This is a genomic window from Natrinema longum (assembly GCF_017352095.1).
Classification (GTDB): Archaea; Halobacteriota; Halobacteria; order Halobacteriales; family Natrialbaceae; genus Natrinema; species Natrinema longum.
The window spans coordinates 1,129,315-1,186,785 of the sequence record NZ_CP071463.1 but is presented as its reverse complement, the minus strand read 5'-3'; the positions used below and the strand labels follow the sequence as shown (position 1 = coordinate 1,186,785).

Genomic DNA, 57,471 nt, shown 5'->3' with positions numbered 1-57,471 from the left:
GCGAAACCTGGGTCCACGTGAATTCCGTATCCGGGTAAATCTTGCATCCGCGTAGTACTTTCAATCGAAGTGAAACCCTTCGACGCGACGGATCGCGTAGGCTGCCGAGAGGAGGCCGGCGATCGCTGCGAGCGTACACGACGCGATCGTTCCGACGATGCGGACGACGGCCTGCGACGGGCCGATCGCCGACGCGATCGCGTGGCCGACGATCGAGCTGTGGGCGACGAGCGTCGGCGTCGCGACGAGGAAGACGACCAGCGAGTAGGCGGTAAACGCCAGCATGCTCGGGACGATCGCTTCGGTGCTCCGGGAGACGCTGACTTCCTCGAAGCGGGGGAATATCGCGCCGATTCCGGTGGCGATCGGACCGGCGAAGACGGTGAGTACGAGCGCACTCACGGCAAGCGTGACGACTGCCCCCATCGTGTGGGGGCTCGCTAGCCCGAGTCCGACGACCGCCACGAGAGTCACCGGCCCCACGAGGAGCACACCGGCCACGACGTGTCCGACGACGAGCGCTCGGCCGGGGGCCCTGCTCAGGAGCGTCGCCGGGAGGGCGGCCCCTTCGTTCCCGACGACGTTGAGCGCGAACAGCGCGCCGGCGATCCAGGGACCGAAGCAGACGATCCAGATCGGGAGCCCCCGGCCGATCGTTCCCGTCTGGACGGCGTTCATGACGGGGCTGATCAACAGAAAGAGGGGATAGACCGCGAACGTCAGCGTGATCGGGGCTCGCCGCGCTCGCTTCCAATCCGCCGTCGCGACGCCCAGTACGGGCTGTGGGAGAAGTCCCGACAGTCGGTTCCCCGTGGACGAGGATTCGGGCTCGGCTTCGTGCTCGATGTGAACGCCGTCGGCGTACCAGACTCCGGCCGCGAGGCGGGGCAACGCGACGGCGCTCGCGAGCAGGAACGCGCCACTCGCGAGCAGCGTTCCGGCGCTGCGACCGATCGATGCCCCTGACACCGAGCCCACGAGCGCGAGGTCGCCGTACCAGCCGATCGGCGTCGGCTCGAGGAGCTGATACAGCGGCTCGAGCACGGACGCGAACGACTGCGTGAAAATGACGCCGAAGTAGGCGATCGCGAGCAGCCCGAACAGGACCGACCGGAGTCGCGTCAGCAGTTTCGATCGCACGCCGGCGTTTCTGATGGCGAGCGAGACGAGGAAGCCAGTCGTGAGCGCCGTCGCCAGCGTCGTGCAAACGGTCAGAAAGAGGGGTGGTGCCGACAGCACCGATCCGGTTCCCGCGGCGAACAGGAGTGACCCACCGACGGCGATCAGGATGGCAGGGGCTCCCCAGACGACGCACTCTGCCAGCAGCAGGCCGGCAAGCAGTTCCCGGTGGGAGACGGTCGTCAGATAGCCCTCGAGGCGGTCCGGGCGGAGCGCCGTCGCGTACGCTCGATAGCCGCCGAAGCCGGCGACGAACAGCCACGCGTAGACGACTCCGAGTCGGGTCAGCGACAGCGGCGTTTCGATCTCTCCGGACGCGACTCCCGAACCGAAGAGGTAGGTCCCGATCATCCCGCCGAGCCCCAGCGGGACGAAGAACAGGGCGGAGATCCCGATCGCGATCAACTGGGCCGTGTTTCCGGACAGGACCCGCCAGCGGCGGCTGAGTTCGAGGCGACCGATCGTAACGACGTGTTCTCGCGTGCCCATCGTCACTGCACCGCCGCGCCGTGGTCGGTCGTGACCGCCAGGAAGACGTCCTCGAGCGTCGAGTCCGACTCGCTTTCGACCTGCCGAGTCAGGGCCTCGGGAGCCCCCTCGGCGACGATCCGGCCGTCCGAGAGCACACCGACGGTATCGGCGAGTTCCTCGACGACGGGGAGGATGTGCGTCGAGAGGAAGACGGTGTGACCCTCGGCGGCCATCTCCGCGATGGCGTCCATGACCGTTCGGGCCGCTCGCGGGTCGAGTCCGCTCGTCGGCTCGTCGAGGAAGAGCACGTCGGGTTCGTGCAACAGCGCCTGGACGAGCCCGACCTTCTGGCGCATCCCCTTGGAGTACTCTTCGATCCGTTTCCCGGCATCGCCGGCCAGATCGAAGCGCTCGAGCCACGCGTCGATCCGCTGCTCCGCCGCCGAAGCGGGGATATCGCGAAGCCGTGCGAAGTACTCGAGCTGTTCGTACCCGGTCAGTTCGTCGAATACGGGCGGGTCCTCGGGCAGGTAGCCGATCGCGTCGCGGACCCCGTTGCGGTCGCTCACGGGGGTGCCCACGATCCTCGCATCGCCCGCGGACGGCCGAGTGAGAGTCGTCAGCATCCGCATCGTGGTCGTCTTGCCCGCCCCGTTCGGGCCGAGAAAGCCGTAGACGGTCCCTCGCTCGACGGCGAGGTCGACGCTCTCGACGGCGAGCGTGTCGCCGAATCGTTTCCGTAAATCGGTCGCCTCGATCGCTATTCGATCGATTGACATCTGCGTATCAGCGATAGTAGTTGTTTGTATACTTAACAGTTCTTGACTGAACTGAATTCCGTTCGCCGCCCCGCCCGTCTATAATTGATCTCGAACCGATTACAGTTCCGAACTAATACGTTCTATTCGGCTCATAACTATTCCCCATTGATGCATCGGCCGACTCTATGGGGGGACTCGAGAGAGCAACCGAACGAATACCGAGAGAGGGTCGTCCGCTAACTGCTTCGGGAGGCACGTTCGATGGGGGAATCGACTGATGAGTACGGCAACACTTCGGCGGGTGGCTGCTCGATCGAACGGTCGATCGGCGGATCTGTCACAGGGGGACGCGTTCGAACTGTTGAGTTGCCGTCGCCGCCGATACGTCATCCATTATCTCAAACAACGACGTCGAACCGAACCCGTCGCAGTGCGCGACCTCGTCGAGCGAATCGCAGCCTGGGAAAACGACGTTGGGCTCGACGAGGTCACGCGCAGCCAGCGAATGCGTGTGTATACCGCGCTCCGGCAGTCTCATCTCCCGAAGCTGAACGACAGCGGCGTCGTCAGGTACGATAGTGATCGGGGAACCGTCGAACTCACCGAGGTCGCCTCGTCGCTCGAGGTGTATCTCGACGTCGTTCCCCACGACGACATTCCCTGGAGCAAGTACTACGTCGGCCTCGGCGTGCTCTGTACCGGTCTACTTCTCGGAATCGAGATCGGCGTCGCACCGTTCGGGGCGATCGACCCGCTTCTCGGCGCTGGACTGATCACCGCGTTGTTTACCCTTTCGGCGACGGCCCACGTCCATCACGACGAGCGGATGCGCCTCGGAACTGACGGGCCGCCGCCGAAGCGAGAGCGTGATGGCCGATGACGCCACGCCTAACATCGGTCGTCTACACCGCGATCGGCATCGCTCTCCTCGCATTGATCGCCCTCGTCGCCGTCGTCACCGTTCCGGGGGTCGTCGGCGGCGACGACGCGTATATCGTCACCTCGAACAGTATGCAACCGACGATCAAGTCGGGGGACGTCGTCATCACGAAGGCCGTCTCTCCCGAGGAGATCCAGACCGGTGATGTCGTTACCTTTCAGGCGGACGGCAACTCGGATCGAGGCTACGTTACTCACCGCGTCGTCGAGGTCCGCGAGGAAAACGGCGAGCGCTACGTGAAAACGAAAGGCGACGCGAACGCGAATCCCGACGAAGGTTACGTTCCCGCGACCGCTGCGCAGGGCGTCCAACACGCACACATTCCGTACGTGGGCTATCTGCTCGTGTTCGCTCGCTCGAGTCTCGGACTGTTCGCGCTCGTCATCGTCCCGGGGCTCGCGCTCGTCGCATCGGGAGTGTGGCAGTTACTGCGGGAGTTCGGCTACGCCCCGGATCGCGGTCGCGTACTCGACGGAGTACTGGGAACGAAGAGGGCCGGGACGGGTACCGAAGCCCCATCCGAAAGCGAGTCCGACCACCGGGACGACGACTTCGGGAGCAGAACCGATGCGGTAGTCCCCGAAATCCCGGACGACGAGATCGAAACGAGTGACCAACGATGACTGGACACGCCGCTGCTCGGATCACAGTCGTACTGATAGCCCTCGGAGTTGTGATCGCTGGTGGATCGGTGGCCCCGTCAGCGGCGCTGCTCTCCGACGAGAGTACGTTCGATGACAATCGTCTCGGTACCGCTTCCGACTGGGATCAACCGACCGACGGGAACGCATCGGACGCCAGTTCGACGAACGAAGCGCCGATTGACACCGATAATTCGACGAACGAAACGCGGACGGATACCGGTACTTCGTCCGCGACGAACACGTCGGCTGATAGCCCACCAACGGACTCCACGCCGGACACTGGGAACGCGTCTGGACCGGCTGGGACGATCAATGGTTCGACGGGCGAAAACGAAACGGAGACCACCCGCTCGAGTGGAGAGACAGCCGCCTCTCCCGAGCCGAGCACCGATGACGGGAACGGAACGGACGGCGAAACCGAGCCCTCGACGGGCACTACCGGGACCGCGGACGCGACGGCCGGTACCGGCAACGAATCCCCTCGTGTTCGGGCCGACGAGACGAACGCCCCTGGTGGGGCTCGAGCGGAGACGAGCAGCGGTTGACCGTTGATCGGCATCGAACCATCGCGGTTGTCGGCTCGGCTGTGCCCGGACTGACGGACAACATCCCCGTCTGAATCGACTTTTCGAATCAACCCACGAAGTGCGTTCGATGGCGTCGCAAGCGGTAATCCTCGACACGGAAGCCTCGTCCCCGACCGACGGGATCGACGAGCGACGGCCCGTGACAACCGTTCGGTCACGGAATCGGTTATCCGGTGTGGATCGGACCTGTTCACCCTCGTGACGGGAGCGACTTGCGCTCCGCTATGGCAAAACTCGGTTGTAGAGGAGCAAACGGGAACGCCGTCACCCGGCGGACGGTTGAGTATCCCGCACGGGATACTCAGTCGGCTACAGGTCGGCCCACGGACTCTCGGGGTCGTCGTTGTGGCGACACTGTTCGGTGTAGAACTGCAGGTCGAACCCGACCGACTCGCCCTGTACTTCGTTGCCGACCGTTTCCGGCAGACACCATTCGAACCCGAGGTACTGCGTCGTGGAGTTGGGGACGCACACCGGGTCGTCGTCCTTCTCGGGACAGTAGGAGAACGTCAGGTTACTGATCGCGGCCTGTTTTCCACCCGAGTTCTCTGGAGCGATTACGTCGGTACCAGTGGTCGCACAATCGTATTCGCGCGATTTTGTATCGCCACCGCCGCCGACGCTAATTTCACAAATTCCTGTGTTGCTCTCCCAGCTGAAGCCGTACGTTTCGCCGTCGGCGTTCCGTTTGACGTCCGTGAGCGTGATTTCGATACCGGTATCCGGGAACGTGATTACGTCTTTCTTCTGCAGTTCTTCGGGATCGTTTCGCTCGGGAGACGTATATTCGTCGAGATTGTCACCATCCAATTTCGGTTCGAGGACGACACACTCGTCTGCCTCCGTCGGAACCGACTTTTCGAACGGATCTCCGTCCAGCAGCACGCCATCGTCCAGCTCGTCCAAGATGTCTTCGAGGGACCCCTCGACGATGACGGGATCCTCTTCGTCGAGTTCGTTGTCTCCGTCGAGATCGTACCACAACGTCGCGTCGATTTTCCGTGCGAGGATCGACGTCGAGACGTCCATCGTCCGGAGCCAGAGCCAGCCGGGATTATCACAGAGATGGTAGCTGAACGTGATCTCCCCACAGTCACCGGGCTTGATATCGTCGAGAGCGATCAGCGAGTCCTGTTCCGTCCCGAAATGATAGTCCTCGTCGAGATCGCTACAGTAATCGATTTCGTCGTCGCCGATATTTCGGCCGAGGTCGCTGTATCTGTATACCGTGCCATCGACTTCGATCGATTGCTCGCCGTCCTCGTCGTGATCCGGGTGTGCGTTGACGAACTCCCACTCTTCGCTCGGGCCGTAGTATCGCTGTTGCCAGTCGAGTTTCAGATCGAGCTCGCCCGCAGTGAGTTCGTTGCCCTCGAGGGTCTCCCCATCACTGAAGAACGCACTCGTCCCTGCACCCGCGAGTGCACCCCCGATACCGACCGTACCGAGTCCGGCCAATACGTTTCGTCTCGAGATCGAATTCTCGTCTGTCATCGTATGCTACCCCCCATCCGGGGGACTCCCATCGGCGGAGTCGAACCGCCGTGCTCCGAGTGGGACGTAAGAGCTACGTCCCGACCATCGGTGGTATATATACACTGCCATGACAGGCGCTATAGCGACCCTCTCACGCGGAAGTAGCCGAATAATATAGACCGAGTTCAAGGCTAGAAAACGGCAGCGCTAGACTGTCTCTCCGATAGTTTCGGACATCTCTATCGGAAATGGAACGCTGTCGACCGGATCGAGTCGTTCCAAGAGAGAAATCACCTGCTAAAACGACGGGTCACAGCGGTAGCTATCGGTTGTCGATGTCGACGCGCGTTCCGTACTCCGACTCGCCGACGACGTCGCCGTCCTCGGCGACGACCGCTCCACGGACGACGGTTGCGACCGCTTTCCCCGTGAACGATTCGCCCTCGAAGGGCGTCACGCAGTTCTTCGAGTGTAGCGCCGTCCGATCCTCGAGCGTCCACTCCCGATCCGGGTCGACGACGGTGAAGTCGGCGTCGGTCCCGATCTGGAGCGACCCTTTCTGCGGGTACATCCCCCAGACCTGGGCCGGGCGCGTCGAGTGGCGACGGACCCACTCCTCGAGCGTGAGTCGGCCCCGATCGACGAAGGTGAGCATGGCCGGCACCTCGGTCTCGAGGCCGACGAAGCCCGAAATCGCGTCCCAAGTGTTCCCGAAGGGGTCGTCGACCAGTTTCTCTGCTGGCGTGTGCGGTGCGTGATCGGTGGCGATGCAGTCGATCACGCCGTCGTCGATGCCCACGTCCCAGAGTCGCTGGTGTTCGTCGGCGTCCCGGATCGGCGGCTGGACGCGGGCGACGTTGCCCTTCTGGCGCACGACGTCCTCGGTGAACCAGAGGTAGTGGGGCGTCGTCTCGGCGGTGACGTCGACGCCGCGGTCCTTGCCGCGGGCGACGGCCTCGGCGGCCGACCCCGACGAGACGTGGAACATGTGGATCTTCGCGCCGGTCTCCTCGGCGAAGGTGAGCATCCGCTCGACGGCCTCCCGCTCGGCGATCACGGGTCGGGAGTGGGAGTGGTCGATGGGTTCGTTTCGTCCCTCGGCCTTGAACCGCTCCGTGTAGTAGTCGATAATCTCGCCGTTCTCCTCGTGGAAGCCCAGCCGCTTGCCCGTCTCGCGGATCCGCTCCATCGCCTCGAGGATCTCGCCGTCGCCTGGCGGGGGTACGTCGCCGACCGTCGAGCCCAGGAAGATCTTGTAGCCCAGCGCGCCGGCCTCGTCGATTTCCGGGATCAGATCGAGGTTTTCGGAGGTGATGACCGCGTAGCTCTGGAAGTCGACGTGGGCCGAGGACTCGCCACGCTCGAATTTCAACTCGAGGTGTTCGGGCCGGTCGATGACCGGGTCCGTATTCGGCATTCCGACGACGGTCGTCACGCCGCCGGCGGCCGCCGCTCGCGTGGCCGACTCCCAGTCTTCCTTGTACTCGAGGCCGGGCTCGCGGTTGTGGATGTGACAGTCGACGATGCCGGGGACGAGGACGTTCCCCTCGCCGTCGAGGACGCGATCCGCGTCGGGGAGCCGATCGCTCCGACCGACCGCGACGATGGTGCCGTCATCGACGGCGACGCCCGAATCGGGGGAGCGACCCGCGGGCGTGACGACGGTACAGTTGCGCACGACGAGATCGACGCTCATTGGCGAGGAGTTGCCGAGGGCGGCGCATATAGCTTCCCCAAACGGCTCGTCTCCCGCCGGTCGAATCTACCGGAGCGCCTGCCGAACCGCGTCAGCCAGCGCGTTCACGCGCGCGACGTGTTCGTAGGACCCCTCCCGAACACCGTTCGTCACGTAGGCGAAGGCGACGTTCTCCTCGGGGTCGGCCCAGCCGACGCTGCTTCCCAGCCCGGCGTGGCCGAAGACGTGCTCGGGAGAGAGGGAGCCATACGGCGCGGCTGTGGTGCCGCCTTTCCAGAAGCCGAGCGCGAACCGCGCTTCCCGGCCGATCGTTCCGTCCGCGTCCGTCTCCGCTTCGACGCGTGTCATCTCTTCGACGGTCTCGGGCTCGAGGAGCTGGGTTCCCTCGAGTTCGCCGCCGTTGGCGAGGCAGGCATAGAAGCGAGCCATGTCGCCCGCGGTGCCGATCCCGTTGGCGGCGGGGATCACGGCCCGGTGGACCGCTTCCGCGTTGAACGGGGCCGCGACCTCGGCGTTGTCCCCGAGTCCCTCGCCGGGATCACGACAGCGGTCGAACGCGTCGAAGCCGACCAGTGTCGCCACGTCATCGTCGTCCTCGTCTTCCCGGAGGCCGATCCCGGTGTCGTCGAGTCCGAGCGGGTCGAAGACGCGCTCGGCCGCGGCCTCCTCGATCGGCGTGCCCGTTACCCGACGGACGAGTTCGCCGACGAGCCAGCCGAACGTGAGCGCGTGGTAGGCCGGCACCTCGCCCGGCGGGTAGTTCGGGTCCATCTCCTCGAGTTTCTCGACGGCGGCGTCCCAGTCGCCCCAGAGGTCCGGTCGGTCGTCGATCTCGCCCTGATTGAGTCCTGCAGTGTGGCTGAGCACCTGTCGAACGGTGATCTCGGCCTTTTGGGACCCCTCGTCGGCGAACTCGGGCCAGTGTTCGACCACCCGATCGTCGTACCCGAGTTTTCCCTCCTCGACGAGGGAGTGTACGGTCACCGCGGCGTAGGGTTTCGTACTCGAGAAGAGAACGTGGCGCGTCTCGCGGGTTTCGTCCCGGCCGTCCGGTCCTTCGACGCCGCCCGCGAGGCCGATCACCGGCTCGCCGTCGACGTAGACGGCCAGCTGTGCCCCGTGGTGGAGTCCCACTTCGAGGTGTCGATCGAAGAGATCGGCGATGCGCTCGCGGTCCGTGTCGGAAATCCGTGACATGGATCGGTACACTTCGGGCTGGTGCTTAATCGTTGTCGTACGAGAACACATCACAGCGACGCCCCGGCGACCGACGTTTTTACCCTCGGCACCCCAAGGACCGCTATGAACCGCAAGGAGTTCCGCGATCTCGCCTCGCCCGAGGAAGCACGCGAGGCGATCGACTCGCTTTCGCTCGAGGGCGGCGTCGAGCGCGTTTCCCTCGAGGAGGCCCGTGGCCGGGTGCTCGTCGCTCGCCTCGACGCCGAACTCGACGTACCGGGGTTCGACCGGGCGACTATGGACGGCTACGCCCTTCGGGCTCGGGACACGTTCGGCGCGGACGAGGCCGATCCCGCTCGACTCGAACTGGTCGGCGCGGTCCACGCTGGCGCGGAGCCGGCTGTCACGCTCGAGTCGGGCGAGGCGGCGGAGATTTCGACCGGTGCGGTGATGCCCGACGGTGCCGACGCGATGGTGCCGGTCGAGCGAACTGATACGGACGGCGACGAGGTTCTGATCCGTACCTCGGTCGCCCCCGGCGACAACGTCATGTTCGCGGGTGCGGACGTCGCGGCGGGCGAGCGCGCGCTCGGTCCCGGAACGACGATCACGCCCCGCGATATCGGCCTGCTGTCGGCGCTGGGGATCGACGAGGTCCCGGTTCGGGCGAACCCTCGGGTCGGCATCGTCTCGACGGGCGACGAACTCGTGCGGCCGGGCGAGGAGGTACACAGCGATCGCGGGGAGATTTACGACGTCAACAGCTACACCATCGCCGCGGGCGTCGAAGACGCGGGTGGAGAGCCCGTGCTCTACCCTCACGCCGGCGACGACCAGGACGAAATGGAGCGGATCCTCCGGGAGGCCGCCGGGGAGTGTGACCTCGTACTCTCCTCGGGATCGACCAGCGCGAGCGCGGTCGACGTCATCTATCGGGTCATCGAGGAACAGGGGGAGTTGCTGCTCCACGGCGTGAGCGTCAAGCCCGGGAAGCCGATGTTGATCGGTCGGTTGGACGACTCGGCCTACGTGGGGCTCCCCGGCTATCCCGTCTCCGCGATGATGGTCTTCCGGGCGTTCGTCGCGCCGGCAGTTCGGAGGGCGGCCGGACTGTCCGAACCTGCGGCCGCAACCGTCTCGGGACGGCTGGCCCGCCAGGAACGCTACGAGGGGGGCCGCCATCGACTCATGCCCGTCGGCCTCGTCGGGAGCGGGCCGTCGGAGACGGCCCGAAACGGAGGCGGAGAATCCGCCGAAGAGAGCGGCGACGGTGAGACGCTCGTCTACCCCGTCGACAAGGGCAGCGGTGCGACGACCAGCCTCGCCCACGCCGACGGCGTCGTCGAAGTCGGCCCCGAAACCGACTACCTCGAAGCAGGCGAGCCCGTCACGGCGACGCTGTTCTCGCCCGACGTCCGACCGCCGACGCTGTTCGGGGTCGGCGAGGACGACCCGACGGTCTCGCGCCTGCTCGACGGCCTCGAGAACCCGCGGTACCTCTCGGTCGGGACGCGGCCCGGGCTGCGTCGACTTCGAGACGGCGTTCCTGACGTGGCGGTGGCTTCGGGACCACTCGAGAGAGACGTCGAAGCGGACGAAATCGGTCGCTGGGACCGCGAGTGGGGCCTGGTCGTCCGGGCGGGCAACCCCGACGAGATCGAGGGGCTCGCGGACCTGGTCGATCGCGACCTGCGTTTCGTCAATCGGACGGCCGACTCCGGGTTGCGCTCGAGTCTCTCCGGTGCGGTCGCCGCGTTCGCGGACGAACGGGGAACGACTCGTCACGAAATCGTCGACGCGATCGACGGCTTCGATCTCGGACTGCGTGCCCACGAGAGCCCCGCTCGGAAGGTCATCGCGGGCGACGCCGACGCGGGCCTCGGCCTCCGGGAGACCGCCGACCGGCTCGATCTGGGATTCGTCCCACTCGGAGAGCAGCCCGTGCGAGTCCTCGCGAATCCCGATCGGACCGAGAAGGAGGGGGTTCGAGAACTCGAGCGAGCACTCGAGGAGGTATCGCCACGATAGCAAACGTCCCGTTTTCGTCCCCGTCTCGGTCGCTGGGTCTCGCCGATCCTCGAGGACGCCGTTTTTACTCTCACGCTCCCTACCACCAGCCATGCGAATCGTCACGACGCTCCCCTCGGCCACTGAGACCGTCGCCGCGCTAGGCCTCGAGCCGGTCGGCGTCTCCCACGAGTGTGATTACCCGCCCAGCGCCGCGTCCGCGCCCGCAGTCACCAGTTCGCGGATCGACGCCTCGGGCTCGAGCGGCGAGATCGACCACCAGGTGCTCGAAACGTCCGACACCGAGGACGGCGTCTACGACGTCGATGTCGAGACCCTCGCGGAACTCGACCCGGACGTGATCGTCACCCAGGGAATGTGCGACGTCTGTGCGGTCGACGTGGCGATCATCGAGGACGCCGCGGATCGAATCGAAGCAGACCCGGAAATCGTGCCGACCGATCCACACAGCGTCGACGACGTGCTCGCGGACCTCGAGCGGATCGGCCGCGCGGTCGGTCGCGAGGAGCGCGCTCGGAAGGTTCGACGCGACCTCGAGTCGCGACTCGATGCGGTTCGGGAGCGAACGACCGATATCGCGGCCGAGAACCGGCCACGCGTCGCGATCTTCGACTGGACCGATCCCGTCATGATCGCGGGTCACTGGACCGCCGACCTCGTCGACTGGGCCGGCGGCGAGTACGGGCTGGCCGAGGCCGGCGAGCGCTCGAGGCCCCGCGAGTGGGACGCCATCCGTGCGTACGACCCCGAGGTCGTGGTCGTCGCGCCCTGTGGCTTCGACCTCGAGCAGACCGCGCGGAACCGGACGGACCTCACCGAGCGCGACGGCTGGGACGAGCTGACCGCAGTGCAGGAGGGTCGCGTCTGGGCGATGGACGGCGATCACTACCTCAACCGGCCCGGCCCGCGGCTCGTGGAGACGCTCGAGGCGCTCGCGCCGATCGTCCAGCCCGATCGGTTCGACGGGCCGGACCCGGCTATCGCGGTTCCGTTCGACGACCTCGAGACGCTCGGTTCGGAGACCGACCGCGACGACGATGCTCGAGTCGAGGCCGCGTCTCGAGCCGAGGTCGACTCGAGCCCGTGATCGTCTTGCCGACCCCCGTCCGGGAGGCGATCCTCGAGCGTGCTCGTGAGGGGGACCCCGAGGAGATCTGTGGCGTTCTGGGCGGCGAGTACGAGCCCGATGGCCGGAGCCGCGTCCGGTCGCAGTACCCGGCCACGAACGTCGCCGAAACGCCCCGAACCCGGTACGAAATCGATCCCGAGGAACAGCTCGCGATCTTCGATCGAATCGAGGACCGCGGCCGGGAGATCGTCGGCTTCTATCACTCCCATCCCCGGGGCCCGCCCCGTCCGAGCGCGACCGACGCTGCGCGGGCGACTTGGCCCGATCGCTCGTATCTGATCGTCTCGCTCGAGCCACTCGCAGTGGGGTCGTGGCGGTGGCGGACGGCCGCCGACGGGGTGGACGCTCCCGGCGATCGGTTCGAAAGGGAGGACCTCGTCGTCGAGTGAGAGCCGATGGTCACGGCGAACGAGGGGCTCGCACGGAGATTCTTGTCGTCCGAGACCGGACGGTACAGGAAAAGACATGACGGGCCTGCCCCCGCTGGCCCGCCACGTCGACGATTCCCGGGAACCGTCACTCGAGGGTTGGCGCTAGTCGAATGTCATTCTTTCGCAGGTCGTGAGTAACAGTCACGACGAAGTGACAGTCTCGCCGGAGCGCGATCGTCGTCGTTCGGATACCGTACGCTGCGGTCGATATTACTCGTCGCCGGCGTCCTCGAGTTCGTCGGCCTTCTGCCTCGCCTCGGCTGCCTGTTGCCGAAACTCCTCGATCCGTTGGCTGAGCTTCTTGCCGGCGGTGTACGTGAACTCGTCGGGCATCATCCCGTACTCGATGTCGAGGGTGATCATCGTGTCACAGCCCTCGACGATCTCCGGTGCCCAACTGCCCTGTGCCAGTTTCGACTCGTCCGTGACGACGGCCTCGCCGTCCTCGACGTCGATGAACGCGCTCACGATGTTCCAGATGTTCGGGTTGCTCGAGCTGACCTCGTCGAACAGGCCCTCGAGGCGCGACCCTTTGAGCTCCGCTTCGCGGAGTTCTTCGAGGAGGTCCTCGAGGGCGTCGGCGATCTCCTCGTACTCGGTGGCGTCCTCGCGGAGGGCGGCCGGCGAGTCGTCCGAATCGGTCCCCGTCATCGGGTCTCCCCCGTTTCGTCGGTATCGGCGATCATAGCGGAGGGTAGCCGCTTCGGGACCGTAAACGTACGCTTCCGTTCCGGAATCGGATCGCGGAGTCGTCTCCTCCGAGAACGCCACCGAGCGCTCTGCTATCGTTCAGACGACGCCAACAGCGACGCTGTGCTCTCGTGGCGGCATGGAGGCCACGCCCTCCCCAACCGATTCACTCGCTCCCGTCGGTCGCTCGCTCATCCCTCGCGCGATGTCATCGACCGTCCTCGTTCGCACTCGGCCGGCCGACAGCACGCGCCACCGCCCGATGAGGACGGGATAGCTACGAGGCGTTCTCGAGGACGCCACTCACCCAGACCCGGTTCGGGTCGTCCGTCTCGTGCATCCACTCGATCAGCCGCTCGCGCAGTGCGCTCCGGGTGTCCTCGTATTCGGGGTGGTCGATCAGATTGTGCAGTTCGTCGGGATCGGCCGCGAGGTCGTAGAGTTCGTCGATATCCGGCCCGTTGTAGACGTACTTGTAGCGATCGGTCCGGACCATCCGCTGGCTGTAGAGTCCGAACTCGTCGCCGTGATACTGTGCGAACGACGAATCCGCCCAGTCGACGCCGTCGGGTGGGTCGCCGCCGTTCTCGAGTATGGGAACCAGACTCCGCGAATCGAAGCTGTCGGGCGCGGGAACGTCGGCGATCTCGAGGAACGTCGCCGCCAGGTCGTGCAGGTGAACGGGGGCTTCGCTGGTCGCACCCGGGTCGGCCACGCCTGGCCAGCGGACCTGCAGCGGGATGTGGTAGGTGTCGTCGTACATCAGCGGTCCCTTGTTGAACTGGCGGTGGCTCCCGGCGAAGTCGCCGTGGTCCGAGGCGTGGACGACGACTGTCTGCTCGGCCAGTCCGTGCTCCTCGAGCGCGTCGAGGATCCGATCGAACTGGTGGTCGATCATCGTGATAAAGCCCCAGTACTTCGCGAGCGCTTCGGCCCAGATGTCCCAGTCGAAGTCGCTGACGCCGCGATAGGCGAGGTAGTTCTCGTGGACCCGCGGTTTCCCGTCGTAGGTCTCCGCGTAGCTCGCGGGCGGCTCGATTTCGTCGGGATCGTACATCGAGGCGTAGGGTTCCGGGACGACGTAGGGGTGGTGAGGGCCGTAGAAATCCGTTCGGTGGAAGAAGGGGCCGTCACGGTCGCCGTCGGCGTGGGACTCGATCGCGTCGATCGTCCGCTCGGCGAGGAAGTACGCGCGCGTCTCCGCGACGTCGACGGCCGTCTTCGCGGCGACGAACGTCCCCTCGTCGCCGTCTCTGGGCTCCTCGCCGGTGTAGATCTCCTCCTCGAGGGTCGCCTCGTCGACGGGCGTGCCCCGCTCCCTGCGGTACTCGCGGAACGCCTCGTCGATGTCGTCGTGGTGCGTGTCGCTCCCGCCGAGATACGAGAAGCCGAAGTCGGCCGGCGTCCGATCGCGACCGGCGTGCCACTTGCCCGTGTAGGTCAGGTCGTAGCCGGCCGCGACGAGTTCCTCCGAGAACGTCGGCAGCTCGTCGGGGATGTTCGTCCGGATCGCGTCGGGCTCGTGGCAGTTGTTCAACATCCCGTGCCCGTGGGGAAACTGCCCGGTCAGCAGCGACGCGCGAGCGCTCGAGCAGATGCTGATCGGCGTGAACGCCCGCTCGAAGCGGATCCCCTCGCTCGAGAGTCGGTCCATCGTCGGGGTCTCGACGGGCGGCCCGTCGGGTGCGCTGGGGTCGTATCGCTCCTGATCGGTGAGTACGAACAGGACGTTCGGGCGGGTGTCGGCGTCAGCGTCGGCCATCGGACGTGGTACATCACCGCCGTAGTTAATGATTGGACCTGCACTCGGCCCGACGTACGAGTAGACAACTAAGCCATCACTGTCTGAACCCCGTCGTTCATTAGAAGGCCTTCGACGGGCCACTCGTGTTGAGCGCGTACTGTGGAGCGTGTGAGTGGCAGTACCGGGCCGATGGGGACGACACTGGCGACTGCAGCCGTGCGATTCGATCACTTCGTCGAGACCGGTCACTCGCCGATCGAACGACGCGATGCGGCCGAGGCGTTCGTCACCGACGACCGGTTCGACCCGGTCGACGCGACCGAGAGTGGTCGTGATCCCCCGAAAAAGCAGTCCGGGCCGGAAGGCCTCAGCCGAGGAGATAGCGCAGCCACGGTCGCCGTTGCACGAACTCCAGTTGCTCGAGGGAGGCGTCGACGCCGAGGATGCGGCCCGCGGCGAAGACGCCGATGATCACGAACATGAGGAGTCCGAGGAGGTCCCCGTTGACGTAGCCGTGTGCCCAGTCGGCGTTGCCCAGGTAGAACAACGTCATGAGCACGCCGCCGAAGAAGGCGGCCAGGCGCACGAGCGCCCCGAGGATGAGTCCCAGTCCGATCAGGAACTCACCGAGGGGAATCACGACGTTGGTGAACTCGAGCAGCCAGGGCGTCCCGGCCACGACCTCGAAGAGGCCGGCGATGGGCGAGGAAGCGTTCTGCAGGTAGCCCCCCGCGTTGAACGGCTCCCCTGCGACGAACGCGAACTTGGTCCATCCCGAGTGGAGGAACCAGTAGCCGACGAGCAGCCGCACCGCCACCAGCAGGTAGCCGGCGACCGAATCGGCGTACTCGAACTCTTCCCGCCTGCCGAACCACTGAACGGTGGCTTTCGTTGTAGACATTGGTCGTCACCTCACGACTGAGGATTGGCACTCTCGGGCGTTAATACCCCCTTTAATTCCTGTCTATCGGGAACCTAATCGGATTACCCCCACGCGATAGAGGGTGTTTAAATAGACGGGCGAACGCGTTCGCTACGCGAGATCGTCGAACGTCGGCCGCTCGAGATCGCCGGGGAACTCGTCGACCGGAACCTGCGTCTGGTCGCCCGACGCCATGTCCTTGATCGTGACCTCGTCGTTCGCGAGGTCCTGTTCGCCGACGATGACCACGGTCTCGGCGTTGATCGAATCGGCGTAATCGAGTTGCGCGCCGAAGGAACGACCCGCGATGTCGGTCTCGACGACGTGGCCCTGCTCGCGCAGTTCCCCGACGATCCGGGCCGCCTCCGACCGCGTGTCGCCGATCTGCAGGACGTAGTAGTCCGTCGTTACTTCTTCCTCGGGCCAGACGCCCGCCCGCTGCAACAACAACGACAGCGTCGCGTGGCCCGGCGCGACGCCGACCGCGGGCGTCGGCTGGCCACCGAAGCTCTCGATGAGGTCGTCGTAGCGGCCACCGCCGAAGATCGACCGTGAAACCTCGCCCGCCGAGTCGAAACACTCGAAGACCACGCCCGTGTAGTAGTCCAGTCCACGGGCCGTCTCCAGCGAGACGGTACAGTACTCGCGAGCGCCGAAGTCCTCGGCGGCGGCGAGCACGTTCTGGAGGTTGTCGACGGCAGCGGTGACGCGCTCGGTGTCGGCGAACGCCTCTACCTCGTCGAGATCGCCGCCCGCGATGAGGTCGTCGAACTCGGCGGCCTGCTCGGCCGACAGGCCGGCGTCGATCAGTAAATCGTGATACTCGACCTGCGAGAGCTTGTCGGATTTGTCGACCGCGCGAATCGCCGCCTCGGTGTCGACGTCGGTGTCGTAGCTCTCCAGGACCCCCCCGAGGATGTCCCGGTGGGAGACCCGGAATTCGAAGTGCTCGCCGGTGAGGCCGAGGCCGGTCATCGCGTCGGCCGCCCACGCGAGGATCTCGGCGTCGGCTTCGGGTGCCGACGAGCCGAAGATGTCGACGTTGGTCTGGTAGAACTCCCGATACCGGCCCTGCTGGACCTGCTCGTAGCGCCAGAACGGTCGCGTCGACACCCACTTGATCGGCTTCGAGAGCTCCTGTTGTTTCGCGACGACCATCCGGGCGACCGTCGGCGTCAGTTCGGGGGTCAACGTCACGTGGCGACCGCTCTGGTCCTCGAAGGAGTAGAGCTCGTCGACGATGTCGTCGCCGCTCTTGTCGGTCCACATCTCGGCACGCTCCAGCGCCGGCGTCCCGATCTCGCGGAACCCGTACTCGCGGGCGGTGTCCTCCAGAACGTCGATGGTCGCTCGTCTGGCGGCCATCTCGCCGGGATAAAAGTCACGAAAGCCCTTGATCCGGTCGTACATGGGAACCCGTTCGGCGACGGCGGCCTTTTATCCTTCCGTTCGGCGGCGGTCGGCGATCGCCTGCCTCGAGCAGCGATCGGTCAACGGACGTTCGTGACGTACGTCTGATCGTGGTCGGGAAAACACTCCTCGATCGCCGCCGGTCCCGCTTCCTCGGCGAGGAGCGTCCGGAGCTCTGCCTCGTAATCCGCTCTGTCGATGTCCTCGCTTGGGCCAACTGTCACGTCCAGTCGCGCGTCGACGAGCCGGTCGACGGCCGACCGGCCAAAGCCCGATAGCGGCGCGATGTAGTCGACGCCGTGGCGATCCTCGAGGCTCTGGGCCTGTGCTCGCGACACCGTCGGGACGCGGTCGTCGCGCCGCGTCCCGTCCCCGATGGCGTCGAACTCGCGGTCAGCGAGTCGTTCGAGGGCGTGCTGGTGGACCAGCTGAATGCCGTTTCGCGGAAAGCCGTCGTCCCGAATCCGACCGACTGCCTCGCCGGCGACGTCGGGATCGCACTCGAGGCGTTCGAAATCGAAGCCGGCGGCGCGGGCCGTTTCGCGGGCGTGTTTCCAGTCGTCGCTGATCCCGAAATGGGCCGTCAGCAACGTGACATCGTAGAACTCCTCGAGCAAGAGCGCGGCGAGCGTCGAGTCTTTGCCGCCGCTGTAGAGCAGTCCGAGCTCCATTACCGGCGCTGGATGTCGAAGCTCTGCGAGTCCGGCTTGAGCTCCTTGAGGAGCTGTTTCATCTTCTCGTCGTCGATCTTGCCCTGAATGCGGCCGCTGCGGGCGAGGCTGATGACCTGCCGTTCGACCTGCTCGCCGAACTGGGGCTTGCTCATCTTGACGGTGTTGAGTCGCTTGCGGGCCTCGTCGGTCAGGTGCTGTCGCAGGACCGCCTTCTTCTGGGCCTCGGCCTGCTGTTTGGCCGCCTCCTGCCCGGCCTCGCCCTGCTGGGACTCGGCGCGGTCCTGTAGCTGCTCCATTTTCTTCTGTCGGAGTTCCTCGAGTTTCTCCTCGTCCGGTGAACCACTCATAGTTATGCCGTACTTGTCCGGCACGCCGGAAAATGATTACGGACGACGGGAGCGATGGCTCTGGACGGTGAAACCGACACGAAAACGGATGCTCCGATTACGCGTATCGCTCGAGTTCCGGACGGTCGAGTTCTTCGAGGACGGTGCCGGCGGTGTCGTCGAGCAGGCTCTGGCCCTCGGCGGTGATTCGGCGACCTTCGCCCTCGGCGGTCTCGACGAGATCCTCTTCCTCGAGTTGCTGGAGGATGGTCCGGATCAGGTTCTTCGAGCCGTCGGCGCGTTTGTCGGGCGCGACCTGGTAGCGGTTGGAGCCGCCTTTCGCGCCGCCGTACTCCGTCGAGAGTCGCTCGACGCCGACCGGACCGCGGTCGGCGACCTTGCGCAGGAGACTCGCGGCGCGGGTGGCCCAGAAGTCCTCCTGTTCGGGCGGGAGTTCCTTGTCGACGCCACTCTTGGCGAACGCTCCCCACTCCGGTTCCTCGAGTCGATCCGCGAGATCGTCGGCGAGCGCCTCGATGAGGTCGTCCGCCGGAACGTCGTACATCGTAGCCATTGGCGTGTGATTCCCGTCGGCGGCATTTAAGACCATCGTATCTGTGCAGCCGCCTGTGGCCCGGACCGTTTTTCGCCCTCGAGTCGAAACGGGGGGTATGGACGAACGAGCCGCCCTGCGACTCCTGTCGGACGAACTCGAGGGGGCCGGCGACGACGCGGCCGTCGTCGATGGACTGGTCGTCACGACGGACATGCTCCACGACCGGACCGATTTTCCGGACGGAACGACCCGCTATACGGCCGGCTGGCGCGCCGTCGGTGCGTCGCTGTCGGACGTCGCGGCGATGGGTGCCGAGGCCACGGCGGCGGTCGCCGCCTACGCCGCTCCGACGTTCGATCGCGACGAACTGCTCGCGTTCGTTCGCGGTGCGAGCGACGTCTGCGAACTGGTCGATACCGAATACGTCGGCGGCGATCTCGACGGCCACGACGAGTTCACCGTGGCGACGACCGCGATCGGTCGGACCGACGACCCCGTCCCGCGAAGCGGTGCCCGTCCCGGCGACGTCGTCTGTGTTACCGGAACCCTCGGACGGAGCGCGGCGGCACTCGAGTACTTCGACCGGGCGGCCCGCGGGACCGACGACGGCGACGACGCTGACGGCGGCGACGAGGGTACCGAGTGGCTGCTCGAGCGGGCGAACGCCCTCTTTCAGTTCTGCCCCCGGATCGCAGCCGGTCGAGCGCTCGCCCCTCACGCGACCGCGATGATGGACTCGAGCGACGGACTCGCCCGCTCGATCCATCAGCTCGCCGAAGCCAGCGACTGCGGGGTCGCGATCGAATCCAATCGAATTCCGATCGACGACGCCGTCCGCGAGGTCGCCGACGGCGAGGACGAGGCGTTCGAACTCGCGACGACCTTCGGCGAGGACTTCGAACTCGTCGCGGCGCTTCCCGAGGACGCGCTCCCGGCCGTCCGCGAGGCGACTGACGTCTCGCTATCGGTGATCGGATCGGTCCGAACGGCGACGGATGGCGTAACGATGGACGGCGACGAACTCGTGGATCGGGGGTATACGCACGGATAGGCACTCCGCTGACCGATGTCAGCCGACGATCATCACGGGAATCGGCATGAAACAGAGCAAGCCGAGGCCGAAGGTGACGATCCCGAGAACGAACCGGCCCGGATCCAACCGTTCGTCCCGGATGGGCGTCGCCGGCCCCATCGACGCGAACAGCATCGTCAGCAGTCCCCAGAGGATCCAGACGAAGACGGTGTTCAGGCTGTGCTCCTGAAAGTAATAGAGGTAGCCAGCGAGCGCGAGGAGCGCGCCCGGGACGAGCGCGGCGATCGTCTCCTGGTACTCGCCGACCATCGCCCGGAGGATGTGTCCCCCGTCGAGTTGGCCGACCGGAATCAGGTTGAGGAACGTGACGAACATCCCGACCCACGCGCCGATGACGACCGGGTTCACTCCTCGCGTCGGATCGTTCCGGTACAGCGGCTGGTCGAAGCCGGCCGCGAGCAACTCGAGCAGCGGCGGATAGCCGAGTTCGATCCGAATCGCGTCGGGGTTCTGGAGTAACGCGGGGTCGACGGTCACGGGTGGCAGGTGGAGCCCGATCACGGTCACGCCGATCGTCGCGACCAGGCCCGCGAGCGGGCCGGCGACGCCGATATCGAACAGCGCCTTCCGGTCGGGCATCCGGCCTTTCATTTTGATGACCGCCCCCATCGTCCCGATCAGCGTCGGGACCGGAATGAAGTACGGCAACGAGGCGTCGACCTGGTGGTATCGACTCATGACGTAGTGGCCCATCTCGTGGACGCCGAGGACGCCGAGAATGGCCGCCGTAAACGGCCAGGCGTGGACGATCGCGGTCGGGTCGGCGAACGGATCGATCTGATACCAGAACGCCCCGGCGAACAGCGTCGAACCGACGGTCGCGATCAGCAGTACGAGATTCGTCCACGGGATCCCGTCGATGCCGACGGTCGACGGCTCCGCGACGAGCACGTACTCGCCGTGGCGCGCCTCGAGTTCGGCGTCGTAGCCGTGCTCGTGGAACGCGGGCCAGAGCTCTCGCATCACCCGTTCGGGGTGCATCAGTGGGTCGCCGTAGTATACCAACTGCTCCGCTTCCTGGCGGATCTCGTAGACTGCAAACACCGACTCGATGCGGTCGATCGGCGGCCCGTCCTCGGGCGAGTGCCCACCGTATCCCGCCGTGTCGAATCCGGACCGGTCGACATCCTCCATCATCGGTGGTTCAACATCCCATGGTATAAAACGACTGTCGTCGGCAGCGCCGGCCGTTTCTCGGGCAGCGCTGCTGCGTTGGCTCCGCTATCGTGGGTTCCGTATAAAACCGAACGTCAGCGTGGGAACGCGACGTCTCATTGCGACCATCCCGAATCGCATCGGTACTGTGCCGGCACGGATCGAGGGGGACCGGATCAACGCGGCTCGATCTCGTCGGTGAACCGTTATGCGGGGGCGACACGCCACGTGGTCGCGCTCGTGTACGACCACTTCTCGATCTCGAGGTCGCTGACCGAGTCCGAGAGCTTGACCATCAGCGCGCCGATCTCTTTTGGCGTCATTCCTACGTCGTCCGCGATGAACTTCCCTTTGAAGTACATCTCGCCGTCTTCGGCACGCTCGCGAAGGTAACTTTTCAGGCGGCGTTCCTTGCTTTCCGTGGAGGGTTGGGCTGTCGTGCTCATCGACGATTACCCCTTGGTGGGGATATCTGTTATAAAGACGGGATGATTAGCGGCATTTCGATTGTGTTCAGCTATCTGGGGGGTAATAGACCTTTTATCCTCGTTTACCTGACTATTAACAACGGCCTCAGATCCTTCGAGACGTTTTAAAACCATCTGTAACTCATTATCGCCCCTCGCTCTATCATGGTCGATAGAATCTCGTTTTCGACAACTGTTTCTCTTATTCCAGTCTCCTATCGAGTGGATGTAACAGTTATGATCGATCGTGAACCCAGAACTCGTCTTCGACCGTCACTTCCTTTTTGAACAGCGGGACCTCGTCTTTCAGCCGATTGATCCCGTCCTCGACCGTCCGGAACGCCTCCGTCCGGTGTCCCGCGAGCACGACGACGAAGACGATGTCCTCACCGTCCTCGACGACGCCCGTTCTGTGGTAGAGTTCGACGTCGAGAACCCCGTCTCGAGACTCGAGATCGGTTTCGAGGGCCGCCATTCGCTCGTCGGCGACGCCCTCGTACTTCTCGAACTCGAGATACTGGGTGGGCGCGTCGTCCTCGCTGTCTTTCGCACGGACCCGGCCGGTAAACGTCGCGATCGCGCCCGCCCGCTCGGCTCGGGGCGACCGTTTCACGCGGGCTACCAGCGACTCGAGGGTTTCGTGGGGTTCGGCCGACTCCAGGGCCGTTACGAGGGCGTCGAGATCGAGGCCCCTGGGTCCATCGACGGCCCCAAGACACGTCTCCGACTCGCTCTCGTCGGCAGTGGCTCCCACGATCACCGACGGGTACTGAAGCGTTGGCACGTTCACGACCACTGCGTACTCGCAGTCGGTTGCGAGGCTGTCGAGCGCGTCGCCGACGGACAACCCCGTCCCCGATGCGGTCCAGTCCCCGTCGACGCCGAGGTCGTAGGTAACGTCCCCACCGAGCGTCATCGACTCGCGTGCGTGTGTCCCGTCCGCGATCGTCGCGTCGTATCTGACGACGCCGACGCGTCCCCGTTCGGCGAGCCGGTCGACGATCCGATCGACGACCGACTCGAGCGCGTCGTCGTCGGCTCCCTCGTCTCGAACACCGAGTACGTGCATACCCGAGGTATGGTCGGGTCGGACTTTGTAGCTGTCGCCGCTGACAGTGATCCGGCTCGACGCGCACGCGAGAGACGACGAACTAGGTCGCCTGAACGGGGTCGAAATTCGGTCACCTCGATACGGACTCCTGTCAGTTAGTTCCGCCGTACCCACACGGGTGCGCCGACACCCAGCGACAGCAGACCGTATGAGAGTGTTTTGTCCGTCCACCACGAAGCCTCGTCTATGCCACCTCGAATCGGTTTCACGGGCGACGTCATGCTCGGCCGACTCGTCGACGACCGCCAGCGTCGCCGATCCGTCGAGGCCGTGTGGGGATCCGTCCTCGAGCGACTGCGCGGACTCGACGGACTCGTCGTCAACCTCGAGTGCGTGCTCTCGACTCGCGGGCGGGAGTGGCAACGGACCCATCGTCCGTTTCACTTCCGGGCCGATCCCGACTGGGCGATCCCCGCACTCGAGCGGGCCGGCGTCGATATCTGCGCCCTGGCGAACAATCACGTTCTCGACTACGAGGTCGTGGCCTTGCGGGACACCCTCGATGCGCTCGACGAGGCCGGAATCGCCCACGCGGGTGCCGGAGCGACGATCGACGAGGCCCTCGAGCCGGCGGTTCGAACGATCGGCGGCTCGGACAGAGGCGACGACGACCCGGACACAGACGACGAATCGAACGCGGGCGACGGCGGACTCGACGTGGTCGTCGTCTCGCTCACCGACAATACGCCGGAGTACGCGGCCGACGAGGCGTCTCCGGGGACGGCACGGATCGAAATCGACGAGTCGCGACTCGACTCGCGCAGTCGGACGCGGTCCGACGACGACGTCGACGATCCGGAAACGAAACAGCGTGTGCGCGAGACGCTCGAGCGCGCACGCGAGACGAATCCGGATCTGCTGGTCGCATCGCTTCACTGGGGTCCGAACATGGTCACCGAGCCGCCCGAGTCGTTTCGGGAGTTCGGTCGCTGGCTGGTCGACGAAGGAGTCGACGTCGTGCACGGCCACAGCGCTCACGTCTTCCAGGGAATCGAGGTCTACGAGGGCAGTCCGATCGTCTACGACGCGGGCGACTTCGTCGACGACTATCGGGCCGATCCCGAGTTGCGCAACGATCGAAGCTTCCTGTTCGTCCTCGCGGTGACGCCCGACGGCCGGCCGATCGAACTCCGACTGCACCCGACCGAGATCGACGACTGTGCAGTCTCCGAGGCGAGCCCGGACGCGGCCGCGTGGTCTCGCGACCGGATGCGCGAGCTATCGACCCCCTTCGGCACCGAGTTCGACCGGCATGGCGACGGGCTCGTCCTGTCCCTCGAGGAGTGAGCCGAAAGGCGGGTCTCGGGATCGACGGCGGACTCGCCTCGTCGGTGCTCGAGCGGTGTGTCACCACGACGCCCGGACAGTTGACAACCCTTAAGATAGCAACTCCGCTACACCGCGATAGTATGAAAGTGGTCGTCTCCATCGGCGGGAGCGTCCTCGTCCCCGAGCCCGGCGCGGATCGGGTGGCCGAGCACGCAGCCGTTATCGAAGATCTCATCGCGGAGGGGTGTCGGGTCGGAGCCGTCGTCGGCGGCGGCGGCGTCGCTCGCGAGTACATCGGGGCCGCACGGGATCTCGGAGCCAACGAGATCGAACTCGATCAGCTGGGAATCGACGTGACGCGGCTCAACGCCCGACTGCTCATCGCCGCGCTGAGCGAGGAGTCCGTGACCGCACCGGCCCTCGATTACGAGGAGGCCAGCGAGGCGCTCCGCCGTGACAACATCTGTATCATGGGTGGGGTGGCACCGGCCCAGACCACCGACGCGGTCGGGGCCGCGCTCGCGGAGTACATCGACGCCGACCTGCTGGTCTACGCGACGAGCGTCCCCGGGGTCTACAGCGCCGATCCCAACGAGGACACCGACGCGACCAAGTACGACCACCTCTCGGCCGGGGAACTGGTCGACGTCATCGCCGGCCTCGAGATGAACGCGGGGGCCTCTGCACCCGTCGATCTGCTGGCGGCGAAGATCATCGAGCGCTCGGGGATGCGGACGATCGTGCTCGACGGCACGGATCCCGATCGGATCGCCCGCGCGGTCCGGTTCGGCGATCACGAGGGAACGGATGTCGTTCCCGAGGCTGCCGGCAAGGAACCGACCTACTGGGCGAGCGACGAGCAATGAGTGCCGACGGAGACGCGGGAGACGCCCCGGAGTCGGACGCGATCAGTCCCTACACCCTCCAGCGCGAGGACGCGGGCGACGCGCGACACGCCTTCTGGGCCGATACGGTCGCGGACCGTGTCGCGGAGCGAGAGCCGGCGGAGCCGATCGTTATCAAGGGCGGTATCTCGCCCTCGGGCGTTCCCCACCTGGGTAACGTCAACGAAATCATGCGCGGCTACTACGTCGCCGAAGTGCTGCGCGACCGGGGGTACGAGGTCCGGCAGGTGTTCACCGCCGACGACCGCGACCCGCTTCGAAAGCTCCCGCGAACGCTCTGTGACCTCGAGGGGAACCTCGTCGATCTCGGCGAGGTCGACGCCGGCGCGCTCGGGCGGAACCTCGGTGCACCCTACACCGACATCCCGGACCCGTTCGGTTGTTGTGACTCCTACGGCGACCACTTCTCGACCATCATTCAGGACAGCGCCGACGCCGTCGACGTGCCGATCGACCTCGTTTCGAACACGGAACTGTACGAGTCCGGCGAGTTCGAGGCGGTGACGCGATTCGTCCTCGAGCACCGGGAGCGGGCACGCGAGGTCCTCTCGAAGTATCAGGACACGGTCGACGCCGAGGGCGACTACGTCCCCTTCAACCCGATCTGCGAGGCGTGTGGCAAGATCACCGAGACGGTGACGAGCGTCGATTTAGATGGCGAGTCGCCGACCGTCGACTACCGCTGTACCGACATGGAGGCCGGCGACCAGACCATCGAGGGCTGTGGCCACGAGGGCACCGCCACGCTGCGGGAGGGCAAACTCCCCTGGCGCTTCGAGTGGCCCGGCCAGTGGCAGCTGCTCGGCGTCGACTTCGAACCCTTCGGGAAGGACCACGCCGAAGGCTCCTGGCCCAGCGGGCAAGACGTCGCGCGCAACGTCCTCGAGATCGAGCCGCCGGTGCCGATGGTCTACGAGTGGTTCACCCTCGAGGGCGAGCCCTTTTCGTCCTCGGAGGGCAACGTCATCCTCGTCTCGGAGGTTCTCGAACTGCTCGAGCCCGAGGTCCTGCGCTATTTCTTCGCCAAGGACCCGGCGAAGGCCCGGGACTTCAGCATCGAACGGCTCGACCAGCTGGTCGACGAGTTCGACCGGCTCGAGGCGGTCTACTTCGACGAGATCGAGGCCAGCGAGGACGAGCGGGCCTTCGCCGAGCGCGTGTACCCGTTCGTGATCGACGAACCCCGCGAGGAGCGGATTCGGCTCCCCTACACGTTCGCCGCCGTGCTCGGGATGACCGACGATCCCGATCTGCGCGAGGAGATCGCCCGTCGCGAGGGACACATTCCCGACGACGCGCCCGAGTGGGCCGTCGAGGGTGCCCTCGAGCGGGTCGAGCAGGCCCGCAACTGGGCGCGCCGAACGGGCAACGAGTTCGATTACGAACTCAAGCGCACCGAGATCCCTGACCACGAGTTCGACGCGGACACCGAGGCCGCGCTCGCGGAACTGGCCGACTTCATCGAGGCGGGGCACGACCCCGAGGAGATCCAGGGCGAAATCTACGAAACTGCGAGACGCCACGACGTCGACGTCGGCGACTTCTTCGCGGCGGGCTACCGACTCTTCTTCGACGAGGACCAGGGGCCGAAGCTCGGCCCCTTCCTCGCGAAGGTCGACCGGGAGTTCGTCGTCGGGCGGCTTCGCCGGGAGCGGTGAGCAGCCGTCGGCCACGCGTCGGTCTCCCGGCGGCGTCCGAGTCGGGCGGGGTGGGGTCGAGGCCGATCGAACGGTCGGCCGAATAGACAAAAGCCATTTGAGAACGCCACCCCGAGATACTATCGATGGATTACGGCTCTCCCGCTGTCGTCTCAGTGCCCGAACTATTCGGCTCGGAACTCGTCACGTGGGTTCTGGTCGGCCTCCTTCTCTACTGGGCCGCAGTCGTCGGGCTCCGAAACGCCGGCAAACTCCCCGAGTACGTTGGTACCCAGGGTCCGATCCTCACGCTCCACACCAAACGCGGCCGGGCCCTGCTCGATCGGCTCGCGCGGCCGAAGCGCTTCTGGCGGGCGTGGTCGAACCTCGGCGTCGGCATCGCGCTGGTCGTGATGGTGAGCATGTTCGTGTTCCTGATTCGGGCGGCCATGGTCTCGCTGTCCTCGCCCCAGCTCGTGTCTTCTCCCGTCCGCCAGCCGCGCAACGTTCTCGTCATCCCCGGCGTCAACGACTTCCTCCCCCTCTCGGCGACGCCCGGAATCGTCTTCGGCCTGCTCGTCGGGCTCGTCGTCCACGAGGGTGGCCACGGACTGCTCTGTCGCGTCGAAGACATCGATATCGATTCGATGGGGATCGCCATGCTCGCTGTTCTCCCCGTCGGCGCGTTCGTCGAACCCGATCACGAGAGCAGCAAGGCGGCCTCCCGTGGCGGCCAGACGCGGATGTTCGCCGCCGGCGTGACGAACAACTTCGCGATTACGATCCTCGCGTTCGCGTTGCTCTTCGGACCGGTCGCCGGCTCGATCGCCCTCGCACCCGGTGCCGCCGTCGGCGGTGTCGCACCCGACTCACCCGCTGCCGACGCCGGTATCGAACCGAACGATCGGATTACCGCGGTCGACGGGACCGCAGTCGAGGGCAACGACGAACTCGCCGACCGGCTCGAGGCGGTCGAGGGCGAGCAGGTAACGGTCGAGATCGACGGCGAGCGGACGGTGTCCGTCGATCGATCGGTGCTCGTGACCGCGGCGATGACCGACGGGCCGACGGGCCTGTCCGTCGGCGACGAAATCCGGGCCGTCGACGGGCGGACGATCGCGACGGAACGTGGCTTCTTCGATGCCGTCGGCGACAGCGAGCGCGCAACGCTGACGATCGCACCCGCAGACGGCGGGGACGACGTCGAGCGTGAGGTGCCGATCGGCGCTGCGGTCTCGATCGCCGAGGACGGCCCGCTCGAGGGTGAAACCGGACCGACCGACGAGACCTTCGTCATCACTCGCTTCGACGGCGAACGGATCCACAGCTACGAGGCGCTCGGCTCGCTCCTCGAGAACAGCGAGCCCGACCAGCAGGTCACCGTGGCGGGCTATTTCGGCGACGAGCGCCGGAGCTACGAACTGACGCTCGATGCACATCCCCAGGCTGATACCGGCTACCTCGGCATCCGGCCGCATCCGGGGACCGCCGGCATCTCGGTCGACGACATCGGCGTCCAGCTCTATCCCGCGGAAGAATACCTGGCAGTGCTCGGCGGAGACGGCGAGTCCCGGTTCGGCGGCATCGCCGACACCTTCCTCGGCAAGATCGGCGTGGTGTTACTGCTGCCGGTCATCGGCGTCACCGGCGGCGGCATGCCGTTTAATTTCGCGGGCTTCACCGGCGGGATTCAGAACTTCTATACGACCCAGGGCGCGCTCGGCGCGTTCGGGGACGGGACCGTCTTCCTGCTGGCGAACCTGCTGTTCTGGACCGGCTGGATCAACATCCAGCTTGGCTTTTTCAACTGCGTTCCGGCGTTCCCGCTCGACGGCGGACACATCCTCCGGACGAGTACCGAGGCGATCGTCTCCCGACTCCCGATCGACGCGACCCGCGGGATGGTTCGTGTGGTGACGACGGGGATCGGCCTGACGATGCTGCTCAGTTTCGTCCTGATGTTGTTCGGGCCACAACTGCTCGCGACCTGATCGCCTCCGGAACCGATCTCCCCGCAACTCGGGGACTCGAGGCCGTCCCGGCGGCCCCTACTCCTCGTCCGGATCGATCCCGTGGCGCTCGTAGAACGCGTCGGGCGTCGCCTCGAGTCGCTCGAACTCGGTGTCGAAGTAGTGTTCGTAGTGGCGGACGACCTGTTCGACGACCCACCGGCTGAACGTCTCGTCGAACCGCCACTCGCCCTCGATGTCGGGGATCTCGAACCGATCGTCCGTCGAAAACGCCGCGTAGACGTGGAAGAAACCCAGAATGACGTCGGCGAAGTCGCGGGCCTTCTCCGACCCGCTCGCACGGCGGTCCGCGAGTTCCGCGTGGCCGTCGTCGGTCAGTTCGAAGTACTTCCGATCGGGTTCGTCGTCGCGCTCGATGCGTTCGGCCCACCCCTTCTCCTCGAACTTGTAGAGGATCGGGTAGACCGAGCCGTACGAGGGCTCCCAGTGGCCACCGCTGATCTCGCGAATTTCCTTCAAGATCTCGTAGCCGTACCGCGGTTTTTCCTCGAGGAGTTCGAGGACGAGATAGGCAATGAGTCCTTTCGGCGGTCCACTTTTCCGCATGTACCGGGTGGATTAAACGGACGGCGGTAAAGCGTTTCGGTCACTCCCACCGGACGAACTGCGGGGCGAGGACGACGAGCGTGGCCGTCGCCGAACGAGGCGACGCCGGGGAAGCGAACCGAAACCCGGCCCTTCTTAGCATCTCCGACCTAACCCGCGCTCATGGACCGACGGCAACCGCCACAGACGGAGGAGGGTTGGTACGTCTTGCACGACTTCCGGTCGATCGACTGGGACGCCTGGCGAGAGGCCCCCGAACGACGCCGTTCGCAGGCGATCGACGAGGGCGTCGACTATCTACAGTCCAGTGTGGCCGTTCGGGACGCGGATGCGGGCGAGTCCGCCGTCTTCTCGGTGCTGGGCCACAAGGCCGACCTCCTCGTGCTTCACCTCCGACCGACGCTTTCCGATATCGACACGCTCGAGCGGCGGTTCGAACACACCGCCCTCGCGGAGTTCACCGAGCGGGCCGACTCCTACCTCTCGGTGACGGAGGTCTCGGGCTACATGTCCCAGGACTACTTCGACGAGGACAGCGAGGTCGAGGACACCGGTCTCGAGCGCTACATCGAGTCGCGGCTCAAACCCGAGATCCCCGACAGCGAGTTCCTGAGCTTCTATCCGATGAGCAAGCGCCGCGGGCCAGACCACAACTGGTACGAACTGCCCTTCGACGAGCGGGCCGACTACCTCGCGAACCACGGCGAGATCGGCAAGGACTACGCCGGCCGCGTCACCCAGATCATCTCCGGCAGCGTCGGCCTCGACGACTTCGAGTGGGGGATCACCCTGTTCGGCGACGACCCGACCGACGTCAAGGAACTGCTCTACGAGATGCGCTTCGATCCCTCGAGTTCCCGCTTCGCCGAGTTCGGTCGGTTCCTCTCGGCACGGCGGTTCCCGCCCGAACACCTCGAGGCCTTCCTCGCCGGCGAGGCGGTTCCACAGGAGGGTGACGACGCGCATCCCCACGCCGAGGGCCACCACGACGCGGACTCGAGTGCCCACGGTGGGGACGGCGACCATGCACACGGGAGCGACGACGAGGACCTCCGCAACGAACTCGAGGACCAGGGAATCTACGCCGGCCAGCCCCACGGCGAGGACGTCCACGCGGTCGTCCTCTATTCGGCGGCCGACGCCGACGAACTGTTCGAGGAGGTCGACGGCTACCGGGAGAACTTCGACCACTACGATACCCACGTGAAGACGGCAGTCTACGAGCCAAACGGTGAGGGGAGTGAAAACGCCGTTGTCAGCCTCTGGGAGACCGACCGGGCCGCGAACACGGCAGCCGGGTTCCTCGCCGAGTTGCCCGGAATCGTCCGGCAGGCCGGCGACGACGAGAGCGATTCGTGGGGCACCATGGGGATGTTCTACACCGTCGAACCCGACCACCGCGGCGACTTCGTCGACACCTTCGGCGACGTGGCGGGCGTTCTCACCGACATGGAGGGCCACCGCAAGACCGACCTGCTTGTCAACCGCGAGGACGACAACGACATGTTCATCGCCAGCCGCTGGGACGCCCGCGAGGACGCCATGCAGTTCTTCCGGAGCGACGCCTTCTCGGAGACCGTCGAGTTCGGCCGCGATATCCTCACGGACCGACCGCGACACGTCTTCCTGGCCTGACGACGGGGGCACGTCGGCGGTCACGCCGGCCGGGTTCGTTGTAGGCATGGGCGACTCTCACCGGTAGCGACACGGGTTGATGGGTCCAGTTCATAGGCTGCGTCGATGACCACGACGCAGCAATCGGTGCCGCGACGAATCTGGACGCAGTATCGCTCCGTCCCAATTATCTACCGTATCGCGGTCGCGTTCGTTCTCGGGACGGCGGTCGGCGCGATCGCCGGCGAACGCGCCGGCGTTCTCAGCCCGTTTGGCGACCTCTTCTTGCGACTGCTCGAGATGTTGATCATCCCGCTGATCGTCTTCACGCTGCTCGGTGGGATGCGCAAGCTGACACCGTCGAAACTCGGGAAAGTCGGGGGGTTGACCGTCGCGCTCTACGCCGCGACGACGACGATCGCGGCCGTGATCGGCCTCGCGGTCGCGAACCTGTTCGATCCCGGGACGGCAGTCGAGTTCACCGGTGGCGAGGCCCAGCAAGCCGAACCGCCGTCGGTTTCCGAAGTGGTTCTCGGTATCGTCCCCGAGAATCCGCTGGCCGCGATGGTCAACGGCGAGATTCTGGCGACGATCTTCGTCGTCATCGTCTTCGGGTTGGCGTTGACGATCGTCCGCGAGTCGACGACCGACGAGCCGATCGAGGACGCGATCGACGGCTTCTTCTCGTTTATCGACGCCGGCACGCAGGCGCTGTTCAAGATCGTCTGGGGTGTCATGGAGTACGGCGTCGTCGGCGTCTTCGCGCTGATGGCTGCCGCGATCGGGACCGAGGGACTGGGCGCGATCGTGCAACTGGGCGCGCTCGTCGGCGTCATCGCGATCGGAATCGCGGTCCACATGACCGTTACCTATCTGGGCCTGATGACCGTGGGGATCCTCGGCCAGTCACCGCTGGCGTTCCTCAACGGCGCGAAAGACGCGATGTTGACGGCTTTTACCATCCGCTCCTCAAGCGGGACGCTGCCGGTGACGATCACTGACGCCGAAACGAACCTGCGGATCGACGAATCCGTCTACGGCTTTGGCCTCCCCCTCGGGGCGACGATCAACATGGACGGTGCAGCGATCAGACAGGCCGTGACGGTAGTATTTGCCGCTAACATGGTCGGAGTTTCGCTGGGACTGGGCGATCAGTTGATCGTCCTCGCGACCGTGATCCTGATCAGTATCGGCACGGCCGGCGTCCCCGGTGCCGGGCTGATCATGCTCACCGTCATCCTGAACGCCGTCGGATTACCCCTCGAGATCGTCGGGTTCGTCGCCGGTGTCGACCCGATCCTCGGACGGATCGCGACGACGAACAACGTGACCGGCGACCTCGCGGTCGCGTCCGTCGTCGGCAAGTGGACCGACGGGATCGACCTCTCCGCGGGCGTCTGGGGTGATGGCTCACAAGCCGGTGGCGAGGAACCCGTTGCAACCGGGGACTGAGACGGGTTGCTGTCCCGAGTGACCGGCGACCCCACAACCCGGTTGCGTCGCCGGCACTGACTGACAGCCGCCCGTCCGAACTCAGATCCGGCCCGAGTCCGCCGTCTCGTCGTAGAAGAAGTAGCCAGCGATCCCGGCCAGCCCGAACGCCAGGGTGACGAACGGCCAGATGCCGGCATCCCGATCGGTCGCGAACGCGTGGCCCGTCACGACGATCGCGAACCCGACGTGAGCGACCAGCGTTGCGACGAGAAACGACTGTACGTCCATAGGATGGGATTTGGGGCCGAGAAAAAAGCCGTTACGAAAGGATACGACTCGCGCTCCCCGGAAGTCCGCCCTCGAGTCGCCCCCGTCGGTGAGACGGCACACACCTATATTCCGCTGGACGGTGTCCGTGGGGGTATGTTCCGTGTGATCCTGCCCGAGGGGCTGATCGACTGCGATCGGTACGAATACGTCGACAACGGCGTCGAACTCTACGACGAGGCCGACGAGTTCATCGCGTTCGTCCCCTACGCGACGCTGCAGGCGATCGTCGATGCGGACCGAGAGGGCGACGAGACGGAGCGATCGATCATGTAGCCGGCTGCTGATCGATCGCCTCGAGCTGCTCGCGATATCGGTTCCGGACCGTCACGACCGTCGTCTGCGCGGTGTCGGCGACGGCCCGCTGGGGGATGGTCTCGTCACAGAGGAGGCCGGCCGCGTAGATGGCTGCGGCTGCGAACCCGGTCGGCGATTTGCCCGAATGGAGCCCCTGTTCGGTCGTCCGATCGATGATCTCGATCGCTTTGCTCTCGACGTCGGTTCCGACATCGAGCTCCGAGCAAAACCGCGGGACGAACTGTCGCGGGTTCGTCGGCTCCAGATTAATATCTAGTTCGTCCGCAATGTATCGATACGTCCGGCCGATCTCGCGTTGATCGACCCGTGAAACCGACGTTACTTCCTCGAGACTTCGTGGAATATCTTCTTTCCGACAGGCCGTATAGAGGGCGCTGGTCGCGACGCCTTCGATCGATCGGCCCCGGATGAGATCCTGCTCGAGAGCCTGCCGGTAGATGACGCTCGCAGTCTCTTTGACCGGTTTCGGAACGCCGAGGGCGCTGACCATCCGATCGATCTCCGAGAGGGCGTACTTGAGGTTCCGTTCACCCGCGTTTTTCGTCCGAATCCGTTCCTGCCAGACGCGGAGGCGGTGGAGTTGGCCGTGTTTGTCCGCGGACATCGAGTGGCCGTTCGCGTCCTTGTTCCGCCAGTCGATGGTCGTCGTCAATCCGCGATCGTGCATCGACTGTGTCAACGGCGCACCGACGCGCGAGAGTTCGTCGTGTTCCTGTGCGTTGAACGCTCGCCACTCCGGCCCGTAATCGATCGGGTCCTCGGTGAGGACGAGGCCACACTGTTTGCAGACTTGTTCGCCGCGGTCCGGATCGTGGACGATCGTGTCGGTCTCGCAATCGGGACACAAACCAGTCTCGACCTCCGCGGACTGTGATTCGCTGCTGCGTCGATCGATGATAGACCGCGTCATTAGTACCGGAGGAAACCGTGCCGGCACTGTAAGGTGTTCACATGGTTTCGTGGGAAACACTATCTTACAGTACTGTTCGCTGTCAGTGGGCCCGCGGGTCCGTCGGTAGCGAGACGTCGCCGATCGACCGTCGGTCTGCCGACGACGGCCGACCGGAGAAAGAAAGATCGGTGTGCCGGCCGTCGGCCGCCTCGAGCGAACAGCTGCGAGGGCCGTATCGAGACCGTGTCCCATCGGTCGTATCGGGGCGAAACGACCGCTGTGTGGTCGTTCCACCCAATCGTGGGTTGTGTTCTCTTACCACATGAAACGTCGTCATCGTTTCGTCGACGATCTGGAATAAACCAGCTATTCATCGCGTAAATCCGTCGTTCGCCGTTGAACTGTCGCTCGACTTTATATCGGTTGGTCCGAACGGTCGCACCCAGTGCCGTGTTGCCACCGACTCCCACTGAATCGTGCCGGCCGGCCCTCCCGCCCCAGGTGGTCTCTCCGTACGCCGTCGGTATATCCGCGCAACCGACTGCTACCGAGCGTCCCCAGGACCGACACGGAGCACCCGTCACGGCGGCGCTCAGCCGCCGCGATAGTGCCCTCGCGAAGTCACTCCGTACCTCCTTTGCAGACGGTGCGAAACGTGGTCGTGTTTAAGAGTATCTCTGTTGGTGTACAACCTGGTGTGTCAATCGTGATTTGGACTCGTCGTCCGAACGTACAGCGGTCGCCGTCGATCCAACGGGCCAGTGACGGGCCCCGTCGGATGCAGGGGGTACCGGCCTCGAGCGGGGTCTCCCCGACCGGAGGGTCAGAATAATGTCCTCGATCGATACGTCGCTCCCCGACGAAATCGCCTCGGTCGCCGACACCGACGAGGACGAACGGCTCTCGAAGGACGTCATTTTCGAACTCTTGAAGAATCGCCGTCGCCGGGAAGTCCTCGCGTACTTACTGGAGGCCGACGATACGGTGACGCTGGGCGAGCTCGCCGAACAGATCGCGGCCTGGGAGAACGACCTCGAGGTCAACGCCCTCAGTTCCGATCAGCGCAAACGGGTCTACGTCGCCCTCTATCAGACCCATCTGCCGAAGATGGACGACGCCGGCATCGTCGAGTACGACCAGGACCGTGGGCTGATCTCGCTTGCGGACAACGCCGACCTGTTGATGATGTACCTCGATACGGATACCCATCGACAGGACCGCTGGGACCGGTGGTACGCCGGCCTTAGCATCGTCGGGGCGACCGTCCTCGGAGCGGCACTCGTCGGCGTCCCGCTGTTGTCTTCCGTGCCGACGGTCGGCCTCGCGGGTATCGTCGTCGCCGCCTTCTGTTGTCTCTCGACTGCTCACCTGGTCCGGAACCGAACCCAGGAACGCAACGTCGACGGCAAACTCTCCCGGATCGAATGAACGACCGTCAACGATGGCAGTTTCGGATCGGACGCCCCAATCGACGGTTTCGATCCCGCTCTCGAGCCCCCGAGCCGGTCCCGCGCCAACGCGGAGGACGCGGTCGACGCGGGCCTCCTGTACGATTTCCGCGGCGTCTGTCCTTCGATCGCTGAGAAGGTTTTTATCGCGTGCTACCGTACGATTAATTGGCTCCCGACGACCGTCATCCATACCGGAACAGTCGCGTGCCAGCAACTGTTCTCGGCGCGGGAGCCGTTCGTTCGAACGCTCTTTGGCGGACTCGATACGCTCTCCAGCCACGAGCCATCGAACCATCGGTCTCGGCTGTGCGGCCGTCTCTCGGCTCTCCGCTGTGAGGCCCCCCGGAGTGACGGCGACGCGACCGTGCTGTCGGATCGGCCGGAGCCGATTCCGGTGGCTGTTTCCCCGACGGTCTGTGCGGTGTGTCGACGGGAGCGATCCGTCGACAGCAGTGATCGTCAGTATTAGTAACAGGCTCATACCGTCACGGGGCGGTGCGGGCGAGTTGGCGATCGTGAAGTAATCGGACTAAAACTAATGACGGGAGACGTGACCGCTGTGCTATGGTCGTTCGAACCGCAGTCGTCGGCGCAGGAACGGTCTCGCGGGCCCATCTCGCGGGTGCCCGGAACAACCCTGACATGGAACTGATCGCGGTCTGTGATCTCGACGAGGACCTTGCCAGGGAACGGGCCCGGGAGTTCGGAACGATGGCAGTCACGGACTTCACCGAACTACTCGACGAACTCGACTGTCTGCACGTGTGTACGCCGGTCCAGACGCACTTCGAGATCGCTCGACAGGCGATCGAAGCCGGCGTCGCCGTCATCATCGAAAAGCCCGCGACCGTCACCGCCGAGGAAGTCGAGGAGCTGCAGGCGCTCTCGCGAGACCACGAGACGCCCGCGACGGTCATCCACAACCACCTGTTCTATCCGGCGGTCCGCAAGGCTCGCGAGTTGATCGACGCCGGCGAACTCGGGGAGATCAGGTCCGTCGACGTCCTCTATGCGGGACTGACGCCGCCGGATCAGGTCAACCGGGGGTCGTGGGTGTTCGAACTCCCCGGCGGCGAGTTCGAGGAGGGGCTCCCCCATCCGATCTACTCGATCCTCGGCGTCGGCGGGTGGCCCGAACGCGACGACGACATCTCCGCACAGACGGTCCTCTCGAGGGACTACGAGGACGGCTTCGAGTACGATCAGGCGCAGGCGCAGTACGTCTCGGCGGACGGCACGCTCTGTAACGTGACCATGCTCTCGGGGACGCTGCCCCAGCGCCTCCACGTGATCACGGGGACCGAGAAGTCGATCGTCCTCGACGAGATCAACCAGTCGCTCTACGAGATCGACGAGGATTACACCTCGTCAGTCATCGCCCGGTCGAAGAAGAGCATCGACGTGTCCCTGGCGCAGGTCACCAGCACGCTCGAGAACGCGAAATCGGTCGCCGTATCGCGGTTCGACGACAGCTGGGAGGCCGAAACCGCGACGGACTCCCACTGTGCGATCTTCGACGGATTCGTCGACGCGATCGAGGATGACGCCGCCGTCCCCGTTCCCCTCGAGCAATCGAAGTGGACGATCCGTATCATGGAGGAGATCCGCGATGCCGCACGGCCACGCCGCGAGGAGCGCGTGGCGGAGGCACCCGCCGGCCAGGAGCCCCGAGAGGACGAGCCCTCCGTCGCCACGGACCTGTAGCCGATCGCCGGTCGGTACCCCTGCCCCTCACTCGTCATGTCACTCTCACAGCGTCTCGTCCGCGGAGTCAAGGCCACCTTCGGTGCGGAACTGCTTCGACTCGGCGCACAGGGGGCGATCACCCTGTTGCTCACGCGCGTGTTCCTCTCTCCCGACGAGTACGGGCTCGTCTTCCTCGCCATCGCCGTCTTTTCGATCGCAACCCTGTTTGGGACCCTCGGAATCCCGAAATCGATGGCGAAGTTCGTCACCGAGTACCGGGAGACCGACGAGTCCCAGATCCGTCACGTCGTTCGGTCGTCGATCGGATTCAACGTCGTCACCGTCTCGCTCGTCTGTCTCCTCTTTTTCCTCTTTCGCGACGCGATCGCCGGTGCGTACGGCGAACCGCGGCTGGAACCGCTGCTGGCGCTGGGGCTCGTCTACATCGTCGTCAAGGTCGCCCACGGCTACCTGCTGATCGCGTTCCAGGGGTTCGGACGGGTCACGCTGACTGCGGCGACCAGTACGGTCTCGAGCGTCGGCCGACTCGGCTTCATCGCGCTCTTCGCGATCGCCGGCTTCGGCGCGTACGGTGCGCTGGCCGGCTTCATCGCCGGCTATTTCGTCTCCGTCGTCGTCGGCGGCGTCTTTCTCTATCGGGTCCTCTCGTCGTATCCGACGGCCGACTCGAGCGAGCCCGGCCTCTCGACGCGGATCGCGCGGTACAGCCTGCCGTTGACGGCATCACAGGGTGCGAACGTGTTGTACAAACGCGTCGACACGCTGATGGTCGGGTTCTTCCTGACGCCGGTCGCGGTCGGCTTCTACGAGCTCGCCAAACAGATCTCGACGTTCGTGATCGCGCCCGCGGACTCGCTGGGGTTTACCGTCGCGCCCACGTTCGGGGAGCACAAATCCGCCGAGCGACTCGAGCGAGCGGCGCGGGTTTACGAGCAATCGCTCGAGTACGTCCTTTTGCTGTACCTGCCGGCGGTCGCCGGGATCGTGCTCCTGGCGGAACCCGGCGTTCGGTTCGTCTTCGGCGAGGAGTTCATCGGCGCTGCGCCGGTCTTGCAGGTGTTCAGTGTCTTCGTCCTGTTTCAGGCGATCGATAAGATCACGAACGACAGCCTCGATTATCTGGGCCGGGCGACCGAACGCGCGATCGGGAAGGGCGTCACCGGGGCGTTGAACTTCGGACTGAACCTCGTGTTGATCCCGGCGATCGGCATCGTCGGCGCGGCGATGTCGACGGCCCTCTGTTACGGAATCATGGTGCTCTACAACGTGGTCCTCATCGACCGGGAACTCGCCCTCCACTGGCATCGGATCGCGAGGTCGACCGGGGCCGCTGTCGGCGTGACTGCCGCGATGACGGTTGCGGTCGTCGCGTTACAGCCGTTCGTCACCGGGATCGTCACCCTGCTCGCGGTCATCGCCGCTGGCGTCGTCGTCTGGGCAGGACTGTCGATCGCCAGTGGTCTCGTCGACGTGTACGAGATCAGTGCCTACATGTAGTCGCATCTTGCAGTTGAACTGCAGCGTCGAACGGGTCGATCCTGCAGCCGCCGCATCAGAGTCAGTACTGATCGGTATCGATCCACATTCGTTCGTGACGCTGATCGCTTGGCGCTATCAGCTTCTACCGACCGAGATCGTTGCTTTCCGCTCTGTCCCGTCCTAAGAGGACGTACTCGCGCAACCGAAACGGACACGGGAGAGAATCCTCCGGCAACTGACAATCGGTCTCGAGACCCACGCCGTCGTCCTTCGTTCGTGCCGACTGGTCGACGCCGGAGAGCGTCCGGGTATTCGGATGGAACGCCGGTAATACGCTATTACCTCGCCGCAGTGTGCTGATCCGAATATAAAACAAATGTAATAGAATATCATATATTAAGTAATAAATAACAACGAAATTGTGATATTCAGTTTATTTTATACAGAGTTAAGCGGAAAGTTTATGGGGGAATACTATCGTTACCCGAACGCATGGCACGCGACAATTCGGTATCGGATGACGACGATTTAGCTGATAGAAGCTCTGAGAGCGGCGATACGACCGGTAATAACGGATTACTCGACCGCCGATCGTATCTGAAGCTGACGGGTGCGGCATCCGTCGTCGGTGGCGGGTTGGCGACCGGCAGTGCGGCCGCCGCCGAGGAGTACGAGGTCATCGAGGCCTCCAACGAGTGGTACAACATCGACGACGGCGAGGTTTTCGAGAACAAAATCATCGACTTCTCGAACGGCAACTGGTTCGGCCTCTACGCTCGAGAGTCGACGGATTGGACGATCCGGAACGTCGGTTTCGTCGGGACCCACCGCCACGACAAGCACGCGATCGCAGTCGCCGACGTCGGCGGAAACACGTCGACGATCGAGAACGTGTACATGGGTGACGGCTGCATCCGTCCGAGCAGTTACAGCTCCCACGGTCAGTGTGGGATCTGGGTCGCTCCCGAACACAGCGGCCACATCGACATTCGAAACTGTAACGTTCAGGACTGGCCCAACAACGGGATCTACGCCTCCGCGCCGGGCTACAACGGAAACGGCGGAACCGTCCACATCGATAGCTGCTATGCGGCGAACAACTACGTTTCCAGTTACCGACTCAGCTCAGACGGTTCGAAGTGTACGAACTCCGTCGCCTATAACGACAGCGACGGCCGGTTCAACGGACGTTGTTTCTGGGGCTGGAACCCCGGACGGATGACGGTCTCGGGCTGTGATTTCAGTTCCGGCTCCTACAACGACGCGATCCACCTCGGGCGGAACGGCGAGACGACGCGGATCACCATCGAGGAGACCCAGTTCGACGGAATCAGTCAGCGTGGCGATGTCCGCCTCTCCCGCGGGAGCGGGCTCGGTTCCAACCCTGACCTCTCGATGCCGGAAGGAGTACCGACTTCCGCGGAGGAGGCCGCATCCGGGGGCACGAGCAGTACCCAACCGCCCCAGGATGACGCGGACGACGACGCGGAGTCGTCGCTGCTGAACACGATCGTTTTCGACGGGAACGGGACGGCGGAAACCACCAGCTACGAGTTCGTCGTCAGCGACGCGGTCGAGCCGAGTACCGACGAGAACGCGACGATCGACGAGGCCGCGACCGTCGACGGCACCCGCGCCAGCGGCACCGTCGCCGACTACCTCGATGCGTTCCGTTTCGACGGGCAGATCGAGCGACTGTCGGTGGACGGTAACGCGACCGTCCGCGTCAACGGCGTCGAGATCGATCCCGCCGATATCGACGACGTCCTGCAGAACGTCGTCCTCATCGATGGCAGCGACGAGGACGCGACCCGATACGAGTTCACCGTCACCGGAGACGTCGAACGAAGCACGTACGACGGGGCCTCGATCGACGACGAGGACGCCATCGAGGACGGGACCGTCTACGGTGCCGTCGCCGACTGGAAGGACGCCTTCCGCTACAGCGGCGAGATCGAGGAACTGACCGTCGACGGACCGGGAACCGTCTCGGTCAACGGGGAGCGGGTCGATCCCTCGGACTTCGGCACCGATCTCCCCCACGTCCTCGAGGTCCAGGGGACGGGAACGCCGGTCGCGTTCGAAATCACCGTCGACGGCGAGATCGAACTCGCGGGCGAGGAATCGCCCGAAGACGAGGCGACGACGATCTCCGGATCGACGGCCCAGAGCACCGTCACCGACGACAGCCTCCGATTTAACTTCTCGGGCGTCCTGACCGACGTCTCGCTGACCGGCGGGACGCCGACGATCACGGTCGACGGCGAGGAGATCGACCTCGAGGAGTACGGCGATCCGAAACTGCTCCCTCACGCGATCGTCTTCGACGGCACCGAGACGGCCGAGCCGAGTACGTACTCGTTCCGCGTGGACGGCACCGTGATGAAAGCACAGTATCGCAACGCGTCGATCGACGATGGGGACGTCGTCGAGGACACGACGGTTCGGGGCGGCGTCGGCGACTGGCTCGACGCCTACTGGTTCGACGGCGACATCGTGGACGGCCAGGTTCTCGGCGATGCGACGGTCGACATTCAGTACAACGCGCGCGAGCAGTAGTTCGGCTCCGTGACGAGTCCGCCTCGCAGCCGAGTCGCGTAATTCGACCTCTTTCTCGCGATTCCCGTCGCTCGAGAACCTGATCAGTCACGATTCTCGATCCAGTGGGACGGTCCAGTACCGGTCACCGCGGGAGTAATCGGCTTCGTCTCGTCGATCGGAGCTGCTGGACTGTCGACTACTCCGTCCGGGTTCGCCCTGGGTCGTTCCCAGACGTGTGAAAACATCGCGTACCGACTCCGGAGGCGACTGCGGAAAGCGACGGCTCGTGTTGTCGCGCTCGTTTCCTGAACCCCTGTGTTCGCCGGCCGAAACGAATGCCTCGCTGTCGTTTCGCGTTCGGGCTCCAGCAGAGGGCCGTTCGGCTGGCTGACGATATCGAACCGCTATCGTAGTCACTGAAAGTCATTGCACACCTGATCGCACGACGGCGCTGCGATCAGTGTGTGAATCGTTTCAGTGACTACTATAGGTACAACGGGTCCTCGTCGGTCAAAAGGGATCGTTCGAAAACCGACCGACGACAGCGAACGCGTTCGGCGAAGGCCACGGGACTGCCGCCCCGTGGTGGAGGGATTCGCGTCAGCAGGGGATTATAGCGCTGTATCCGCGTGTGGTGGAGGGATTCGCGTCAGCAGGGGATCACAGCGCCGTATCCGCGTGTGGTGGAGGGGGACGTCAGCGGAACCAGTAGATCGGCAGCGGGCGCGTCAGTTCCCTGCGCCCGATGCCGCTTCTTCGGGGCTCGTCGGGACGCCGTCGGGGATGTAGGCTTCGGGGTCGGTACCGACGTCGTCGCCGAGCTGGACGCTCGAGCCAGCCGCTTCGGAGATCCCGGCCTGGTCGTCGTAATCGGATTCCGTGACGGCGACCTCCGTCGGGTTCCCGTTCGCACCGGCGACGATGGCGTTGTTCTGGCCGTTCATCTCGATCTGGCAGCCCTCGACCTCGACCGTGCCGGGTGCCCACGCCCAGATGCCGCGGCCGACGTAGCCCTCGCTACTGTCGACGTAGACACTCGAGTTCGTGACCTTGCTCCCTTCGGTCCCCAGTCGGAAGTGGGAGACGTAACAGTTCGCGGCGAAGCTGCTATCGATGTGGATCGTCCCGCCGCCCTTGTTGCCGGGGGCGGAGCCGTAGATCGCGTTGTCCGCGAAGTTCTGGATGTTGACGTTCTCGAAGTCGATGTGGCCGTTGTGGTCCGGCGCGACCCAGAAGGCCGTCTGGCCGTGGCCGTTGGGATTGCCGTTGCCCGTGCTCGAGCCGTCGCCGAGGTAGACGTTCTCGACGGTACAGGTGCCACCGCTCGTGTCGGAGATTCCGAAGGTGGCGGTTCCGGTGCCGGATGTGTTCTCGCCCTTGAAACCGACGTTTCGGATGGTCCAGTCGCTGCTGTGAGCGGTGATGACGAGGTCCTGGCCGGTCGTCATGTCGATGAGCTTGTTCTCCCAGGTCTCGCCGGCGTCGATCGTAATCGTCTGTCCCTGGGCTTCGATCACCTCGTAGTCGTCCTCGGCCGCAGCGGTGCCGACCCCACCGATTGCGGTCGCCGCGGTCGCGACCGCGGCGAGCGAACGGACGTAGTTACGGCGGGTTAACTCACTGTTACGGCCTGTAGTCGGAGCGGATTCCGTCTCGGACGTACGGGGATTCTGCGCCATACATGTCCGTAACCCCGCCTTACACTCATAAACTTTTTCTTGCTATCATGTTTTGATTTTACAGACTATATTTCCAACACTACAAAACACATCACAATACAGTAGAATAAACTCACGAATATACGACCATTTTGACGGCAACGTTCCTGCCCGTCGGCGTTGGTTTCCGGAGGAAACGAATGCATTCCGGTAGCGAGCCGGTTTCGGGGCCGATTTCACTGCCAGTGGATCGGCCAGTCGTCCCCACAGGCGGACCCGTTTCGAGCATCCAGCCTCGCCCTTCTCGGGTCGTAATCATCTGTTACCGCGGCTGTAACGACTGTCCGCCCCCGTTTCGGAGCAGTAGCGGGAGCCGACGACGACTCCGAACGTCACCGGACGGCCCAGCAGGCGGATCGATCGTCACGCCTCGCTGCTGATGGCGTACATCTCGAACTCCTCGTTCGAGACGACCTTGTTCACGCCCGGCCGGGTATCGAGTCCCTCGAGTGCGGCCTTGCGATAGTTGAGTTCGTTGTAGACCGCGATCTCTCTGGCCGTATCCCACTCCGTGTGGACGAAGTAGTACTCGTCGGTGGGGTAGGCTCCGCTGTAGTTGCCAGCCGAGAACGTACTGGCGTTGACCGAACCGGTGGCCGCCGACGCGCCCCCGATGGTGTCGTCGCCGCCGGCGATTCCGTTGATCCCGTGATCGTACCGGTAGGGATCGTATCCCATTCCTGCGTAGGGAACCCCATCGGCACCGCGATCGAGCCCGGTTTCGTAGCCGCTCATCATCTCGGGGGTCACGTGCTGGCCCGGGTTGTAGATCAGCGGCGACGCGAACACGGTCACTAACCCGAGCACGAGACAGGCACCCAGCAGTAGTGCCATAACCGCGTTCGCACCCGGACGCGTGATCACGGTCGAGAGCCCACCCGCGAACTGAGCCATCGCGATGCCCGCGAGGATCGTGATGAGGACGTAGATGAAGCCGAGCTGTCGGAACGCCATCGTCGGGGTGCCGACGAAGTAGACGGCGAACATACCCCCGAGCGGCAAGAGCGCGATCGCGGTGTAGTTGACGAACGACTGCGCCTCCCAGTCGAGGCTCGTCCGACCCAGCCAGACGACCAGGACGAACAGACCGACGATGAGGCCGACGATCGCCGCATCCAGGAACATCTTCACGAACAGTTCGCCGAGGCTCCCGCCGATCTCGGTCAACGATCCACCGCGCTGGCCGACTTCGGCCCCTGCGCCGACATCCTGTGCGAGCAGTCCGTACACGAGCCCCGACGCCGCACTCCTGAACCGCTCGTTGCCCAGTGCCCACAGGCCGAACATCCCGCCGAGGACGAGCGTCTGTGCGTACACCGTCGGATGCTCGAGCATCGGGTGGTCGTCGAATCGCCGACGGGCGAGATACTGGACGCCGCCGATCGCGCCGACGAGGATGACGACGTTGAACATCTGCTGGGGGTGGACCAGCAGGAGCAAGAGCGCGGTCAGAAAGACGAGCACGCTAAACGGCGACAGTCCGAACGGGAGCCGTTCGATCGTCGCCCGTCGCCGGAGGAACGCGACGATCGCGAAGAGCACGGCGGGAACGAGAAACAGGGCGTTCGAGTTGGTGTGGACGCCCATGTGCGTCGCGATATTGTTGATCGGTAACACCATCCAGGAGACGATCGCGGCGAACCCGACGGCGGCCCCGTCGCCCGCCATATCGCGGACGACGAGCGGGACGAAGATCAGGAACGGCACGAACAGGACGACCATGCCGATCAGGAGGCCCCGTTCGATCGACACGCCCCCAGTGAAGTGCAAGACCGTTGCGATGGCGTGCAATCCCGGATAGAACAGTTCGTGTGGGAGGGTCCCGCCGGCGGTGATGTCCCGCGTCCAGCCCAGGTGTGTCAGCGCGTCCCCCATCCCGGCGAAGTGATAGTTCCGGATCACTGGGAGACTCACGAGCGCCGTGACCGTCGTCGCGCCGAGTGCGATCCCGAGTCCTTGCTGGCGACCGCGACAGGAGAGGGTCGTCCCGACCGCGATCGCGAGCGCGAGTGCAAAGCCAGCCCAGACGAGCGTCGGCGTCCCCGCATAGACCGACGCCTCGTATGCGGTCGCCGGGTTCGCTCTCGCGACTGCGATTCCGATCGCGACCGCGAGGAACCCGACTGCGACCGTCACGTCGAGCGTCGACCGTCTCATGCGTTCTCACCGTCCTCGTTCGGGCCGGGCCCCGCCGGGTCGGGCGTCTCCGAGCCACGCGTTTCCGGACCAGTCTCGATACGCATCTGTTGCCCGCTCTCTCGGGGCTGTCGGGGTTTGTTATACGGCTCCTACCCACGAAACCAGCTGCCGGCGTCGGTTACACTGTCCCTATGGGGACCGGACAGTCGGCTATGGATCGATTTCTCCGTTCCCGATCGATCAACGGTTCCGATGGTTTTTGTAGCCGGTCGTGATCCCCTCGAGGAACGATCCCCATATGTCATCGCTCATCATCGATCGGCTCTCGGCCACCGACGGGACCCTCGAGTGCTCGGTTCGCTGTTCGGGTGACCTCGAGCGGTTCGTCACCGACGAGCCGTTCCGAACGAGCTACGACGTGTCGATCGCGGACGTTCCCCCTGGCGTGCTCGCGATCCCGGTTCTCGCGCAGGTGTGTCCGGTCGCGTGGGCCAACGGGGCCGACGTCTACGTCGACGAGGTCGACGCGACGTTCGCACGCGCCCTCGAGGACGTCCGTGAGTCGCTGTCCGAGATGTACGACTTCATCGACGGCGGCACGCTTTACGCGCGCCGAACGATCGATCCCGATCCCGAGACGAGCGGCGAGCACGGACTGCTCTTTACCGGTGGGGTCGACTCGACGTGTTCGTACGTCCGTCACCGCGGGGAGTCGCCGACGCTGATCAGCATCCGGGGGTGGACGATCACCCCTGACGCGTCGGACGACGACGAGTGGGACGCCCTCCGAACGCGCGTCTCGAGGTTCGCCGACGACCACGACTGCGAGACCGCGTTCGTCGAGTCGAACATGCTCTCCTTTCTCGACCATCCCATGTTGCTGGCGCACTACAAGCGCTACGTCGACGGCGGCTGGTACAGCTCCGTCGGCCACGGACTCGGGCTCCTCGGCCTCTGTGCGCCGATGGCCTACGCGCGCGGGATGGACGATCTCTCCGTCGCAGCGACCCACTGGGATGGGATCGACCTCGAGTGGGGATCCCGCCCCGACATCGACGAGCACGTCCGATGGACCGGGACGCGGTGTCACCACGACGCCTACGACCTCACCCGACAGGAACGACTCGACGTCATCGCCGAGTACGTCCGCGACGAGGACCCGACCCTCCAGCTCCAGACCTGTAACGATCGGATGGACGGGAACTGCGGCGAGTGTGAGAAATGTTACCGCACTGCCGTCGGCCTCCGCCTCTCGGGACTCGAGCCGTCCGATCACGGGTATCCGTTCGCCGACTCGGACTACGCCCGGCTCCGGCGCTCCCTCGAGGGCGGTGACTGGGTCCTCGGGCAGGACGAACGGCACATGTGGGCGGACATCCGCGACCGCGTGCGGGAAACGGAGCCCGCCACGCCGGCCGAGCGGGCGTTCTTCGAGTGGCTCGAGGGGGTCGATCTCGACGAGTTGATCTCCGTCTCCGACCCGCCACTCTCACATCGGCTCCTTCGAGCCGGTGCGAGGAACGCCCCGAACGCCCTCTACAACGCCGCGTATCCGGCCTGGATCGCGGCGAAGACCGGCGTTCGGCGCGTCCGATCCGATCGGTAACGCGTCGGTGGCATGTCCGGTGATTCGCTAACGCTATCACCGCCATGCTTTTCTTCATGCTGTGTGAATTGATGCCATATTGGCACGATGGACGTCGAAATCGGCGATCTGGCTCCGGTCTTGCTCGAGCACGCCCAGGACAAGATTGCCGTCCTCGACGAGGCGTACACGTACGTCTACGTCAACCGGGCTGTCCGGCCCCTTCTCGGATACGACCCGGAGCAACTCGTCGGCACGAACGCCTCGGAGTACGTCCATCCCGACGACAGAGAGGCAGTCCGCGATCAGTTCGAGCGAGTTCGTGACTCGGAGGGGTTGTCGGCGACGGTCCGGTACCGTCACGCGACCGACAGCGGCGGGTGGGTCTGGCTCGAGAGCCGGTTCACGAGTCTGCCGGACGACATCATCGATGGCTACGTGGTCAGCTCGCGAGATATTACGGAGCAGGTGGCAGCCGAGGAAGACCGCCGCGACGCCGAAAGCCGTCTTCGGACGATCGCCGGGACCGTCGGGGACGTCCTGTGGATGTTCGACGACGAGTGGGCCGACCTCCTCTTCGTCAACCCGGCCTACGAGGATGTCTTCGGCCAGTCCATCGACGACCTCGAGGCGAACCCGCAGAACTTCCTCGAGCCCATCCACCCCGACGACGTTCCCTGCGTCGAGGACGCGATGCGGCGGGCTTCGGCCGGCGAATCGGTCAATGTCGAATACCGAATCAATCCGGAGACGGATTACAGCCGCTGGGTCTGGGTACAGGCCGAACCGATCGTCGAAGACGGTGACGTCGATCGGATCGTCGGATTCTCCCGAGATATCACCGATCGCCGACGGCGGGAGCGCCAGCTGGCAGTCATGGATAACCTCCTGCGACACAACCTCCGGAACGATCTGTCCGTGATCCTCGGCAACGCCGAGTGGATCGCCAGCGAGGGAGACGCTTCGTCCCGCGAGCGCGCGGAGACCATTCGTCGACAGGGGCAGAGCCTGCTCGAGAGCGCGGACAAGCAACGCGAGATCATTGATCTGCTCACCGAGCGGTCGGTCCCGGAGTCGATCGACCTGGTCCCGGTCGTCACCGATGCGATCCGGACGATACGGGAGCAGTACCCCGAGGCAGCGATCGAGACATCGCTTCCGGACTCGGCGGTCGCGCGCGTGTTACACGAGATCCAACTCGCCGTGACGGAACTGCTCGAGAACGCCGTCCAACACGAATCGGCGGGCACACCGGAGCTGTCGGTTACCGTCCAGTGTCGCCCGGACGCCGTCGACATCGCGATTCGGGACAGCTGTCCGCCGATTCCCGAAGTCGAGTTTCGCGTGCTGACCGGCGACTGGCGAATGAACGACGTCTACCATACGTCCGGGCTCGGGTTGTGGCTCGTCTATTGGGTCGTCGACCTCTCTGACGGCCACATCTCCTTCGAACGAACGCCGGACGGAAACACGATCACCGTGACGCTGCCACGCGATCAGTGATGTCGGTTATTCTATCAGAGCCAGTACCCGTCACCCCAACCTCGCTTCGATGCCGATCCGCCGATTACTCCATGTAGCCAAGACCCTTCAGCCGATCTTCCACGTCGTCGAAGTCCTCGTCGACGTCGTCGTCGCTTTCGATCCTGGAGACCGACGTCCGCTCGACTTTGGTCTTCGCCGGCGTGCCGTCCTCGTCGAAGGCGTCGAACAGCACCCGCCCGTCGGCGTTTTCGGGCACCGGTTCGCCGATGCCGTGGAGCAGGGTCGGCGCGATATCGACCACTCGAGCCCCGCGTAACGTCGCGCCGGCGGCGATCGAGGGGCCACGACACAGGACGATCCCCTCGCTGCGGTGGCTCGCATCGTAGGTCCCGGTATCGCCGAGTACGGTTTCCGACATTCCGCTTCGGGACTCGTAGACCTCCCGGCCGCCGACGACCAGATCCGGCGAGTCCTCGTCCGTCGGAAACAGGTCGTCCCCGTCGTGGACGTCGAGCAGCGGCTCGCCGTCGTCGTCCGTCGCCGATTCGAAGACCGCCTTGATATCGGCCTTGACTTCCGGACGCTCGCTCGGCGAGACGACGCCCCTCTCGAAGCGCTCGGTGTCGTTGATATAGCAGTTGCCCGTGTCGTGAACGAACGCGACGGTGCGGTCGTAGTCGACGTCGTAGAGGGCGTGATCGCCGGGGATCTGCTCGGCGACCGAGTCGACCAGCCGCCGGGGCAGCGACTGGACGAGCGTCTCCTCGGTGATCCCGACGCGATTGAGCGCGCCGGTGATCGCCTCTCGAGAGATGCCCAGGCTCGCGAGCGCACCGCGCGTGCCCTCGTCCTCGCGCCGGAAGAGATACCCTTCGTTCTCGAGGATGCGGTTGACATAGACCAGTTGCTCGATGGGGCCGAAGCCGTGGTCGGAGACGACGTAGAGGTCGGCGTCGTGGTCGTCCGTGTACTCGATCGCGTCGCCGACGATCTCGTCGAGTTTCGTGTAGTGGGCGAGCAACCGGTCCATATCCCAGACGAGGTGCTGGAACCGATCGGGTGCGGTGTAGACGAAAAAGAACAGTTGCCAGTCGTCGCCGGCCCGGTCCATCTGGAGCTGCATTAGTTCCCGGCGGTTCGCGAGCATGTCGTCGACGGCAGCCTCGAACTCCGCCGGCCGGTCGGCGTACTCGGGGTAGTCGAGGCTGATCTCGTAGTTCGGAATCCGGGAGTCGATCTCGTCTCCCAGGTCGGCGGGATACGTCCACTTCTGGTTCCTCGAGGGGGTCATCATGCCCGCGACCATGGTGCCATCGATCTCGCGGGCCGGGTACGTCATCGGGACGTTCCCGACGTGGGCCGGCCCGAGCTGGTCCCAGAGGGCCGGCTGTTCGAGATCCCGACTCGTGTACATCTCGTGACTGTATTCCGACGAGAGGTTTTGAAAGCCGTAGATTCCGTGTTTGTCCGGCCAGACGCCGGTCGCGATCGACGGCCAGGCCAGCGGCGTCGTCGGCGGCCGAGTACTGTCGAGCCGTCCGGACGCGCCCTCCTCGCGGAGCCGAGCGACGTTCGGGAGGTGCCCCTCGTCGCTCCATCGTTCGATGAGTCGCCACGGTACGCCGTCGAGCCCGAGCACGAACGCTCGCTCGGAGGGGGTGGTCGATCCGCTCATGATTTGGAAGGTGGCATCTGTGACGCCTACTGTCCTGTGAGTCGCCCGATGCGCGTTTTGTTATAGAGCGGTTTCAGGCCCTGCCCGGCTCGAGGCGACTCAGTTCGGTCCGATTAACGCGTCACGGTTCCGGTATCGGTCCGCTATCGCGGGAGCGCCGGTGAGCGACCACAGCGGTGTTGGATCGCGGTTTCGGCAAGCCATCCATAACAAAGCCACCCGAACGCGACCGTCCGGATATGAGACGCGTTCAATCGTGGTGGGATCCGTGGGTAGCGTCGTAATCTCCCTCGATGCCGAACTCGGCTGGGGCTTTCACGACCTCGTCGAACCGCCCTCGGACCGTGTCGAAGCCGGCCGCCGTGGCTGGTCGGTCATGCTCGAGTTGCTCTCGGAGTTCGACGTCCCGGCGACGTGGGGCGTCGTCGGCCACCTCATGCTCGACTCCTGTGACGGCACGCACGCCGAGCATCCGGCACCGGACGGCTGGTTCGAGCGCGAACGAACCGCGTGGGCCGACCGCGACGATCTCCGATTCGGTCCCGACCTCGTCTCGGCCATCACCGAGTCCGACGTCGACCACGAGTTCGCCAGTCACTCCTTTTCACACGTCCTGTTCGGCCGCCCGGAGACGGACCGCGAACTCGCCGACGCGGAACTCGAGCGCTGTCGCGAACTCGCGGCCGACTGGAACCAGTCCCTCGACTCGTTCATCTATCCGCGAAACGACGTCGGCCACCGTGACGTACTGGCCGATCACGGGATCACGGCCTACCGAGGGCGATCACCGACTCGAGACGGCGTTCGCGGGGTCTTCGATTCGACGATCCGGGATCGATCGATGCTGGTCGAACCGGCCATCGACGAACACGGTCTGGTCGACGTCCCTGCCTCGATGTTCCTCTTCGGGTTCGAGGGCCCGGCACGAACCGTCGCGGAATCGATCTGGGAGGACCCCATGGTCGCGCTCGCCCGCCGCGGGATCGACGAAGCCACCCGCTCCGACGGGCTCTTCCATATGTGGCTCCACCCGAACAACCTGACTCACGACCGGGACGATCGCCGGATGCGGGCGATCCTCTCCTATCTCGACCGACAGCGATCCGCGACCGAGTTGACGGTCGAGACGATGACCGACGTCGCCCAGCAGGTCGTGGGACCCGCGGGTGACGCCGAGCGGGCGACGGCGAGCTGGAACTGACCGCTCGAGCCGCCCTCGCCGATCGAATGGTGGTGCTACTCGGCGGCACGAATCGGTATGACGACGATAACAAAGCCCGCAGCCGGCCCGCTCTCGAGCAAATGGTACGTCCCCTTTTGGATCGATTGACCGATTCGAACGCACTGTCGCTTGGCATCCTCGGCGTCGGAAACATCGGTATCGTCCACCTGAAATCGGCGGTCGCGATGCCCGACGTGGAGGTCGTCGCCGCCGCCGACGCCGTTCCCGAAAATCGCGCTCGAGCCGAACGCGCCGGCGCGTCGCGAACGTACGACGACTACGGGACGCTCCTCGAGTCCGAGGAGTTGGACGCGGCGGTCGTCGCACTGCCGCCGTTCCTCCACGCCGACGCCGTCGAGCAGGCCGCGCAAGCGGGGGTCGACGTCTTCGTCGAGAAACCCCTCGCCCGGTCGACCGAGGAAGCCGACGCGCTACTCGCGACCGCCAGCGAGGCGGACATCGCCGTCGGCGTCGATCACACCCTGCGCTACCAGCCGGACATGGTCGGCGTCAAGGAGGCCTACGATCAGGGCAGCGTCGGTCACGTCCCCTACGCCTCGATCACGCGGCTCAACGACGGCCCGCTCGGCCGTCCGCCCGCCGACGGGCAGCCGCCGGCCTGGCCGCTGGACCCCGACGCCGCCGGCGGCGGCTCCCTGCTCGAGCTCGGCGTTCACTGCTTCGACGTCCTCGAGTGGCTGTTCGGCGACCTCGAGGTCCGCGACGCGTCGCTGGGGCAGAGCCTCGAGATCGACGTCGAGGACGCCGCGACCGTTCTCATGGAGGCACCGGAGACGGGCACGACGATCACGCTCCACTGTGGCTCCTACCAGTGGGAACAGCTGCCCGAGGTCAACACCCGGCTGCGCCTCGAAGGCGTCACCGGAACGATCAGCAATCGGGACCACCTGCCCGAGCACTTCTATGCGGGCGCAGCCAGGGCCGCCCTGTCGAACGTCGCGAGCCGATTCACGGGTGACGACCCGGACGTCTTCGGGCCGACGTTCTACCTGCAGGCCCACTACGACGCGCTGGCGGACTTCTGTGGGGCGATCCGTGCGGGTGAGCGGCCGCCGGTCGACGGGGCCGACGGCCGACGAACGCTGGCACTCGCCGAACGGGCCGCCGAGTTGGCTGCCGCGGAGCCGGCGGCGACGGACCACGACCGGGACGAACCCGAGACGCCGGAGGTGAGCCTATGAGCACGGCGCGGGTCCGTGCAGCCGCCGTCGACGCCGCCGAGCGCCGTGGGGGCTGGCTACCCGATATCGACCGCCGAGTGGCACTGTTCGAGTCACCCGTTCGCGACGTGCTCGAGCCCGCCGTCGACGCGCTCGCGGATGCCGACCGGATCACGCTCGTCCCGGATGCCCACTACCCGTTCCACCCCTCCTCGGGGATGGTCACCGATCCCGCCGTGATCGGGGCTATCGTCGCTCGGCTCGAGGGGCGGACGGACGCCGATATCGCCGTCGCCGGCGCGAGCGACGAGCACATCTCCTTCGACCGAACCGTCCAGTATCTCGGCTACGAGAGCCTGCTCGAGGGGTTCGACGCGGACGCCGTCGATCTGGCGGACGAACCCCGAACCGGCGACCTGTCCGCGCTCGAGGACGCCCCGGTCGCGCTCTCGGTCCCGAATCGACTCGCCGAGGGGGCCGTGATCGTCGTCCCGTCGCTGCGGGCGACCGCGGCCGGACCGGTCGCGGGCGCGATGCGAACGCTCGCCGACCTCGTCGACTGCGACGCGGCGTCCGATCGGGCCGCCGTCGCGGCGACGCGGGCCGTCGATCCCGCAGTCGCCGTCCTCGACGCGACGACCGCCTACGGCGGCGACCCCGTCGCGGGGGACACGCTGTTCGCCGGCTCGGCTCCGGCCGTCGATGCCGTCGCGACGTCCCTGCTTGGCCGCTCCTTCGAGAGCGACGGCGCACTCGAGACCGTCCGCGGGGACCGCGGACCGATCTCCGTCGAGGGCGACGCCGACTTCGATCGGCTGCGAGAGCGGATTCCCGACGGCGAGTTGCCGCCGTCGGACGATATGCATCCCGCCGTCTCGACTGCGTACCGGGTCTACGCGGCAGTGGCCGGCGACGCCGTGCCGCCCCAACTCGAGGGCGGTCGATGACCGGACCGACCGATCCGCCGATTGCGGCGGTCACCGGCGCGACCGGATTTCTCGGCTCGCGGCTCTGTCGCCGACTGCTCGCCGACGGCTGGACGGTCCGCGGACTCTGCCGGCCGACGTCGGATCGTGGCGACCTCGAGGGCGTCGAGTGGCACGTCGGTGACGTTCTCGACACCGAGACGCTGCGGCCGCTGGTCGACGGGGCCGACGCCGTCTTCCACCTCGCGGGGATCGGCCTCTGGAGCGCCGGCCCCGAGACGGTCCGGGAAGTGAACCGCGACGGCACCGAGCGGGTACTCGAGGCCTGTCGCGACGGCGACGTGGGCCGGGTCGTCTTCACCAGTACGTCCGGGACGCGCCGTCCGCAGGGGGACGCCGATTTCGCCGACGAGACCGATGTCGCCGAGCCGATCGGGGCCTATCAGGCCTCGAAAGCCGAGGCGGAGGACCTGGTCGATCGGTACGCCGACACCGACGGAGACGCCGTCACCGTCCATCCCACGTCGATCTTCGGTCCCGGCGACGGGGCGTTCACCGCACAACTGCTCTCGATGGGCGTCGAACGGACGATGCCCGCACACCTCCCCGGCGGGCTGAGCATCGTCGGCGTCTCGGACGTCGTCGACGGCCTGCTGGCGGCATACGACCGCGGTACCGCCGGCGAGCACTACATCCTCGGCGGCGAGAACCTCACCTACGACCGGGCGGTCTCCCGGATCGCCGAGACCGTCGGCGGCTCGCCCGCGCGGATCCGGGTTCCCGCGACGGCCATCCACGCCGCCGGCCCCGTCGCCGAGGTCGTCGACGCCGTCGCCGATCGGCGCGTGTTCCCCTTCGACCGGGAGATGGCAACGCTCGCGACCCGGCGGCTGTTCTACAGTTCGCGGAAAGCCAGCGAGGAACTGGGGTACGAGTATCGCCCCCTCGAGGCCCACGTCCCCGAGGCGATGGAGTGGTACCAGGCGGAAATCCGGTAAGTTCGAGTCCCCTTTCTCCCGTACGCGGCCGAATTACTGGGCTTCTTCGCCAATCAGTATTCCGAGGAGTATCCCGGGTACCGTGAACAGCCACGTGACGACGACGAAGGCGAGCACGCAGAGGGGCTCGCCGACGTGTCTCGAACCGTCCCGCCATCGTCGCCGTCGAAACGCCACGCCGATGACGAGACCGATCGCCGGGAGGAACCACGCGAGGACACCGAGGGCCGTTCGTCCCTGCGTTCCGACGATCGCATCCAGCGGGCCAGTTCCGGGCCCGGTAATCGCGACACCGTGGACCCCGCCGTCGTAGGCGATCGTCGCGCCCAGAACGACGCCGAGGGCCGTGACGATGGCCCACGCCCGCCGCGTCGTGAGTCGGCTACTCCCCGTCACCGCCGTCACCGCGCCGAGCGTAATTGCGACTGCGCCGACGGATCCCATCACCGCGCGAACGAGCGGACTCTCGGGTAGGAGCGGTGGGGATCGATCCACCTCGGAGATCATCAGGACGTAGTCCGTTCCGTCGGCCCTCACGGCGGGTCGGCCCGACTCGGACGGTATCCCATCCGTCGGGACGTCCGCCCGACTCTCGTAGACGGGCGGTTCGGCGTCGGATTCGTACGCCTCAAGGGCCTCGTCGATCGCCCTGGCTGTTTCGGACGGCAACGATTCGATCGGGACCGCGTCGTCCGCCCCGCCGATCGGCTCCCCGACCTCGAGTTCGTACGCCTCGTCACCGTGGTGTGGCCAAAAATAGTACGGGTTCGCTATCATCGCGATACCAAAGAGTAACAATGAAACAATAAGAATCGATTTTCGCCCCATTATAGTCATTCAGATCTCTCCAAATTCAGGTGGATATTAACACACGTTATTTGGCTGGTTGAACGCTTCAGGACGGAGAACGTATACTTCCTCATCACCGCTTGCTTCAATATTATCATTATTCACCTCTTTGGCGGGACGTTTCTCGATGAGATTCTTTTTGCTCGCTTTTTGCGACAAGCTTGTCGGTTTTGGGCCGACTGGCACATAATAATTATATGTATGCTCATATCTCTCAGTTGGCTCTCTATCGCCGGTCCATTCAACTTCCGTCTTATATAACGCATTAGATAACTTGTTAGTAATCGCCCCAGTAATACTTGATTCTCCGAGCTCGTCCTGTGGCGGATAAGTATGGGTCCATCGGAGATAATGACCGAGGCGCTGCTGACCCTGAGACGGAACCCATGTCTTGTCGATATCTGCACCAACGGTGGCCTTCTGTAATCGGTTATAGATACCAATCGCATCAACTACTGATCCGACTCCTTCCGTCATGTTCGACAGAATTTTGTTTGCCGTAGATACAACTGCTTCATCGACCTTGTGTGATGCTTCCGACCGTCCGACGATGCTGATTCCCCATTCTACATCATCATAGGGTTGTGTCGAGACCAAGTCGGGTTTCGTTTCCATATCAACCTGTATACGATGCTGGCCACGATAAATCGGCTCAGTGCCAGTTTCGCCGGAGTCTAATTCGTATGAATTCACCGCAAAGGACCACGTATGAAAATCAACGGTCCAATGTTCACCAGTCCAAACGATATCGCTGGTTTGTCCATACGCACTCCCAGCCGAACTGAACATCTTCCCTTCTCCATTTGGAAAATTCGACTTTACTGAACTATCTCGAACATGAGGATTGCTCTGACCTCCACCGCCACACTGGGGTTCAAAATCATTGGAGCGAACCTGTCCAAGCGTTGCACTTCCTTGACCCACCACAGTAGTCGGAAGTGATAGGCTACTCCCAACCGATAGCAATCTTTCTCAGAGCACTACGACGAGTTGGCATGTTGGAATATCTATCCGACATATAATATGATAACTACTATATCAACTTATAATTTATGACTTAGATTATTAGAAAAATATGATTCGGTCTGGATCCTTTTCCCATCAGGGTCGACACCCTGACTAGCCACCCGCTCGTGCACCTCGAGCATCCGCTCTGCGGTCCGGTCGATGCCGACCGCGCGAGCGGCTTCGCGGCCGTCAGGGCACTCGTCGCGCTCGAGGCACACGTGCCCGAAGCGATGAAGCGGACCCGGGTGGTTTCACGTAACTCACATCGCACCGGCTCGACCGAACGACGGAGCCCGAATTTCCCACTCGAGTGGAACAGATGGGAGTAGATTCACTTCTTGCCCGCACGTCGTCGATAGATGTGTCCGTCCGGGATCACGACGGACGAACGCGGACGGATCACGATTCCGAAGGCGGTCCGCGAGCGCTTCGGCGAGCGGTACCGACTCGTCGAACTGGAAGACGATATCAAACTCATGCCTGTTCCGGACGATCCGCTCGAGTCGCATCGCGGTGACCTCGAGGTCTCGCTGGCGACGTTCATCGAACTCTTTCTGGTCGAAGAGCGGTTCGCCTTTGATCGAGAGGAAGCGACGCTCGCGATCCTCGAACTCGCCGAGACGGACGTCGATCCGGATGCCGTTTTTCAGGCGTCGGCGTACATCGACGACGGGTTGAACACGTTCGACGCCTTCCACGCTGCGCTCGCGAACGACGCGATCCTCTCGAGCGATCAGGCGTTCGAGACGATCGAACTCGACCGCGTTGCACTCGGGCCCGACACGGAGAACTATAGTAGTCGTTGAACGTCATTGCACCCCCGCTCGCACTCGAGCGGCCAGCATCGTTCGTGCTGGCCGCTGATTCGCGAGCGATGCGTCCATCGGTTCAACGACTACTATAGCAGGTACCGTACTCTGGAGCGGCGACGGTGCGATAGCGATCTCGAGGAGCTCACTCGAGTCGAGTCGCGCTCCGTGCGGGCCGTTTCTCGCTGTCGGTCTCGATGGGTCGGCCGGCGACCCGCTCGTATACCTCGAGCATCCGCTCTGCGGTCCGGTCGATGCTGACCTCGCGGGCGGCCTCGCGGCCGTTGGATCGCTCCCCGCGCTCGAGGACGTCGATCAACCCCCGGATTAGCTCCTCGTCGCTGGTGGCGACGCGTGAGGGAGCGACGCCGGCCAGTCGCTCCCGGACGTCGCCGACGTCGACGGCGACTACTGGCAGGTTACAGGCCAGGGCTTCCTTCACCGAGTTGGGCGACCCCTCGCTGTAGGAGGTCAACAGGAGCGCGTCGGCGGCGTTCATGTAGTCGGGCACGGCGTCGTGGTCGACGCCGTAGACGGTCCGGAGCCGGACCGGCCGCTCGAGGAGGTTGTCGACGACGGTCACGATACGCTCTGCCCGTGGATAATTTTTCACCCCGCGTGCGGGCGAGTACGGGAAAAGCACATTATAAGCGTCCTCCCCGTCGTCCCACCCGACCCGGTCCCTGGCTCGCGCCTGTGGCTCCGGCCGGAACGTCTCGAGGTCGACGCCGTCGGGGATCACCGTACAGTCGTCGCCGATCACCTCGCGCATCTCCTCGGACATGACGACGACCGCGTCACAGAACGGCGCGGAGAGCCGGCTGATCGGGCCGACGGGGCCGTGTACGTCCGACCCCCACAACGAGAGGACGACCGGCGTTCGGAGCTGTGCGAGCGCCATCGGCGCGGTCAACCCGTAGTGGGCGTGGAGCAGGTCGTAGCCGTTCCTCGCCTCCCGGAGGAGTCGTGGGACGGTCCGGACGTAATCCGTCGGGCTCCGGTCGGTATCGGCGTCGACCTCCCCTGCGATCGACACCGTCGAAACGGAGACCCCCCG

The 57,471-nt window shown here is 64.9% G+C and carries 48 protein-coding genes (1 of these 48 only partly in view); 24 read left to right on the top strand and 24 right to left on the bottom strand.

Annotated features, from left to right (window positions below; translation table 11 throughout):
• Positions 1–60: 60 nt before the first annotated feature.
• Both J0X27_RS05865 and J0X27_RS05860 read right to left on the bottom strand, forming a co-directional pair.
• Positions 61–1,668 (bottom strand): hypothetical protein, encoded by a 1,608-nt coding sequence (locus J0X27_RS05865; RefSeq protein WP_224214636.1) that lies wholly within the window; start codon positions 1,666–1,668, stop codon positions 61–63.
• Between the two features lie 2 nt (positions 1,669–1,670).
• Positions 1,671–2,429 carry an ABC transporter ATP-binding protein gene (locus tag J0X27_RS05860; protein ID WP_207271465.1) on the bottom strand — a complete coding sequence of 253 codons (759 nt, stop codon included), beginning with the start codon at positions 2,427–2,429 and terminating at the stop codon, positions 1,671–1,673.
• A gap of 259 nt (positions 2,430–2,688) precedes the next feature.
• Between J0X27_RS05860 and J0X27_RS05855 the strand changes: the two genes are divergently transcribed.
• Together J0X27_RS05855 and J0X27_RS05850 are read left to right on the top strand one after the other, a co-directional pair.
• Positions 2,689–3,291, top strand: a complete 603-nt coding sequence (locus tag J0X27_RS05855) for a DUF7344 domain-containing protein (RefSeq protein ID WP_207271464.1) — start codon at positions 2,689–2,691, stop codon at positions 3,289–3,291.
• Positions 3,288–3,974 carry a signal peptidase I gene (locus J0X27_RS05850; RefSeq protein ID WP_207271463.1) on the top strand — a complete coding sequence of 229 codons (687 nt, stop codon included), beginning with the start codon at positions 3,288–3,290 and terminating at the stop codon, positions 3,972–3,974. Before J0X27_RS05855 ends, J0X27_RS05850 begins: the two co-directional genes overlap by 4 nt.
• Before the next feature lie 917 nt (positions 3,975–4,891).
• Here J0X27_RS05850 and J0X27_RS05845 read toward each other — a convergent pair.
• The 3 genes from J0X27_RS05845 to J0X27_RS05835 form a co-directional block, all read right to left on the bottom strand.
• A complete protein-coding gene (locus J0X27_RS05845) occupies positions 4,892–6,076 on the bottom strand; it encodes a SipW-dependent-type signal peptide-containing protein (RefSeq protein WP_207271462.1) in 1,185 nt (394 codons plus the stop codon).
• A gap of 304 nt (positions 6,077–6,380) precedes the next feature.
• Positions 6,381–7,754: an allantoinase AllB gene (gene allB, locus J0X27_RS05840; RefSeq protein ID WP_207271461.1), complete on the bottom strand. Its 1,374-nt coding sequence runs from the start codon at positions 7,752–7,754 to the stop codon at positions 6,381–6,383.
• Positions 7,755–7,820: 66 nt separating this feature from the next.
• Positions 7,821–8,951, bottom strand: coding sequence for a serine hydrolase domain-containing protein (locus J0X27_RS05835; protein WP_207271460.1), 1,131 nt, complete (start codon positions 8,949–8,951; stop codon positions 7,821–7,823).
• A 105-nt stretch (positions 8,952–9,056) separates the two neighbouring features.
• On the opposite strand from J0X27_RS05835, the gene J0X27_RS05830 reads away from it, so the two are divergent.
• From J0X27_RS05830 to J0X27_RS05820, 3 genes are all read left to right on the top strand, one after another.
• Positions 9,057–10,961, top strand: coding sequence for a molybdopterin biosynthesis protein (locus J0X27_RS05830; protein WP_207271459.1), 1,905 nt, complete (start codon positions 9,057–9,059; stop codon positions 10,959–10,961).
• 91 nt (positions 10,962–11,052) lie between these two features.
• Positions 11,053–12,048: a cobalamin-binding protein gene (locus tag J0X27_RS05825; RefSeq protein ID WP_207271458.1), complete on the top strand. Its 996-nt coding sequence runs from the start codon at positions 11,053–11,055 to the stop codon at positions 12,046–12,048.
• On the top strand, positions 12,045–12,479 hold the full coding sequence (locus tag J0X27_RS05820) for a desampylase (RefSeq protein WP_207271457.1): 435 nt from the start codon (positions 12,045–12,047) through the stop codon (positions 12,477–12,479). The genes J0X27_RS05825 and J0X27_RS05820 overlap by 4 nt, the downstream gene beginning before the upstream one ends.
• A 252-nt stretch (positions 12,480–12,731) precedes the next feature.
• Here J0X27_RS05820 and J0X27_RS05815 read toward each other — a convergent pair whose 3' ends face one another.
• The 7 genes from J0X27_RS05815 to J0X27_RS05785 form a co-directional block, all read right to left on the bottom strand.
• Positions 12,732–13,172 carry a hypothetical protein gene (locus J0X27_RS05815; protein WP_207271456.1) on the bottom strand — a complete coding sequence of 147 codons (441 nt, stop codon included), beginning with the start codon at positions 13,170–13,172 and terminating at the stop codon, positions 12,732–12,734.
• Positions 13,173–13,488: 316 nt separating this feature from the next.
• Complete coding sequence (locus J0X27_RS05810; protein WP_207271455.1) at positions 13,489–14,973, bottom strand: sulfatase family protein; 1,485 nt, start codon at positions 14,971–14,973, stop codon at positions 13,489–13,491.
• A 349-nt stretch (positions 14,974–15,322) separates the two neighbouring features.
• A complete protein-coding gene (locus J0X27_RS05805) occupies positions 15,323–15,856 on the bottom strand; it encodes a DoxX family protein (protein WP_207271454.1) in 534 nt (177 codons plus the stop codon).
• A 132-nt stretch (positions 15,857–15,988) separates the two neighbouring features.
• Complete coding sequence (gene hisS, locus J0X27_RS05800; protein ID WP_097378075.1) at positions 15,989–17,287, bottom strand: histidine--tRNA ligase; 1,299 nt, start codon at positions 17,285–17,287, stop codon at positions 15,989–15,991.
• A gap of 80 nt (positions 17,288–17,367) precedes the next feature.
• Complete coding sequence (locus J0X27_RS05795; protein WP_097378076.1) at positions 17,368–17,958, bottom strand: DUF7411 family protein; 591 nt, start codon at positions 17,956–17,958, stop codon at positions 17,368–17,370.
• On the bottom strand, positions 17,958–18,308 hold the full coding sequence (locus J0X27_RS05790) for a DNA-binding protein (protein ID WP_207271453.1): 351 nt from the start codon (positions 18,306–18,308) through the stop codon (positions 17,958–17,960). The genes J0X27_RS05795 and J0X27_RS05790 overlap by 1 nt, the downstream gene beginning before the upstream one ends.
• A gap of 97 nt (positions 18,309–18,405) precedes the next feature.
• The gene (locus J0X27_RS05785; RefSeq protein WP_207271452.1) at positions 18,406–18,861 is read right to left on the bottom strand and encodes a 30S ribosomal protein S19e; all 456 of its coding nucleotides are present in this window, start codon (positions 18,859–18,861) and stop codon (positions 18,406–18,408) included.
• Between the two features lie 97 nt (positions 18,862–18,958).
• Here J0X27_RS05785 and thiL point away from each other — a divergent pair, with 97 nt between their 5' ends.
• Complete coding sequence (gene thiL / locus J0X27_RS05780; RefSeq protein WP_207271451.1) at positions 18,959–19,894, top strand: thiamine-phosphate kinase; 936 nt, start codon at positions 18,959–18,961, stop codon at positions 19,892–19,894.
• Positions 19,895–19,912: 18 nt separating this feature from the next.
• Here the strand turns inward: thiL and J0X27_RS05775 are convergent, their stop codons facing one another.
• The 3 genes from J0X27_RS05775 to J0X27_RS05765 all read right to left on the bottom strand — a co-directional run bounded on the left by J0X27_RS05775 (position 19,913) and on the right by J0X27_RS05765 (position 22,627).
• Positions 19,913–21,070: a site-2 protease family protein gene (locus J0X27_RS05775; RefSeq protein WP_207271450.1), complete on the bottom strand. Its 1,158-nt coding sequence runs from the start codon at positions 21,068–21,070 to the stop codon at positions 19,913–19,915.
• 227 nt (positions 21,071–21,297) lie between these two features.
• The gene (locus J0X27_RS05770; RefSeq protein WP_097378080.1) at positions 21,298–21,537 is read right to left on the bottom strand and encodes a DUF7123 family protein; all 240 of its coding nucleotides are present in this window, start codon (positions 21,535–21,537) and stop codon (positions 21,298–21,300) included.
• Positions 21,538–21,793: 256 nt separating this feature from the next.
• Positions 21,794–22,627: a molybdopterin synthase gene (locus tag J0X27_RS05765; RefSeq protein ID WP_207271449.1), complete on the bottom strand. Its 834-nt coding sequence runs from the start codon at positions 22,625–22,627 to the stop codon at positions 21,794–21,796.
• Between the two features lie 228 nt (positions 22,628–22,855).
• Here J0X27_RS05765 and J0X27_RS05760 point away from each other — a divergent pair, with 228 nt between their 5' ends.
• From J0X27_RS05760 to J0X27_RS05745, 4 genes are all read left to right on the top strand, one after another.
• On the top strand, positions 22,856–23,956 hold the full coding sequence (locus J0X27_RS05760; protein ID WP_207271448.1) for a CapA family protein: 1,101 nt from the start codon (positions 22,856–22,858) through the stop codon (positions 23,954–23,956).
• Between the two features lie 122 nt (positions 23,957–24,078).
• Positions 24,079–24,804 carry a UMP kinase gene (pyrH, locus tag J0X27_RS05755; RefSeq protein ID WP_097378083.1) on the top strand — a complete coding sequence of 242 codons (726 nt, stop codon included), beginning with the start codon at positions 24,079–24,081 and terminating at the stop codon, positions 24,802–24,804.
• On the top strand, positions 24,801–26,501 hold the full coding sequence (gene lysS, locus J0X27_RS05750; RefSeq protein WP_207271447.1) for a lysine--tRNA ligase: 1,701 nt from the start codon (positions 24,801–24,803) through the stop codon (positions 26,499–26,501). Before pyrH ends, lysS begins: the two co-directional genes overlap by 4 nt.
• Positions 26,502–26,626: 125 nt before the next feature.
• Positions 26,627–28,471 (top strand): site-2 protease family protein, encoded by a 1,845-nt coding sequence (locus J0X27_RS05745; RefSeq protein WP_207271446.1) that lies wholly within the window; start codon positions 26,627–26,629, stop codon positions 28,469–28,471.
• A 57-nt stretch (positions 28,472–28,528) separates the two neighbouring features.
• Here the strand turns inward: J0X27_RS05745 and J0X27_RS05740 are convergent, their stop codons facing one another.
• Positions 28,529–29,056, bottom strand: a complete 528-nt coding sequence (locus tag J0X27_RS05740) for a PadR family transcriptional regulator (protein ID WP_207271445.1) — start codon at positions 29,054–29,056, stop codon at positions 28,529–28,531.
• A 162-nt stretch (positions 29,057–29,218) separates the two neighbouring features.
• Between J0X27_RS05740 and J0X27_RS05735 the strand changes: the two genes are divergently transcribed.
• Positions 29,219–30,691: a heme-binding protein gene (locus J0X27_RS05735; protein WP_207271444.1), complete on the top strand. Its 1,473-nt coding sequence runs from the start codon at positions 29,219–29,221 to the stop codon at positions 30,689–30,691.
• A 105-nt stretch (positions 30,692–30,796) separates the two neighbouring features.
• Positions 30,797–32,122, top strand: coding sequence for a dicarboxylate/amino acid:cation symporter (locus J0X27_RS05730; RefSeq protein ID WP_207271443.1), 1,326 nt, complete (start codon positions 30,797–30,799; stop codon positions 32,120–32,122).
• A gap of 81 nt (positions 32,123–32,203) precedes the next feature.
• Here the strand turns inward: J0X27_RS05730 and J0X27_RS05725 are convergent, their stop codons facing one another.
• Positions 32,204–32,392 (bottom strand): hypothetical protein, encoded by a 189-nt coding sequence (locus J0X27_RS05725; protein ID WP_207271442.1) that lies wholly within the window; start codon positions 32,390–32,392, stop codon positions 32,204–32,206.
• A 135-nt stretch (positions 32,393–32,527) separates the two neighbouring features.
• Here J0X27_RS05725 and J0X27_RS05720 point away from each other — a divergent pair, with 135 nt between their 5' ends.
• Positions 32,528–32,707: a hypothetical protein gene (locus J0X27_RS05720; RefSeq protein WP_207271441.1), complete on the top strand. Its 180-nt coding sequence runs from the start codon at positions 32,528–32,530 to the stop codon at positions 32,705–32,707.
• Here the strand turns inward: J0X27_RS05720 and J0X27_RS05715 are convergent.
• Entirely contained in the window at positions 32,700–33,659 is a 960-nt protein-coding gene (locus J0X27_RS05715; protein WP_207271440.1) for a transcription initiation factor IIB, read from the bottom strand. The two genes, J0X27_RS05720 and J0X27_RS05715, sit on opposite strands and share 8 nt — an antisense overlap.
• A gap of 813 nt (positions 33,660–34,472) precedes the next feature.
• Here J0X27_RS05715 and J0X27_RS05710 point away from each other — a divergent pair.
• The 4 genes from J0X27_RS05710 to J0X27_RS05695 all read left to right on the top strand — a co-directional run bounded on the left by J0X27_RS05710 (position 34,473) and on the right by J0X27_RS05695 (position 40,837).
• Positions 34,473–35,069: a DUF7344 domain-containing protein gene (locus tag J0X27_RS05710; protein WP_207271439.1), complete on the top strand. Its 597-nt coding sequence runs from the start codon at positions 34,473–34,475 to the stop codon at positions 35,067–35,069.
• Between the two features lie 587 nt (positions 35,070–35,656).
• On the top strand, positions 35,657–36,796 hold the full coding sequence (locus tag J0X27_RS05705; protein ID WP_207271438.1) for a Gfo/Idh/MocA family protein: 1,140 nt from the start codon (positions 35,657–35,659) through the stop codon (positions 36,794–36,796).
• A 36-nt stretch (positions 36,797–36,832) separates the two neighbouring features.
• Positions 36,833–38,296: a flippase gene (locus J0X27_RS05700; RefSeq protein WP_207271437.1), complete on the top strand. Its 1,464-nt coding sequence runs from the start codon at positions 36,833–36,835 to the stop codon at positions 38,294–38,296.
• A 474-nt stretch (positions 38,297–38,770) separates the two neighbouring features.
• On the top strand, positions 38,771–40,837 hold the full coding sequence (locus tag J0X27_RS05695; protein WP_207271436.1) for a right-handed parallel beta-helix repeat-containing protein: 2,067 nt from the start codon (positions 38,771–38,773) through the stop codon (positions 40,835–40,837).
• A 710-nt stretch (positions 40,838–41,547) separates the two neighbouring features.
• Here the strand turns inward: J0X27_RS05695 and J0X27_RS05690 are convergent.
• Both J0X27_RS05690 and J0X27_RS05685 read right to left on the bottom strand, forming a co-directional pair.
• Positions 41,548–42,498 carry a hypothetical protein gene (locus J0X27_RS05690; protein WP_207271435.1) on the bottom strand — a complete coding sequence of 317 codons (951 nt, stop codon included), beginning with the start codon at positions 42,496–42,498 and terminating at the stop codon, positions 41,548–41,550.
• 402 nt (positions 42,499–42,900) lie between these two features.
• The gene (locus J0X27_RS05685) at positions 42,901–44,694 is read right to left on the bottom strand and encodes a hypothetical protein (RefSeq protein ID WP_207271434.1); all 1,794 of its coding nucleotides are present in this window, start codon (positions 44,692–44,694) and stop codon (positions 42,901–42,903) included.
• Positions 44,695–44,974: 280 nt separating this feature from the next.
• On the opposite strand from J0X27_RS05685, the gene J0X27_RS05680 reads away from it, so the two are divergent.
• Together J0X27_RS05680 and J0X27_RS05675 are read left to right on the top strand one after the other, a co-directional pair.
• Positions 44,975–46,282 carry a hypothetical protein gene (locus tag J0X27_RS05680; RefSeq protein ID WP_207271433.1) on the top strand — a complete coding sequence of 436 codons (1,308 nt, stop codon included), beginning with the start codon at positions 44,975–44,977 and terminating at the stop codon, positions 46,280–46,282.
• Positions 46,283–46,369: 87 nt separating this feature from the next.
• Positions 46,370–47,764, top strand: a complete 1,395-nt coding sequence (locus J0X27_RS05675) for a PAS domain-containing protein (RefSeq protein WP_207271432.1) — start codon at positions 46,370–46,372, stop codon at positions 47,762–47,764.
• A 64-nt stretch (positions 47,765–47,828) separates the two neighbouring features.
• Here the strand turns inward: J0X27_RS05675 and J0X27_RS05670 are convergent, their stop codons facing one another.
• On the bottom strand, positions 47,829–49,421 hold the full coding sequence (locus tag J0X27_RS05670; protein WP_207271431.1) for an alkaline phosphatase family protein: 1,593 nt from the start codon (positions 49,419–49,421) through the stop codon (positions 47,829–47,831).
• Positions 49,422–49,689: 268 nt separating this feature from the next.
• Here J0X27_RS05670 and J0X27_RS05665 point away from each other — a divergent pair, with 268 nt between their 5' ends.
• The 4 genes from J0X27_RS05665 to J0X27_RS05650 all read left to right on the top strand — a co-directional run bounded on the left by J0X27_RS05665 (position 49,690) and on the right by J0X27_RS05650 (position 53,748).
• Positions 49,690–50,622 (top strand): polysaccharide deacetylase family protein, encoded by a 933-nt coding sequence (locus J0X27_RS05665; protein WP_207271430.1) that lies wholly within the window; start codon positions 49,690–49,692, stop codon positions 50,620–50,622.
• Positions 50,623–50,723: 101 nt separating this feature from the next.
• Positions 50,724–51,845, top strand: a complete 1,122-nt coding sequence (locus tag J0X27_RS05660) for a Gfo/Idh/MocA family protein (RefSeq protein WP_207271429.1) — start codon at positions 50,724–50,726, stop codon at positions 51,843–51,845.
• Positions 51,842–52,771 carry a DUF362 domain-containing protein gene (locus tag J0X27_RS05655; protein ID WP_207271428.1) on the top strand — a complete coding sequence of 310 codons (930 nt, stop codon included), beginning with the start codon at positions 51,842–51,844 and terminating at the stop codon, positions 52,769–52,771. Before J0X27_RS05660 ends, J0X27_RS05655 begins: the two co-directional genes overlap by 4 nt.
• On the top strand, positions 52,768–53,748 hold the full coding sequence (locus tag J0X27_RS05650; protein ID WP_207271427.1) for an NAD-dependent epimerase/dehydratase family protein: 981 nt from the start codon (positions 52,768–52,770) through the stop codon (positions 53,746–53,748). Before J0X27_RS05655 ends, J0X27_RS05650 begins: the two co-directional genes overlap by 4 nt.
• Positions 53,749–53,781: 33 nt before the next feature.
• Here J0X27_RS05650 and J0X27_RS05645 read toward each other — a convergent pair whose 3' ends face one another.
• Both J0X27_RS05645 and J0X27_RS05640 read right to left on the bottom strand, forming a co-directional pair.
• Entirely contained in the window at positions 53,782–54,525 is a 744-nt protein-coding gene (locus J0X27_RS05645; protein ID WP_224214637.1) for a hypothetical protein, read from the bottom strand.
• An 87-nt stretch (positions 54,526–54,612) separates the two neighbouring features.
• The gene (locus J0X27_RS05640) at positions 54,613–55,521 is read right to left on the bottom strand and encodes a hypothetical protein (RefSeq protein WP_207271425.1); all 909 of its coding nucleotides are present in this window, start codon (positions 55,519–55,521) and stop codon (positions 54,613–54,615) included.
• Between the two features lie 443 nt (positions 55,522–55,964).
• Here J0X27_RS05640 and J0X27_RS17875 point away from each other — a divergent pair, with 443 nt between their 5' ends.
• On the top strand, positions 55,965–56,411 hold the full coding sequence (locus tag J0X27_RS17875) for an AbrB/MazE/SpoVT family DNA-binding domain-containing protein (RefSeq protein ID WP_224214638.1): 447 nt from the start codon (positions 55,965–55,967) through the stop codon (positions 56,409–56,411).
• A gap of 148 nt (positions 56,412–56,559) precedes the next feature.
• Here the strand turns inward: J0X27_RS17875 and J0X27_RS05630 are convergent, their stop codons facing one another.
• Positions 56,560–57,471, bottom strand: partial view of a glycosyltransferase gene (locus J0X27_RS05630; RefSeq protein ID WP_207271424.1) — the 3' portion only. Its footprint extends 72 nt past the window's final position; 912 of the gene's 984 nt are visible here — the last part of the coding sequence; the start codon falls outside the window, past its right edge; its stop codon occupies positions 56,560–56,562.

Coding starts and splice junctions, on each gene's coding strand:
- J0X27_RS05865 (WP_224214636.1), bottom strand. CDS start 1,668: ATGGGCACGCGAGAACACGTCGTTACGATCGGTCGCCTCGAACTCAGC.
- J0X27_RS05860 (WP_207271465.1), bottom strand. CDS start 2,429: ATGTCAATCGATCGAATAGCGATCGAGGCGACCGATTTACGGAAACGA.
- J0X27_RS05855 (WP_207271464.1), top strand. CDS start 2,689: ATGAGTACGGCAACACTTCGGCGGGTGGCTGCTCGATCGAACGGTCGA.
- J0X27_RS05850 (WP_207271463.1), top strand. CDS start 3,288: ATGACGCCACGCCTAACATCGGTCGTCTACACCGCGATCGGCATCGCT.
- J0X27_RS05845 (WP_207271462.1), bottom strand. CDS start 6,076: ATGACAGACGAGAATTCGATCTCGAGACGAAACGTATTGGCCGGACTC.
- allB (WP_207271461.1), bottom strand. CDS start 7,754: ATGAGCGTCGATCTCGTCGTGCGCAACTGTACCGTCGTCACGCCCGCG.
- J0X27_RS05835 (WP_207271460.1), bottom strand. CDS start 8,951: ATGTCACGGATTTCCGACACGGACCGCGAGCGCATCGCCGATCTCTTC.
- J0X27_RS05830 (WP_207271459.1), top strand. CDS start 9,057: ATGAACCGCAAGGAGTTCCGCGATCTCGCCTCGCCCGAGGAAGCACGC.
- J0X27_RS05825 (WP_207271458.1), top strand. CDS start 11,053: ATGCGAATCGTCACGACGCTCCCCTCGGCCACTGAGACCGTCGCCGCG.
- J0X27_RS05815 (WP_207271456.1), bottom strand. CDS start 13,172: ATGACGGGGACCGATTCGGACGACTCGCCGGCCGCCCTCCGCGAGGAC.
- J0X27_RS05810 (WP_207271455.1), bottom strand. CDS start 14,973: ATGGCCGACGCTGACGCCGACACCCGCCCGAACGTCCTGTTCGTACTC.
- J0X27_RS05805 (WP_207271454.1), bottom strand. CDS start 15,856: ATGTCTACAACGAAAGCCACCGTTCAGTGGTTCGGCAGGCGGGAAGAG.
- hisS (WP_097378075.1), bottom strand. CDS start 17,287: ATGTACGACCGGATCAAGGGCTTTCGTGACTTTTATCCCGGCGAGATG.
- J0X27_RS05795 (WP_097378076.1), bottom strand. CDS start 17,958: ATGGAGCTCGGACTGCTCTACAGCGGCGGCAAAGACTCGACGCTCGCC.
- J0X27_RS05790 (WP_207271453.1), bottom strand. CDS start 18,308: ATGAGTGGTTCACCGGACGAGGAGAAACTCGAGGAACTCCGACAGAAG.
- J0X27_RS05785 (WP_207271452.1), bottom strand. CDS start 18,861: ATGGCTACGATGTACGACGTTCCGGCGGACGACCTCATCGAGGCGCTC.
- thiL (WP_207271451.1), top strand. CDS start 18,959: ATGGACGAACGAGCCGCCCTGCGACTCCTGTCGGACGAACTCGAGGGG.
- J0X27_RS05775 (WP_207271450.1), bottom strand. CDS start 21,070: ATGGAGGATGTCGACCGGTCCGGATTCGACACGGCGGGATACGGTGGG.
- J0X27_RS05770 (WP_097378080.1), bottom strand. CDS start 21,537: ATGAGCACGACAGCCCAACCCTCCACGGAAAGCAAGGAACGCCGCCTG.
- J0X27_RS05765 (WP_207271449.1), bottom strand. CDS start 22,627: ATGCACGTACTCGGTGTTCGAGACGAGGGAGCCGACGACGACGCGCTC.
- J0X27_RS05760 (WP_207271448.1), top strand. CDS start 22,856: ATGCCACCTCGAATCGGTTTCACGGGCGACGTCATGCTCGGCCGACTC.
- pyrH (WP_097378083.1), top strand. CDS start 24,079: ATGAAAGTGGTCGTCTCCATCGGCGGGAGCGTCCTCGTCCCCGAGCCC.
- lysS (WP_207271447.1), top strand. CDS start 24,801: ATGAGTGCCGACGGAGACGCGGGAGACGCCCCGGAGTCGGACGCGATC.
- J0X27_RS05745 (WP_207271446.1), top strand. CDS start 26,627: ATGGATTACGGCTCTCCCGCTGTCGTCTCAGTGCCCGAACTATTCGGC.
- J0X27_RS05740 (WP_207271445.1), bottom strand. CDS start 29,056: ATGCGGAAAAGTGGACCGCCGAAAGGACTCATTGCCTATCTCGTCCTC.
- J0X27_RS05735 (WP_207271444.1), top strand. CDS start 29,219: ATGGACCGACGGCAACCGCCACAGACGGAGGAGGGTTGGTACGTCTTG.
- J0X27_RS05730 (WP_207271443.1), top strand. CDS start 30,797: ATGACCACGACGCAGCAATCGGTGCCGCGACGAATCTGGACGCAGTAT.
- J0X27_RS05725 (WP_207271442.1), bottom strand. CDS start 32,392: ATGGACGTACAGTCGTTTCTCGTCGCAACGCTGGTCGCTCACGTCGGG.
- J0X27_RS05720 (WP_207271441.1), top strand. CDS start 32,528: ATGTTCCGTGTGATCCTGCCCGAGGGGCTGATCGACTGCGATCGGTAC.
- J0X27_RS05715 (WP_207271440.1), bottom strand. CDS start 33,659: ATGACGCGGTCTATCATCGATCGACGCAGCAGCGAATCACAGTCCGCG.
- J0X27_RS05710 (WP_207271439.1), top strand. CDS start 34,473: ATGTCCTCGATCGATACGTCGCTCCCCGACGAAATCGCCTCGGTCGCC.
- J0X27_RS05705 (WP_207271438.1), top strand. CDS start 35,657: ATGGTCGTTCGAACCGCAGTCGTCGGCGCAGGAACGGTCTCGCGGGCC.
- J0X27_RS05700 (WP_207271437.1), top strand. CDS start 36,833: ATGTCACTCTCACAGCGTCTCGTCCGCGGAGTCAAGGCCACCTTCGGT.
- J0X27_RS05695 (WP_207271436.1), top strand. CDS start 38,771: ATGGCACGCGACAATTCGGTATCGGATGACGACGATTTAGCTGATAGA.
- J0X27_RS05690 (WP_207271435.1), bottom strand. CDS start 42,498: ATGGCGCAGAATCCCCGTACGTCCGAGACGGAATCCGCTCCGACTACA.
- J0X27_RS05685 (WP_207271434.1), bottom strand. CDS start 44,694: ATGAGACGGTCGACGCTCGACGTGACGGTCGCAGTCGGGTTCCTCGCG.
- J0X27_RS05680 (WP_207271433.1), top strand. CDS start 44,975: ATGTCATCGCTCATCATCGATCGGCTCTCGGCCACCGACGGGACCCTC.
- J0X27_RS05675 (WP_207271432.1), top strand. CDS start 46,370: ATGGACGTCGAAATCGGCGATCTGGCTCCGGTCTTGCTCGAGCACGCC.
- J0X27_RS05670 (WP_207271431.1), bottom strand. CDS start 49,421: ATGAGCGGATCGACCACCCCCTCCGAGCGAGCGTTCGTGCTCGGGCTC.
- J0X27_RS05660 (WP_207271429.1), top strand. CDS start 50,724: ATGGTACGTCCCCTTTTGGATCGATTGACCGATTCGAACGCACTGTCG.
- J0X27_RS05655 (WP_207271428.1), top strand. CDS start 51,842: ATGAGCACGGCGCGGGTCCGTGCAGCCGCCGTCGACGCCGCCGAGCGC.
- J0X27_RS05650 (WP_207271427.1), top strand. CDS start 52,768: ATGACCGGACCGACCGATCCGCCGATTGCGGCGGTCACCGGCGCGACC.
- J0X27_RS05645 (WP_224214637.1), bottom strand. CDS start 54,525: ATGATAGCGAACCCGTACTATTTTTGGCCACACCACGGTGACGAGGCG.
- J0X27_RS17875 (WP_224214638.1), top strand. CDS start 55,965: ATGTGTCCGTCCGGGATCACGACGGACGAACGCGGACGGATCACGATT.